Here is a 57671-nt window from a genome sequence, read left to right on the forward strand (position 1 = left end):
CAAACAATACAAGCATAATAACGTTTACCAAAATCTCTATGGTTCTTCTTACCTTTTGAGGCAACAAGTCCATTACAATTCCAACTTTCAACATGTTTCTTTTTTTAATGGTATAACTAAGTGATAAAAAAACGGTCCAAATGTAGCAATATCTTGAAAATTCCTCAGGCCAAGTCATTGAGTTGAAAAAGGTTCGAGCAAATATTTGTGCCATCATTACACTTGATATGGAAGCAAGTAAAAGCACTAAGATGGCTTCTTCAAAGTGTTCATCCAACCATTTAATTGCTGACATTTCATTTCCTCCTTTCCTCTGCAAGTATTTGTATAGATATTAAGGTTAGTTTATTATTTCCCTGAAAGGATATCCATGAGCTCCAGCCGCATCGCTTCCACAGGAGCGGTTTCTCCACTCCAAAGTTCAATCTGCTCAGCTCCCTGATATAAAGACATACCTAAGCCATTCATTATAATGCAGCCCATTTCCTCAGCCTCCATCAGAAACCGCGTTTTGGATGGATTGTAGGTTGCATCAAAACACAACTGACCAGAACGAAGATATTCCTTAGGTATTGGAGTTTCTCCAAGACTCGTAATCATACCGAGTCCAGTATTGTTCATTATAACGTCTGACTCAGCGATTTTATCCTTCACTAAAACTGAATCTTTAATATTAACCAGCTCTGCAACCGGTACAAAATTATCGTTTACCTCATCAACTAACACCTTGACTTTTGAAAGAGTTCTACTTGCTATATATATCTTTTTAGCACCATAATATGCTAATACACTACATATTGCTCTGGCTGCACCCCCTGCTCCTATACAGAAAAAAGTGGATTCATTCACTTTTATATCCTGAATTTCCTCTTTTAGTGCCCTATAAAATCCTATTCCGTCTGTATTGTACGCTTTCAATCTACCATCCGGTAACTTAACAACGGTATTACTGGCATTCATCTTTTCGCAAAGTGGATCCTTTTCATCAACGTACTTCATTATCTCGACTTTGTTAGGCTTTGTCACAGCAAAACCGGCAAAGTTCATATACCTTATTCCATTTACTACATCAAGCAGATGGTCGTTTTCCACCTCTGAGTAGAAATACAACATATCAATTCCAGCAGCCTTGTATGCTGCATTCTGCATTCTTGCAGCATAAGATTGCGCCAAAGGCTTTCCGAGCAATGCAATCATTCTTGTATTTATACTGACAGACATTCTATCTCCTCCTCATTATTGTTTCCTGAAGATGTCACCTCTAGCTGTTCTATATCTGCCATTAGCAATTTAGCTGTTAAGATACACCTTGCAACATGTCCTGCTGCTCCTCTAAGTTCCATCTCTTTTGAATTTGGAAGTTCTATTGATATAGGATTGTTTGGCATAGCTAAAAGCATACCTTTAAGGTCTATTTCACCTTCTCCTGCATATAGTCTTCCTTCCCTTGCAACGCCAATCATAGAAGGGTCCTCTAATGAAGGAATTTCTCCAGGACCATCACAAAGATGAATAAATCCAAATCTTTTTTTGTCTACCTTATCTAAGTCAGCAGGGCTGACATTAGATCTATGTGCATGAAGTGTATCTACCATCAAATAGGCATTGGGACGATCAACTCTGTCAAGGACTTCCAAAGCATCCTTAAGCCCCGTGATGCCTGAGAAAGTTACAAATTCAAGATTTACCTTCAAATTGTACTTGGCTGCCAAATCACAAATCTTCTCAAATTCTCTGAAAGAGAATTCCTTATCTTTACTCCAAATGCTGGACAGCACATCAGTTGCACCAAGCTCAGCTCCTGCAGCAAATGCAGATTCATAGTCATAAACGTTTAAATCCTCTCTGACTCGTGCAAGTTCAATATCCATAAGCTTTATGCCATTTTCAGTTAATGCTGTTCTTATCTCTCTGAACAATTTCTTATCCAAATCAAATTGATACAAAGGTTCATTTGGAAGATGCATAGGAATTGGCCTAAGACTGACAAAATCATATCCAGCCTCAGCAGCAATCTTTATCTGGTCAACCGGACTTGTTCCGGGTATAGTAAGATAAGCAAGCGAAAACTTTCTTGTCATATTTGTCCTCCTTTTAAATAATACTATTTGTGCGAAACAGAATGATTTGGCGGCTGGTACTCGCCCTTTTCATTCTTTAACAATTTTCCATTAACTATGCCAGGTTTAGGTATATAAATATCATTAATGTTCCAACATCCAGGTGTAGGCACTACTATATTTTCCATTGGAACATCCAACAAGTATGGCTTGTTGCAGCTTATAGCCTTTTTTAATTCAGGCTTGAAATCATCTGCAGATTTTATCTTTATTGCATCTACTCCATAAGCCTTGGCTACCTCAGCCCAATTTGGCGAATAAGGTTTTCCATCAGGCATAGTGAATACAGTCCCGAATTTTGTCTTATAATTTGCGTATTCCAACCCTGCAATTGTTCCGAATGCTGAGTTGTTCATAACTACCCAAACCACAGGAATATTTTGCTCTACAGCCGTAGCCAATGCACCTGGATTGACTCCAAAACCTCCGTCACCTACTAGCGTCAACACTACCTTGTCTGGTGCTGCCAGCTTTCCGCCAATCAAAGCAGATCCTCCAAATCCCATAGTAGCTAAACCAGAGCTATGGTGAATTGTACCAGGGATTGTGATATCAAATTGCTGCGCCACGCCATTTTTATTCCAGCCTACATCTGTAAAAATGATTGCATCCTCAGGGATAACCGCCTTGACATCCTTCAATATTCTCTGGGGAGTCATAGGGAACCTTCCGTCTTCTGAAATTTCAATATTCGATTCTTTGAATTGAGTACGGTTTACTTTTATTATTTTCCTTAGCTCCGGTCTATCTATACCTTCCGGCAATAGAATTTTAGCTTCCTCAAGAATCTGAGTTAGTGCCAGCTTCAAATCAGCAATCGCACCAATTGCCACCGGATAGTTTCTGCCTATTTCCGCTGGATCAATATCTATCTGAAGAAATTCCGTCTTGTTCATATCAAAGGTAACTCCTGTATACCAGCTTGAACTGTCTGCTTCTGCAAAGCGAGTGCCTAACCCCAATAATACATCAGCATTCGCTGTAAATCTGTGGGTAAACTCAATACCCCAAAATCCAGTTTGCCCAAGCATCAACGGATGTGTATCTGATATACATCCTTGCCCCATCAGTGTTCTTGATACCGGAATATCCAAAAATTCAATAAGTTTCTGAAGCTCCATTGATGCTTCTGCAAGCAATATTCCACCGCCAGCATGAATAACCGGATTCTTGGCTTCAATAAGCTTTTTTGCTATAGCTTTTGCAGCTGAAGGTGCCAATGCAGGCTTAATTGTTTCAAAGCTATCTTTAAATGTACGAGCAAACAATTCTTCTTCTATTTCTGTTGAAAATACGTCCATAGGAATGGATATAAGTACCGGTCCAGGTCTCCCACTTTCAGCCAACCTAAAAGCCTTGTCTAAGATTTCAGGAAGTGCTTCAGCATCATCAATTCTCCAAACTCTTTTTACAATAGGTTTAAGTATTTCATATTGGGAAGCATCCGAATGCAAATTAACCTCCTGATGAGGATGTTTGCCATAATAATACCTTGGAACGTCACCTGCTATAACCACCATGGGGATAGAATCAAAAGATGCATTCGCAACTCCAGTAACAGCATTTGCCAAACCAGGCCCCAAGTGACAAAGTACCACTCCTGCTTTTTTCTTAATTCTTGCATAACCGTCGGCAGCCATTGCTGCAAGCTGCTCATTCCTGAAAGATATATACTTTATCTTTCTACTTCTTGACAAAGCATCCAGAAATCCAATCAAAGTATGCCCGCACAATCCAAAAACATATTCTGTATTCCGCCTTTCCAAATATTCAACCATTTGCTCAGAAATAAATCTTTTCATTGTCTTGCCCTCCTTTAGACTTATCCTTCTCTATAAGGTTCATAGAATTCTCCGAACAATTCATCATCACTTGGTTTATCCTCGGGAATTTCCCTAGATACCCAAGTTACATTCATATAATGTTGCAGATGTACATTTTCTGAAGTTGCATTACCTCCCCAAGTTCCGCATCCTATGCTTGAAGTCATAGGCATGCCATTTGTGAAGGATCCGGCATTTGATTTTGATTGGGGCTGTCTAACCATTATTCTGCCAACTTGGGCTTCAAGGGCAAGTCTGTGAATATGATTTTCATCGTATGAGTATATTCCGACGCTATGTCCCTTACCTCCCACTTCATGAATAGCTTTAACTATATCTATTGCATTTTGAAATTCTCCTTCATATTTATGAACTGCCAAAAGTGTTGTCAACTTTTCACGGCACCATGTGTCTTCGTAATTTGATGTATACTTCCCAGTTCCTATTGCTATAAGAAACTTCCTATCCTCCGGAATTTCAATTCCTGCAAGCTTTGCCATTGTCTGCGGCGATTGTGCCACAGAATCTGCCAATCTGTGGCATTCCTCATCCCACATTATTTTTTTTACTTTCTCCTGCTCGTTCTCATTCAGCAAATATCCTCCTACCTCTACCAAAGCTTTTATTCCTTCATCGTAAATGCTATGGTGAATAATTACATTGCCGTCCGCTGAGCATCCCGATCCAAAGTCCGAAGTCTTTGAAAGCATCGTATTGTACGAAGCCTGTATCAATTCGTCTTTGGCTGTCTCATCCCAAATCATTGTTGCATTACCTGCTCCAACACCATATGCAGGTGTCCCTGAATGATATGCCCTTCTTACAACACCTTGCCCGCCTGTTGCTATTACCAAATCACATTTAGTGTTTAATGCTTCTGACATAGACTTGTTTATTTTAGCCTTTCCCTGTCCCAATATCTGAATCAAATCCTCCGGAGCTCCTACTTGTCTCAATCCTTCTCTCATCAATTCTATTGTCTTGCCACCGGTTTTAATTGCTCTAGGATGCGGAGAAAATATTATTGCATTTCTAGCCTTAAGCGCATATATAGCATTCCCCGCAGGTGTCAGGTCTGGGTTTGTCGCAGGTACTACACAAGCTATAACTCCTACCGGCTTTGCATATTTTACAATTCCCTTTGAGTGAATTTCCTCAATAATACCAACGCTTTTCTGTCGCAGAGCGTCTCGCAATACACCTCTTATCTTATATTTCTTATTTTCACGGCTTACGGGATCTCCCATTTTGCTTTCCTCAATGCTCATGGCAACCAACTCCTTAAAGGTTTGCGTATTAGCTACCTTCCATGCTATTGCCTTTATAGCTCTATCAATGTCTTCCTGTTTCCACTTTTCAAAAATTCTTTGGGCTGCGTCAGCTTTAGCAAATTTCTCCTCAATTTCGTTAATCTGATCTTGGTTAAGCTTTGCGTAAACCTCTTCCGTCGAACTCATTCTACTCATTTTTTCCTCCTTTAAATCTTATGATTACGAATTAGCTGAATGCTTCATAAGTTCAGATATTTGTGATATATTGTTATTGAAAACGATTGCCTTTACTTTATTAAATCCTTTGAACGACCTGCTTTCAAAAGGTAAGAGTCAGCCTCATGTCCAAGCAGGTCCTGCATAAACATTGCTATATCTAAAAGCTTAATCACATCAATTCCTGTCTTTATTCCCATCTCTTCCATCATATGAACAACATCTTCAGAAGAAACATTGCCAGCTGCTCCTGGGACAAATGGGCATCCGCCAAAGCCACCTATGGATGAGTCAAAATTTGTTATTCCTGCTTCCATAGCAGCTACGATATTTGCTATAGCCATCCCTCTAGTATTATGGAAATGCAGCCACCACTTTACAACCGGATATTTCATCTTCATTGAACTGCACATATCATAAACTTGGTTTGGAGTAGCCATTCCTGAAGCGTCAGACAATGAAATTTCTTTTATTCCTACATTTAAATACGATTCAACTATACTTTCCACATCTTCAATCGGAATTACTCCCTCCCACGGAGATCCAAAGGGCATAGATATTGACCCAGAAACTTCTAATCTATTTTTTAAAGCCAAGCTAACGTTTTCATCGAAACCAGCAACAGTTTGCTCTGGTGTTTTGTTTATATTAGCAATGTTATGTCCTTTACTGGCGGAAACATTGAGCTTAATTTTGCGGCAACCGCAGTCGATAGCCCTTTGTACGCCTTTTTTATTAGCCACAAGCGCTCGAAACTCCACATCCGTTACATTGTTAAGTTGCCTATAAAGCTCATCTGTGTCTGCCATCTGCGGAACTGCTTTTGGGCTCATAAAAGAACCTAATTCTATTACTTTGAAGCCTGCCTCAACTAAGCCGGTAACCAGCTTTAGTTTCTCTAATGTATCCAATATCTTGGGCTCACTTTGCAAACCATCTCTCAAGCCAACCTCACATAAACTTACTTTCAAAGGAAGTTTCAACTTTATTTCACCCCTTTCAAGAATATACAATAATTTATATTTTTACAAAATTTTATCTTAATAATCTTTGTAAGTCAAATACCAGTTTTATATAATAACCATAGAGTACTTCTATGATTGAATTATAGAATTTTTAGATACATTATATATATAATGTATCTAAAAATTCTAAAACCACTGAAACTAATCGATTTAGACTCCTGAACCTTTTTTATTTATTTCGGTTCTTTGCAATTAAAATTAGGATATCAATTGTCTGAGAGTAAGTAAAAATATAGGTTTAGACAGATATTTTGTCGAATTTTATCAAAAATAACAAACCTCCCTGATAATAATTAAATAAGGAATATACAATTAATCAAATAAAATACTACCGATTAATTCGTTACTTAAAGCTTATTGTTAAAAACAATACAATAGAGACAATTTATTATTAATGTGGTATAATTACTTAACATATCAAGGTATATTATTGCATGGTTAACCTGTTCTGCATATTAACAACTAAAAGCACTCATTACAGAGTATAATAAGGAGGTTAAAATGACACTACAGCAATTGCATTACTTCCGCGTTTTAGCAAAAATACAACATTATACTAAGGCTTCGGAAATACTACTAATTTCTCAACCAAGCTTAAGTTATGCAATATCCCAGTTAGAAAAGGAATTAAATGTACCATTGTTCGAAAAACACGGAAAAAAGATAAAATTAAGTCATCAAGGAGAACGATTTCTTAATTATGTTGAGAAATCACTAGATATATTGGATGAAGGAACAAAGATGCTTAAAACACTTACAGATCCTTCGACAGGAACGGTTACCCTTGGCTATATCTATAGCGTCAGCTCAAAATTCATTCCAGAAATGATTAATAAATTTTATAAAAATGATGCTAATAAATTAGTTAAATTTTCTTTGGTACAAAACGTAAGCGAATACCTTTTGCGAGATTTAAAAACTAATAAAATCGACTTAATATTTTGTCCAAAACTTGATAAAAGCTTAAAGTCTGTGCCTATTAGCAAACAACAACTTTATCTGATCGTATCTAAAAGTCATCCATTCGCCTTAAGAAAAGATGTTGAAATTTCAGAATTAATCGGCGAACCTTTTATACACCTAAATAGAAATAGTTCTTTAAGAGATACAATTGATGATATGTTTGAACAATTGCATATAAAACCTAATATCGTTTTAGAGGCAGAGGAATGTAATGCTGTTATTTCCTTTGTATCTCTTAACCTTGGCATTGCCATAGTCCCTGAAATACCTTCTATGAGCAACCAAATTGTTACGGTAAAAATAAGAGACTGTGTGTTAGAAAGAAAAATTTACATGCATTGGACAAATGAAAAATATATGTCACCGACTGTAATTAAAACTAGAGATTTTATTATTAACAATTACACTCTTTCCAAATGAGCCTATTAATGTAATCGAGTTCTTATTTTACTTGGCCGAAAAAAAATCTACCATACAACTAGTATAGTAGAAACTCTATTATTTAATTTATAAACTAAATTTATCAATTAAAACTTAGATACAACTTATTGCATATATCCTCAATAAAGTGTCGTTTTGCAATTTTGTCGATCCATTCTTTAGGAATATCTTCATATCCGTAATATATTCCTGCTAATCCACCAGCTACAGCAGCAACAGTATCTGTATCATCTCCTAAATTAACAGATTTGAGAATGCAATCTTTATAACTATCAGTGTTTAAAAAGCACCATAAAGCAGCCTCTAAAGTATCGACCACATATCCACTACTTCTTATTTGCTCTTCTGGAAGTTCATTGAAATTTTTGGAATAAAGTCGTTGAAAATGATGTAATTCAGCTTCAAATTTGTCATACTTTTTATAGTAATTAATAGTGTTGTAAATTCCATTTTTAACAGCTTCATATTTGCTCTTTTTTTCGATTAATCCCATAGCAATTGAACAGTATATACCACAGGATATCAAACTTCTTTTATGAGCATGAGTTAGTTTAGAAATATTATGGATAATATATATTCCTCTATCATCCTTAGTAATGTTTGTTATATTTTTTGATTTCAAGTAAAATACTATAGGAAGTATTCTCATTAGTGATCCATTACCGTAGTCATGTTCCCCTACTCCGCCACAATTTAAAGGTTCTATTTTACTTTCATATTTTAAAAGAGCGCTTCTTGTTGAACCTCCAACATCAAAAACTTCTCCATAGGGAGTATATTCACCATTTGTAATCCATTTATTGAAATTATTCATAATGTCATCATAATTTAACCCTTTTGAGAGACTATCAGCTAAACAAATTGTCATACTAGTATCATCAGACCAAGTGCCGGCTGGTTGATTATATGTTCCATATGAACGCATATTAACTACAGGATTTTTCTTAAGTGTTTCCCTATATTCAAATTCTACTGGCACTCCTAGAGCATCTGCTACGCACAATCCCATTATTCCATCTATTATATAATTAGACATATCAATCACTTCTTTCTATTTTCATTATTTTATTTCAATTGTTTCTCCATCGTTTAAAATATGTACTGGATAATTTAAATCAGTATCTAATAACTTTTTCGAATTTTCACTATGAATTGGGATAATTCCAGACTTAGGTTTAACTGCATTGCATACACGAATTATCGTTTCTTTTGTTGCATGTCCACTTGTATGTAATTTTACATAATTTATATCTTTTAGAAATTCAACTAAACCATCATTCTTAGTATCATCTCTATCTAAATACCCACCCCACATAGAATAAACAAATAAAAAATCTTCTTTTTCATATTTTTCTATTATATTTTTGAAAAAGTCATTTTGTCTTACCAACATACAAAATCCTTTTGTTCTTAATTTATCTTCTAAATTTTTCCCATAGGTAAGTGCATATTTAAAATTATAAAAATTTGATTTATTGCTACCAAATTTTGAAACTACATCTAAAATGCTCTTTTGATATTCATCACAAATAAAGTATCTGCCACGAGGATTCGAATTATAAAATAAGGCTATTCTATCAATATTCGTTGAAGAACATAATACAAATACATATTTTTTATTTTCATTGTTCATCAAAACTTTAGCTTGTTTCATAATTTCATCTTCACTAATAACAGTTCCTTCACGTGACAGCATAGTCCCTTCAATAATCAAAGTATCAACTTTCCCCACATATTTTTCAAGCATTTTTATAAGTTTTTTCCCTCTAAAACCATGTTCTCTAAAATCACCTGTATGTAAAATTCTTTTATTATCAGATTCTATGAGAAACATATAAGCATCATAAGCAGAATGGTCAATTAGTAAAGGAGTTATTTTAATATTACCAACTCTAATTTTATCCAACGCCTTAAATGTTATAAATTCTTGTACAATAGGTACGGCTTCTTTATCTATACGTTCTGATAACTTTAAAAATATTTCCTTAGCTGCCTCTCCAATATATATTGGAATATCTGGCAATATATTTTTATAGAGTCCTAAATGATCTCCATGATAATGAGTAAAAAAAACTGCATTACAATCTTTTATTCCTTTAGTTATTCCATCGATTTCTATGTTGTGTGGTGCTTTGTTTTTATTAGGCAGTTCTTCTCCCATATCTATTATTATTTTTGTAGTTTGTGTTGATATTTCTGTTATACACCCACCAATTTGATGAGTACCGCGATGAATTTTTACTTTCATTTTTGCCCCCACTAATTAAGAGAAGTTTCCATTATCGGCTTTATCTTTATAATATCATTATTGACTGTGTTTTCATCAAAATAAATATAATGCAATTCTAGTTGGTCATTTCCTCCTAAAGATAATCTCTTTTTTTCAAAACTTTTATCGTTATAATCACCTATTGGCATAACTATAACAGCATTCAAAATCAAGTCTTTAGGTATTGGAAAGGAAAAACCAAACAATTTCCACCAACATTCATTATTTGCTTCTTCATGTCTCAATAGTTCTCTAATAAATGTAGCATATGCAATAGCTTGTTTAATTGCTTTTTCAGGCCTTTCTCTAGAAATACATTCATCCTTAAGTTCCATTATACAAATTCTAGCTCTGTTTCCTTTTCTCATACGAGTTAATATATCTATCCCCCCTCCATTTTTCCCAGAGTATTCAACAATATTATCTTTTGCTTTACTTGCACTAAAAGGAGTCGGCATTTGAAAACGACTATCTAACAATGTAACTGGTTGAATATTTAAAATAGCCTTATTTTTAGATTCACTTTTAGAAAATTCAGTCAATAATAAACTCTCTAATCTATGTTCCAAATTACTTTTTCCGTTGTCAATTCTCTGCTGATTATCTTCAAATCTTTTTTTAAAGTAATTTCTAAATTTTTTAGCTTTTTCTGAATTCCAATCGTATTCTGTATCATCTGTTTTTATATATTCAAAATTTTTATAAATTGAATTATTTTCCTTTAAAGAAACATTACCATTATTCTTTATATTTAATGTTGCAACTTTTTGACCTTCAAATCTTAAAGAATACTTAACTGTACTTTTATTTGCATTTATAGTATCTGATATATTTGAGTACACATATAATGGCTCCCACTGGTGAAAATTTTTTCTAGCATCTTTTATAAAACTTTGATTTTCCATAATTAAATCAGAATATCTTTTGTAATTAGAGGTCCATTCGTTAACATTATTATTCAATAATTCTTGTACCATACTTATAATATTATTGTATTCAGAAAATAAATCCATTATATAAATTCCTCCGTTTTAATCTTAGTCAAATTTTTTTACACTACTTATAATGATAAACAATTTCACAATTGCATTATTCTAAAATTATGACTTACAAATCAACTACATAAAGTATTAATCAAGTTTTCTGCCTCGCTTTTAGAAAGTGATATATCTGTTATTAGTCGTCCATCTTCACAAAGTACACCAAATTTACTTTTGCTTTTTAAAATATAATATTTTTTAAGTTTAGGCCATATAACATTGGTGTTATATTCTACCTTAAAATAATATGGTTTTTCATCTAATTCAGTCTTAACTATCAAATCAAATTCATTATCATATAAATCCCACTTAACATCATAATCCAATTTATTACTTAAACTCTCATCAACTAATTTCTTTACAGTTTTCTTTTTTCCGCAAACAATAAAGTCATTTTCATAGCTTGTACATAAAAATTCATATTTAAAAGGAATTAATATTTTATTTTCATTATTTACCAATCCCCATTTTCCTCTTTTAGATACTTTAAAAAGTCCCCTATAAGGTATTGTTTCAGCATCATCATAAACAGCTGGAATAGTAACTTCACCTTTATTGTTTATATAACCATGTTTTCCTTTTTCTACTTTAAACCTTCCTACACCATGATATACCGTACAATTTTGCAAATTATTTTCCTCCTGAATAGCGAAATATATGAGATTCTAACTAAAACAAAATAATATAGCTACTCCTATTTTTTAAAGTATTCGCTTTTTAGCATAGAATACACTTTTTGGTCTAAAAAGCCTCGTTCAGATTTATAATTTTGTCTTAATACTCCGTCACAATGCATTCCAACCCCTTCATACAGCTTTATTCCTACTACATTGTCTGGATATACATCTAACCAAAAACGATTTATATTAAGTTCTTCAAATGCATATTTAAATAATGCAGTCAAAACTTCTTTCCCATAACCAATTCCCTTTTTAGATATTGCAATTCTTCTAAGTTCAAAAATCTCAGATTCATAATCTAATTTGTTTAAAATAAAACCAACAATTGTATTATTATCTTTTTCTTTAATTACAAAAAGTAAGAAATCTTTATCCTTAATTTCAGCCATATGTTCTTCATATGTACCACTCCAGATAAAATCTCTATTGTCCTCATGTTTTTCAAACTCCATAATTGTTTCAATGTCCGATTCATTTGCTTCAACAATATATAACCTTTTTGTTTCTATCAATCCAATTTCCTCCTTATTTGAATAATATCATATTTATAGTTCAATTTCGCAAATTCATGTTATAATCGTGTCATATTCATGTATTTATTCAATACTGACAATTACTTTTAATAGTTCATCAATACTATGTATTATATAATCATATTCACTAACATTACCAAATCCATATTCAGCATAAACAAATGGAATAGATGCAAAACGTGCTGATTTCAAATCTCCTTCGGTGTCTCCTACGTATATTGGATTATTCAAATTATTTCTCTTTATTATAAGGTTTATATTTTCACCTTTAGTTAAGCCTGTCCTTCCTACATTTTCATAGTCTACAAAGTACTTATTTAACTTATGTGCTTTTAAAAATGCTTCAATATATCCTTGTTGACAATTGCTTACAATGAAAAGTTTATATTTATCTGACAATGCTTCTAGAGTTTCTTCTAAACCATTATACAGTTTTCCCCCACTTTTTTCTAAATACTTACACTCTTCTTCACAACAAACTCTTAGTATTTCGACGCTCTTTTCTTCATCTAAAGTTGGAAAAAATCTTTTTCCAATTTCATTGATTGTTAACCCCATTACACCTTTCAAATCTTCAACTGTTATTTTTCTTTTTACATCAATATATTTAATAATAGTTTCATTCCATATATCTAAAATACTATCAATAGAATCCCACAGCGTTCCATCTAAATCAAAAATAATGCTATCAACATTCATATAAAAACCCTCCTAAATTATATATGCTCTTATATATTTTACCAAACTTCTTAAGAAATTAATATATCTTCTTTGATAAAAATTCATTGTTTACTTTAAGAACTGTTTCATATAATCAAAATAAGATAAATTTTCAGATAAACGAACTATTGTCATATTGATAAAAAATTGTTATACTAGATTTATAAATGTAAACAAATCTTGAAAAATGAGGGTAAATTATGAACAGATGTCCTTGGTGTGGCAATGATGAATTATATGTAAAATATCATGATGAGGAATGGGGTGTACCCGTACATGATGATAAAAAGCATTTTGAATTTTTAGTTCTTGAATCAGCTCAAGCTGGCTTAAATTGGCTCACTGTATTACGAAAAAGAGAAAATTACAGAAAAGCTTATGATGACTTTGACGTAAACAAGGTTTCTAATTATGATGAAAATAAGATTAATGAACTTATGCAAAATGCTGGTATTATAAGAAATCGAAGAAAAATAGAAGCCTCAGTAAATAATGCTAAATGCTTTATAGAAATTCAAGAAGAATTTGGTAGCTTTGATAAATATATTTGGAGCTTTGTTAACAACAAAGTTGTTGTTAATCATTGGAATGATATTTCACAAGTCCCTGCTAATTCAGAACTTTCTGACAAAGTCAGCAAAAATTTAAAATCTAGAGGCTTTAAATTTTTAGGCACAACAATAATCTACGCTCACTTGCAGGCAACAGGGTTAATTAACGACCATTTGACTAGTTGTTTTAAGTATAAATCAGTATAAATAAAAAGATACAATTATTTAATTGTATCTAAAGCTTGATAATAATTATCCATTAATATCCATGGCAAATTTATTAATATTATCATAATTTATATTTGATTTATCAGAAGTAACTTTAGTAATTTTTTTAATAATAAATTTTTCCATAAAATTCATCTTTTTAAAAGTAAATTCTCCACCAAAGTGTTTTACTGTTTTTGCAATTTTTAGAAGTTCTTCAGGAAAAATTTCATTTGTTTGTTTTTCTAACATATTCATATCCATACCACAGATAAATAGTCCAATTTCCTTTTTTAATAATTCATCTAGGTTACTTGAACAAAAATCTGTTACTTCTTTTTGGACCTTTCCTATATAAATAGAGCCTCCTATTATTACCCTATCATATTTAGAAAGATCAACATTGCTTTTTTCTTTCAAATTAACAAGTTCAACATTATCTTTCAACCTTTTTGACAATTCTTGAGCACATTTTTGTGTACAACCGTACTTTGTTGCATACGCTACTAATGTATTCATATACCCTCCATATTGTATATTTGTTTGATTAACACCACTATTATTTTTATCCCATAACAGTGTTTTTTCCTGCATCTTTTGCACCATAAAGCATTTCATCTGCTTCTTTAATAAAGCTATAAAAATCATCATCTTTTGATAACTGATTAACTCCAATACTACATGTTATGTTTTTTATTTGAGTGAAATTGTATGTCTCTACCACATGTCGAAGTCTATTTCCCATTTCTATAGCTTGAGATATTTCAGTATTAGGAAGGATTATAATAAATTCTTCTCCTCCCCATCTGCCTAATATATCAACTTCCCTTATATTATTTTGGATAATCGTTACAAATTCAACAATTATACGATCACCTATCAAATGTCCATAAGTATCGTTTACTTTTTTAAAATCATCTATATCAATTATCATAATAGACAGTGGTGTATTAAACCTTTTTGAAAATTGAATATTCCTTATTATTTCACAATTCAATTTGGATTTATTATATACTGCCGTTAATTGATCTGTTTCAGATAGTGTTGTTAAATACTTATTATCGATAAAATGAACTCTTTTATAATAATTATTTCTATAAGTAACGATTGATAATAATATAAGTACTATAGTTAAATTAACTATTCCCGCTAATAATTCAGAAATTTTAATGTCTTTTATAAAATAAAATGAAATTACATTAAATAATACAATTACAACCACCGACAATACAATGTTATTTATAAAATAGTTAGGAATAATAAATATTCCCATAATTAATATTATAACTCCAAAAGCCTGAATTAAATAATTAGGTGAATCATAGTTATAAAATACAAATAAAAATAAAAAGATATAAATAACTTCATTTATAGTTACCCATTTTGTTAAAAGTTTGAAGTTTTTGATGTAATCTATTCTAAAATATAATATTATAATAAACAAAGCAAAAATAATCCTACCAATACATATTAAAATAAAAGAATCAACATCAACTACAAAATAGTCGAGTATAATAAGCGAAATATTAAATATTTCTAAAATTAAAATAATTGACTTAATATAATCGATAGATTTTTTCAAATTTAATTGAATATACTCATTTTCCAATTCTTTATCAACGAACATTCCTAAAAAATTAATTTTATAATCAATACTATTTATTTTCATAAATAAATCCTCTTTTATATAAAAATAAAATTATATATTATGCTTCGTATTCTTTATTCCTCTTTTATTTAATAGAATCGATATTTGCTCCGAGAAATATAAATTCCCAAGAATAATTTAATTTTTGATAGCCTATCATATCACTTATTTTTTTAAATAATATGAGGATAACATTAATTGTAAAAAATAGGTCGCATTAAAAGCGACATTATACGCCTAATAAGGACTGGTCAAAAGCAAATAATGCTTCATTGATTTCAAAAATATTGTAATTTCCTTCTTCAATGAAATATTCAACAATTATATCAAATTTACTACTATGAGAAAGTGCATATCCAGCTTTGCAAATCAAATCCTTTGTTTCGTCTAAATTTAATTCAAGTGATATGGCTAACGCGAGAGCCGTTGTCTTTCTTGGTTTATAATGCTTGTCCACTCTAATTTTAGAAAATAATTTTCGATCAATATTAGCTTTTTTGTAAGTTTCTACATCAGTTTTTCCTTTTTCATCAATTAAACGAAGGAGCATTTGAGAAAAAGTTTCATCTAAGTTTTTAACTACATCCTCTAGTTTCCTTTTTCCTTTAATTGAATGTTTAGGAATATATTGAAAAAATCCTTTATAGTTTAATTGCTCTTCTTGAATCTCATAATTTTCAATAATTCTGTCTCTATCTTTTACATAATTTTCTTCAATATATTTATCATTTATGTATTTTTCAATTGATTCAAATAATTTTTCAGTTAATTCAAGAGCTTTTTTATCAAATACAGACAAGTATACCATCATCTCGTTTTCAAGTAAAAACCTTTCAATTGATGACAATGCCACTTTCAATGCTTTTTGCTTTGGATATCCATAAATACCTGAGGATATTAGTGGAAAAGCTATTGATTTAATGTTATTTCCCTGTGCAAGTTTAAGAGAGTTCATATAGCAATTGATAAGATGCTTTTCCTCGTTGTTATTTCCCCCATTCCAAATTGGTCCAACAGTATGTATTATATACTTTGCAGGAAGATTATAGCCTTTTGTAATGACAGCTTCTCCAACCTTACATCCACCTATTGCATCACATTCTATTTGTAGAGCTTCGTACCCAGCTGCATTAAAAATAGCACCACAAACACCACCACCCATCTTCAGAGCAGTATTTGCAGCGTTAACTATTGCATCTACATTCATTTTAGTTATATCGTTTCTTATAATCTCAAATGGCATTTAATTTCTCCTTATTAGGACAGTGTTACTATTTTTTTAATTGTCTTTATTTAATAATTGTACATTTTCTGTATGTAAAATTATAACATATTAGCACTTTATTACAAGTTTTTTTACTTTTTCTTATTTGTTCTTTTCCTTCTTTTTTGTTGATTGTTAGTATTTTCATTTTTATTTTGTTGTTGCACTTTAGGATTTTCTCTTATAGAAACCCATAAAGATGTACCTTCTTCTCCTTTAGTATGAATGTCAAGAAAATCAAATTTCTTTAGAAACTTCGAGAGTTTTGTATCTCCATAATTTCTGACATCAAAATCAGGATATCTTTTTACTAACTTACTTCCTAATTCGCCCATGTGCATACTTTGATCCTCATCATCTATTCCATTCAACATCTTGATAATTGTCATTTTTATAGTATTCAGGTCTGTCATTGCTTTTTCGTTATCATTTTTATCTAGAAAAATAGAACTTTTATCTAATTTATTATTTTTATTTTCAACTAACATTTCATTCTTGGTTTCATTACCCTTTTCTTGATTTGCATTAATAGTGCTTTTTGATTGAGTTTCATCTAACCCTATATCATTTTTCTCAGATTCAGCCAAAACATCAAGATATTTAAATTGATTACATGATGATATGAAAGGTTTAGGAGTTTTCTTTTCGCCCATACCAACAACAAACATACCTGATTCACGTAATCTAGATGACAATTTTGTAAAATCGCTATCACTAGACACAATACAAAAACCATCTACATTACCAGAATATAGTATATCCATAGCATCAATTATCATTGCTGAATCTGTAGCATTTTTCCCAACTGTATAACCATATTGCTGTATTGGTGAAACTGAATTCTCCAACAACACATCCTTCCACGATGCAGCGTTAGGTTTTGTCCAATCACCGTAAATCCTTTTGTAAGTTGCTACGCCGTAATTAGTAATTTCATCTAAAATATATTTTATGTATTTAGCCGATACATTATCAGCATCAATTAAAACTGCAAATCTTTTTTCTTCAACCATAATCTCTTCCTTTCATAATATATGTTTAACTTTAATTCTGATATGATTCACGTAATAACTTTATTTCTTCTTCATGACCTGATAAATCATTTGGAGTTTCCAAAAAGAAAGGTAGTTTATACAGTAGTGGATGATTTATAATTTTAAATATAGCTTCATTTCCTATATAGCCTTTTCCAATATTTTCATGACGGTCCTTATGACTATTAAAAGGATTTTTGCTGTCATTCAAATGAATTGCATATAGCTTATTAAGACCAATTATTTTATCGAATTCATTTAACACTCCATCCAAATCATTTACTATATCATATCCAGCATCATAAACATGGCATGTATCAAGACAAACACCCATTTTATCGCTTAAAGTAACACCATCTAAAATTTGTTTAAGTTCTTCAAATGTACGCCCTACCTCAGTTCCCTTACCAGACATTGTTTCAAGTAACACTAAAGTAGTTTGTTCTGGTTTAAGTATCTTATTTAAAGCTTCTATTATATATTGTATACCTATATCAACACCTTGTTTAACATGACTACCAGGATGAAAATTATATAGATTATTCGGCAAGTATTCCATTCTTTTTAAATCATCTTCCATAACTTCTAAAGCGAATTCCCTTGTTCTTTCATCAGCAGAGCATATGTTCAGCGTATAGGGTGCATGACCTATAACTGGTGCGAATTTATTTTCTTTTAATATTATTTTTAATTTTTCTACATCATCAACATCTATAGCTTTTGCTTTGCTACCTCTTGGATTACGAGTAAAAAACTGAAATGTATTGGCTCCTATTTTAATAGCATCTTTGCCCATTGATTCATAACCTTTTGATATTGATAAGTGACATCCTATATTTAACATGAAATTTCCTCCAATTTACAAATCTAATATTGTGTATTATTTAATAATACTTCATACAGAATAATTTTACAACTAAAACAAAAGATAAATTATACTGTCGGGGACGCATTTCCGGGTCCCGCGGTATGCATACAATGCATACCCTACATATGCAAAGAATATTTTATTCTGTCGGGGACGCATATATTTTTTAAAATTATACTTGACAATTTGTATTTTTGGTAGTATTATTATATTGTAATCATTACAAAGTAACAATACTTATAAAATAGTTAAAAAAACATTTGTAGGAAGGATGTATTATGAAAATTAATTTGGAAGATTTATTAAAAGAACTAAAAAGAAAAAAAATTCGTCTTTCACATCAAAGATTAAAAGTATTAGAATACCTTACTTTAAATCAATGTCATCCTACAGTAGATCAAATTTATAACAATCTACACATGGAAGTTCCTACATTGTCAAAAACTACAGTATACAATACATTAAACTCATTGACAGAAGCAGGATTAGTAAGAATTATAAATATAGAAGACCATGAAACTCGATATGATATAAGAATCGATGACCATGGACATTTCAAATGCGAATCTTGCAAAAAAATATATGATTTCAATATAGACATTAACGCTTTTGAAACCAATGATTTAAAGAACTTTGCAATTAATGACAAGAACGTCTATTTCAAAGGTATTTGCCCGAATTGCAAATTATAGATAGTTAATAATAAGTATTACAAAAATAAATAAATTTAAAAAAATGGAGGATTTAAAATGGAAAATCAAAAAACACTCAAAAATCTTATGGATGGATTTGCTGGAGAATCTCAAGCTAATAGAAAATATTTAGCTTATGCTAAGAAGGCAGAAAAGGAAGGAAAAACTAATGCGGCTAAGCTTTTCAAAGCTGCTTCAGATGCAGAAGCTTTACATGCACAAAAGCATTTAGAAGTTGCAGGTAAAATTAAAACAACCGAAGATAATTTGAAAGATGCAGTTGCAGGTGAAACTTATGAATTTGAAAGTATGTACCCAGAATTCATTAAAGCAGCTGAATCTGAAGGTAACAAGCCAGCTATAAACACATTTAAACTTGCTATGGAAGCTGAAAAAGTTCACGCAAAGCTTTATAAGGAAGCAATAGAAAATATTGATGAAACAGAAGAAGTATTCTATTACCTATGCCCTGTATGTGGAAATATAGAAAAATCTGTTCCTGACAAATGCAGTATTTGTGGAGTTCCAGGATCAAAATTCATCAAATATTAAAAATAAATAAATTTTTATGGTAGGGTATGCATTGCATGCATACCGCGGGACGCATACAATGCGTCCCCTACAGTGAACCATCTATCTAAATTTTATTTGAATTGGAGAAATTGATGAGTATACTTACTTTAAAAATGATAGCGCTTTTTACAATGATAACAGATCATTATGGAGCAATATTCCAAAATAATATTTATTTATTTAGAATTATTGGTAGAATAGCCTTTCCAATATATTGTTTTTTATTAGTAGAAGGTTATTTTCACACTAGCAATGTAAAGAAGTATGCAATAAGATTACTTATCTTTGCTTTAATTTCTGAGGTACCCTTTGATTTAGCCTTTTACAATAAGATTGATTTTGTTCATCAGAATGTTTTCTTCACACTTTTAATTGGTTTAATTATGGTGTATTTCTTAGACAATAAACAAGCAAAATACAAACTTAATAATACAATCATTATCATTATGGCTAGTATTTTATCCTTAATTTTATCTGTTGATTATAACATAATAGGTATTATTTATATTTTAGCTTTTTACTATACTAAAAGTTACCCAAAATCACAAAGATTTATTAGAGTAGCTATAATAATGTTTTTAACAAATTTCTTATCAGTAACAATTCAACAGTTTTCTCTATTATCTTTGTTGCTTTTATATTTATATAATGGAGACCTTGGTCCTCAAAATAGATTTTTGCAAATTTTATTTTATGTTGCATACCCTCTGCATTTAATATTATTTTATATTTTTTCTTTTTAATTTTTCTTTAATTTCACCTTGCAATATATGATTTTATTTAATAAAATTTGTATATCTCTTTTTTTCAAATTCTGGCTCTTCTATTTTGTCTTTTCCAAATTCAATTAATTTCATAAGCCAAGCCATATTTTTACCAAGAACTCTCATTATTTGAACACCTTCTTCATCTTCTATAACCTGACCTGGTTTTAAACCATAAATTACGTTCCAATAATTAGAACTTGGCATTAACATTTCTGTATACTGTATATAATTATTTAACTGATTGTATGTAGGAACTCCACCTGAACGTCTTACAGCCACAACCGATGCTCCAACTTTATGTCTGAACAACGACTTATTTGCATCAGCAACATAAAAGGCTCTATCTAAAAATGCCTTCATTGTTGCACTTATTGCAGAAAAATGAACTGGAGAGCCTAAAATAATACCATCTGATTCTTTCATTTTTTGAATCCATTCATTTACTTCATCATCTATTATGCATCTTTCATTACGATTTTTAAAACATGCATTACATGCAGTACAACCGTTGATTTTCTTATTTCCAACTTGAATTATTTCAACTTCAATTCCCTGGCTTTCTAATTCATTTGTTACTATTTTTATAGCTTCATATGTGTTTCCATCATTTCTGGGACTACCATTAAATGCAACAACTTTCATTTTTTACCTCTTTCTTTATTAATAATATATTTAATACACACTGAACAAATTAATAGATAACTTATTAATGTGCGACATTTTTCTTATCTTTATAAGTTATTATAACATATAGCAAAGTTATGGCAAGTATAAACCACTTATAATTATTTTATATACTTTCTTCAACAATGTTTAATCCTTCAATTTGCGTTCTTCTAAGATATTTAAGCACATTGGCTGAAACTTCATCCATATCGGAACTATTTAAAATTATAATCGTTAAATTCTGGTTTTGACAAATGTTGTTTAGTAATTTTATAAAGGCATTAATTATACATACACTCATAACTTCTCTTTTATACTCGTAGACAAGGTTTTCTTTTTCACTACAGTAACTTAAAATATCACTTTGTATATATCCCAAATCCAATAATTCTTTCTCACTTAATTGGTTAATGTACTCCCCATCAATTACCGCAACTAATTTTCCAATTACATCAGAAATCCAAAAATATTCTACATTTTTCATACAATCAGAAACAATTTTTAAAGCAGGATAATTCTTATTATTAAATGAAGATTTTGAGTGCATCTTATCATAATCATCAGTTTCTCTATTAGGATGACTATCTGATAGTGTTAATCTTATTTCATTATATTTGTCTCTAAGTTTATTAGAAGGAGATATACCTAAACTTCCTGCCAACAAATTACTAAAGTTATTGTAATATGTTATTGCTGAAACCCTCTTTCCGCACTTGACATATATATCTAGTATCTTCAACACCATATCCTCATCATAAGGTTCAATTTCAAGAACTTCATTTATAATTTCTAGACTATCATTATAATTATCATCCTTTTCATAAAGTTCTACTAAACGCTTTAATATTTTAACCTTACGTTGTTCAAAATTTATCCTTTCAAAAATAATAAGATCATTAAACTCATCACATTTGTTAAAATAACAGCCCTCTAATAAATCCCCTCTGAATAACTGTTTAAGTTTTATAATACTATCTATAGAGTCCTTTTGATTTGGTTTGAATTTCATTATATCATAAATATCACATTTAAATTCATAATCCCTATTTATAGAACAACAATCATTATCTACGCGAAGGAATGGATGACCTTTTTCATCCTCGCCAATATTTTTCTTTATAAGCCATAAGTTATATCTTAAATTATATCTTGCAGCTTCAATATTACTGTCAGGCCATAGATAACCAACGATTTTATCTCTACTTAAATATCGTTTTTCATTAAGCACAAGAAGGCATATTAAAGCTATCGCTTTATTTCCTAATTGGTCCTCAATTCCCTTACCTTGATATTCAATTTTTGATTTGCCCAAAAAATAAATATTCAACATATCCATGTCCTATCCTTATCCAAGTTTGTTAAAAAGAATTTCACCTGATTTTATAGTTACATTTACCTTTATATTCTCTATTTGATCTAATGGCACTGAAATAATATCCTTGTCCAAAATTACTATATCAGCTAATTTCCCAGCAGTTAAGGAGCCCTTTTCATTTTCTTCAAAAATACCGTATGCTCCATTACAAGTAAACATTTTCAACGCTTCATAAATATCAACTCTATGCTCTTCAACTGGATGGTTTACAGCTGAGTGAATCCCCAAGAGTGGCCTCGGCTCAGTAATATCGCTGTCTGAACCACCACAAATAATTACACCTTTGTCAATAATTTCTTTAAAAGGATTACTACGTACATAATTATCTCCCAACCTCTGTTCATACATTTTTCCTTGTCCACCCCAATAGGTCTCATAAGTTGGTTGCATGGAAAATATGATTCCTAGCTCTTTTGCTCTCTTGATTTGTTTTTCATTAGCTAATTCCGCATGCTCAAGCCTATGACGAAGTCCAGTTATACCTGTTTGATAAAGTGCATATTCATGGGCATTAAGTGCTAATTCGATAGCTCTATCACCAATGGTATATAAAGCTAATTGAAGATTATTTTTATAACATTTTAAAACAAAGTCATTTATTTCCTGTTGAGTTAACAGGAGGCTACCCATAGTACCTGGATAATCTGCATATTCAAAAGAAAGGGCTGCAGTTCTGGCTCCTAATGTACCATCGACATAAAGGCATCCGCCTACTCTTTTTAATCCCATTGAAATTATTTTCTCAATATCCATAGTTTGATAAAAAAGCACCATATCTATCGGGAATTCTTTACCATGTTCATATAAGAACTCAGCATCCTTATCGCTGTACATAAATCCGCCTTCCATGGCATTTACGGTAGTAATACCATTCATTAAAAGGGTAGCCATAATATCTGATATAGCCTTTTTTCTACCAATATCAGCAATATTTTTTAATATATTAGTACGTAGAATTGCATTTGCATGTTTTCTAAAAATACCTGTAGGCATCTGCTTTTCATCCATCTCTATACCTTCTGCTGTAAATGGTATTTTAAAATATAACATAGCATAGGTATTAAGCATGCTTACCTGATATTCATAGGAATTAAGCAAAACCGGTATATCGTTACAATACTTGTCCAACAATGTTCTGTCGGGGAATTTTTTTTCCTTAAATTGTCCTTCATTAAGTCGTATTCCACGAATATAGCTTCCTGCAAAGGATTTAGAAGCTTCTTTTATTTGTTGGCCTAACTCCTCATGGGTCTTTACTCCACTCAAATCAAGACTCACAGAATTAAGTGCAGTCTGAACAACATGGAAATGACTATCAATGAACCCTGGCAACACGGTATTTCCATTAACGTCAAATATAATTGTATTATTTCCTACAAGGGACTCATATTCTAAACCAACTCCCGTTGCAATAATTCTACTTTGTTCAATGGCAATCCAGTCCTTAATTTCTCTTCCTTCCATAGTCATGCATTTTCCATTTTTTATTAGAATATCCGCGTGCATCAAATTTCCTCCGAAATATTAATCTAATTTATATAAAACCAGTTCATTGATTATCATACCATACTATTTTTATCTGATTATACCATATATACTCGTTTTCCTGCAACAATTGTCATTAAAACATTAACATTTAACAATTCTTCTTCCTTAGATTCAAAGGGATTTCTATCAACAACGACCATATCTGCAAATTTACCAATTTCTAATGTACCCAATTTATTTTCTTGACCAGTTGCAACATGAACATTCTTTGTAAATAAGGAAAAGGCTTCAAATATCGATAGTTTTTCTTTAGGTGAAAAACCTCCTTCAGGATATCCATCCATGTCCTTTCTTGATACAGCAGCATAAATTCCTTTCATTGGATCAAAGTATTCCACTGGACAATCGGACCCTCCAGTTTGTATCAAACCTTCATTCATCAATGTTTTCCAACAATAAGATTTTTTAGTCCTTTCTTGTCCTATTCTATCTTCAATCCAGTGTAAATCAGTACATAAAAAAATAGGCTGTATATCTAGAATAATCGGAAGTTTCTTCATGCGTTCTAATAAATCACTATCAACCATTTGTGCATGTATAATACGGAAAGGAAGTCGTTGCTTTTGCTCTTCTTCTAACATACCTCTTTTTCTTGTTTCTAATAAAGTATATTCAATAGCTGTTAATGTCATATCCATTGCAGCATCTCCTATAGCATGTATTGCAGGCTGAAGTCCCCTTTCATATCCATCTAAAACTCTTTTATTCAATTCTTCCTGAGTACATATAATAAATCCACAATTTCCTTCATCATCGCAATATGGTTCCTTAAGAGCAGCTGATCTAGATCCTAATGACCCATCAGTAAATAGTTTATAAGAACCATATTGAACTAATCTATAGGGATCATCCTTTTGTTGTTGAGTTAGATTCTCCTTATCAAATAGTTCATCTAAGCAAACAGTTACCCTGACAGGAAGTTTACCTTCTTCTTCAAATGATTTATATAGTTTAATATCTTCATTGTATCTCCAAATCTTTGCTGCATAAGTATGAATTGTAGTAACTCCTTTTGAAGCCATGTCAGCAAATACCTGTAACATAATTTTTTGCTTTTCCTTTTCATCAGATAAAGGATCAGGAATTATTTCATCAAATATTTTAGTACATTGCTCCCTAAGTATACCATTTGGCTCTCCATCAGAATCAAATTCTACAATTCCACCTGTTCCTCCATCGTATCCTTTCCCAATTCCCGCAATTTCCAGTGCCTTGGAATTTGCAACTATCGCATGAAGACAACATCTCCTTATAACAATAGGATGTTCACTACTTATTTTATCTAAATCATATCTTGTTGGAAAACGGTTCTCTTTAAACTTACTTTGATCAAAATTGACACCCTTAATCCAATTTCCTTTAGGCGTTTCACTTGCTTTTTTACTTATTAACTCAATCATTTGTTCTATACTACGTGCCGATTCCAAATTAACAGAAGTTTGATTTTGACAATATGCATACATATGCATATGTGAATCTGCTAATCCTGGTACTACCGTTTTACCTTTTAAATCTACTACTTCACTACTTTCATAATTTTTTGCTTCTTTATTAGTTCCTACAAACTTAATAATACCATCCTTAATACCTATAGCCTCTACATTTTTACCTTCCTCTTCCATTGTATATATTTTTCCATTAACAAGTAATGTGTCAAATTTCATACTATCCTCCATATTATTCTTTTTTTCATCTATGCACCAATTTATAAAAAGGAAAGTCATTATTAGACCTCCCTTTTAGTTAAATATTTAATTTTGAGAAATTATGAGCATAACACCTTTTCAAGGAATGAATAAACAACTTCAGCAATTTTTACAACTGAATCTAATTCTGCATATTCATCACTTCCATGAAAATTTCCACCACTAGCACCAAATATAATTGCAGGTGCTCCTAATCTTGAACCTAAATAATTAAAATCTCCAATACTTTGAAAATATGAAATACTAGGCTTAGTTTCACATACTTCTTCAATTGTTTCTATAAAGTCTTTGGACATAGGCTCTTCTCCAGTTATTGTATAAGGCATAAATCCTTTTGAGCCCTCAGAAGGTGCTTCTCTAAAATTAATCTTATATTCACAATCTATATTTGCTCTTTTTATAGCTTTTTCAATTTCATCTGTAATTGTCTTTTCACTTTCGCCAACAACGATATGCCAGAATAATCGTACTTTTGCGTAATCTGGTACACTACAGGCTCCACCGTCACTTTCTAGTGCTACAACACATGCAGTACCCTTGCCAAGATGTGGGTCTTCAATATATTCTACGTTTTTCAACTCACCTACTACCTTCGCTGCAGCTTCTGCTGCATTTACTCCTATTTCTGGAGTTGCTGCATGAGAAGATACTCCAAAGAACTCAATTTCTAAGCCATATCCCCCTCGAGCACCAAGGCAAACGTCTGGAAATTGATTACCAGAAAAGCCTGCACTAGGTTCAGTTATAATTGAAAAGTCTACATCTTTTAAGTAACCTTCCTCTATGAGAGCATTAGTTCCCATTCCATAAGGACCTTCTTCTACAGATACATATGTAGAGATGATTTTACCTTTAAAGTCTTTATGGTTTTCAACAAAGGCTTTTAATGCAATCATTGTTGCTGCACATCCAGATTTCATGTCTAGAGCTCCAACTCCATAAAGTTTGTCGTCTTTTATTTCTCCCTTAGGATTTACAGTCCATCCATTACATAACTTAACTGTATCTAAATGACCATTCAAACATATTACAGGACCATCTTCTTTACCTTCTATTTTTACAATAATATTCTTTCCTTTAAAACCTGTAACTTTTGATTCATGATATTCATGAACAGCAGCTTCTATATTATTATCTTGAAACCACTTGTACACAAAATCCATAATTTTTTCTTCTTCAAAATATGGACTTTCAATGGATACTAAATCCATTAATAACTTCGTTGTTTGATCTTTTTCAATTTTATACATTTGATATACCATTTCCTTCATAAACTGATGATGATTGATGATTGTTTTTATTTTGAAGCATTATCAACAACGTCCTTTGCAACGTCTTCCTTCCAAATGAATTTTCCTGTTAATGCATAAATTATTGCGACAATTGGAGTTAAATAGCATAAAAATGCAAACGGAAGATATTCAAGAGTATTTACTCCTAAAGTTCCTGTGAAAAATACTCCACACAATCCCCATGGAACTAATGGAGATGTTACTGTTCCAGAATCTTCACAAGTTCTTGAAGCTACATCACTTCTTATTCCAAGTTTTTTATAAGCAGGTAAGAACATTCTACCAGGAATTATTATTGAAACATATTGACTAGCAGAAATTAAGTTAACAAAAATTGATGAGAAAATATGAGTGATGATAAGATTTTTTGCACTTTTTGTTAAAGCTGCCATCTTGTCTAATAATGATGTCAAGGTTCCTGTTTTTTCTAAAATACCACCATAAGATAATCCTAAGTATCCTAAAGAAACAGTCCACATCATTGCCTGAATACCACCTCTGTTTAGAAGTTTATCAACTTCTGCAACTCCAGTATCTATTACAAAACCATAGTTCATAAATGACATCATCTCTAAAATATTATAACCTTGAGTAATCATTGCAAGAATCATAGCTATAATAGACGCAATAACCATAGCTGCAAGAGCGCTTACTTTTTTAACAGCCATTATTACTATAGCTGCTAATGGAATTAAACTAATCATTGTGTATCCAAAAGAAACATTAAAGTTCTGAGAAATTCCACCTAAAATTGCATCTACTGCAGTTGTATCAATTGAAGATGCATTATATTTCATACCAAGTATTAAATATAATACTAGTGAAATTATAAATGCAGGAACAGTAGTAAAGAACATACTCTTAATATGTGCAAATAAATTTGTTTCTGTAACACCTGCGGCTAAATTTGTAGAATCTGATAAAGGTGATATTTTATCTCCTATAACAGCTCCTGATATAACAGCACCTGCTGTTAATGCTGGAGGTATTCCAAGTCCTATACTTATACCCATAAATGCAACACCAAAAGTTCCTCCAGTAGTATAACTACTACCAGTACAAACTGAAGATACACCACATATTAAAGCTGCAGTAAACAGGAACACTGAAGGATTAATTATTTTCAATCCATAGTATATAAGTGCTGGAATAGTTCCTGATGCAATAAGTGCTGGGATAAGCATACCAATAAACATAAGAATTAACATTGGAATCGTTGCAATTTTACATCCATGCATAATTCCATCTTCTACGGCTGACCAAGTAGTACCCGTTGCCATAAGTAACAATACAGCAAATGCAATTGAAAATACAAGGGTCAAATGAATGTCAGGACTACCAGCCACTACAACCTGAGCAATAATTATTACAAATAAAAATGCTACTATTAATAGTGAAATACTAAATGATGGTTTTTTTAAATTTTTTTCCATGAATCTTCCTCCTTTTTTATTTAAATCAATTATATACTCGCGATGTTGTTTTTATAGTTTAATAAAGTTTTAACAATTAAATTTATTATAAAAATAAAAAACGTCATTATAAACACTTTTTAAACACTTTTTAAACAAATCCTAGAATTCTGCTTTTTTTGATAAATAATTTAAAGGAATATAGTACTTCATATAATGATTACCTAATGAATCTACATAATTACCATTAATATCAAGAGACATTACAGTTGCTCTTTTATTTATTCTAGTTATAATACCTCTTAATACTTTTCCTTCATATTCGAAGTCTACTTTATCACCAGGCTTATAACCATATTTTTGGATATTAATTTCTGTAGCACTTACTAATTTATGAGTTGATTCAGTTTGTCCAAACAAACCATATATTAAATTTTTGAAGGGTTTTTTTCTACAACTTGACTTTTTATAAATTAAAAATTCAATAACATGACAAAGTTCATGTTCAAATATCAGCATAAGACTGTCCAATTTGTTTTTTACTACTATACCTCCAACATACTTATATCTGTCTACTTTATCAAAATCTGTTAAATGATTTAAAGAAATTTTAATTTCAAATTCAATATCTTCAGGTTTGCTTATAGCTATATTTTTTTTAGTTCTTGTATTTCCTGCAGAGCGAGTTAGTTGCCTTGATAATGTAAATTTAATTTTACCTTTAAAATTATGATGAAACCATGATTCTAAGAAAATTTCATCATAAAGTTTAAACAATATATTTAAATCATAATTTGATATGTTAGTAAAGTTATCTGACTTTATTCTAGATGTTTCAAACAACTTCACCTTTATTATATTTCTTTTATCATTTATAGTTTTTAAATCATAATTTATATTAATCATTTATTTTTAATTTAGTTTCTCCTTTTAAAGTTTTCAATAAATATAAACTTATAATACATTAATCTTGTAATACTTACAATATATTTTACTTTTTAAGTTTGCTTTTAACTGTAATTTTATTCTTTAATTTCATTGATAACATTTGCAATTTACATATAGTTAATTTTTTAACATCCTGTTGACATTATATTTTATAATATTATAATAAAGCTACAGGAAGACAAGCTATATAAGAAAGGATACGTATATATTTATGAGTAAAAAGTTTGATAATCACGCCCAGTACATTAAGTATAAAGTAATGAAAGAAATTATTCGTTCGAAAAAAAAGAATAGCCTAAATAAAGACATATTTAGCATTCCCAACAAAATAATACCAGGACCTAATGCACAAACAAGGTGTTGTATATATAAAGAAAGAGCAATTATATCAGATAGAATAAAAAATGTTATTTATGAATTAAATGATAATGTTGTTAATGTAATTGACATAGCATGCGATGAATGTCCATTATATCGATTTTCAGTAACAGAAGCCTGCAGGGGATGTTTGGCACATCATTGCATTGAAAATTGTCCTACAGGTGCTATAGAATTAATAAACCAAAGAGCCCATATAAATCAGGAAAAATGCATAGAATGTGGAAAATGTAGCAAAGCATGTCTTTTTGAAGCAATATCAGATGTTAAAAGACCATGTAGATCTTCCTGCAAAACAGGAGCCTTAGTTTATGATGCAAACACAAAAAAATCAATTATTGATTATGATAATTGTATAAATTGTGGCGCTTGTGTTTCTAGATGCCCTTTTGGAGCAATTACGGACAAGTCTCATATTTTGGAGATTATGGAATTAATTAATAAATCAAAACTTAATACTAACTATAAAGTATATGCTATAGTAGCTCCTGCTATTTCAGCTCAAATTCCTGGAGTTAACATTGAGAAGATTGTTACAGCAATAAAAAAGCTTGGATTTTATGATGTTGTAGAGGCAGCTTTAGGTGCAGATATAGTTGCAAATTATGAAGCTAAAATTTTAGAAGAAGAACTTAATCATAAAAAATTCATTACTTCATCATGTTGTCCAGCATTTGTATCATATATTAAGCTAAAATATCCTAGCTTTACAGATAATATATCAACATCAGTATCTCCAATGATAGCAACTGCTAGATTAATAAAAAATACTGACCCTAGTGCAAAAATCATATTTATTGGACCTTGTGTAGCTAAAAAGAGCGAAATTACTCAAGAAAATCTAAAAAATGATATTCAATATGCTATGAGTTTTGAAGAACTCCAAGCATTTTTAGATGCCTATGATATAAATCCTTTAGAATGTGAAGATTCTCCTTTAGACGATGCAACATATTATGCGAGAATTTTCCCTCGTTCAGGTGGAGTTACAGAAGCTATTAAAAATTCCATAAATGAACAAAATTTAAATGTAGAACTAAAACCAGTAATTTGTAATGGTTTAGATGAATGTGAAAAAGCTCTGCGTTTAGCACAAATTGGAAAGTTAGACGGAAACTTTATAGAGGGTATGGCATGTAAAGGAGGCTGTATTAATGGGCCTGTATCATTATTTAAAAAATCTACAGGTACAATTGTTATTAATAACAATGCAGTTTCAGCAGAAAAAATAGATGTTAAAAATAATATAAATGAATATGATTTAGAAAATATTAATTTAGATATATAATAATGTTTCATTTTGAACCAACACATGTTGTAGGGGACGCATTGCATGCGTCCCGCGGTATGCATGCAATGCATACCCTACATTGTAAAGTAATTTTTTGAATATTGTTATTCCAGACTAGCATGAAATGGTTTATCAACAATCCGAAACAATATATGAAAGCTGCCGTAGGGGACGCATGCAATGCATACCCTACATTTTCATATTTTTAACTTTTTCATAATCTTCTATAGTATCAATGTCTATATTTTCATATTTCGTTATAATATCAACTCTAATAACTAAATCTTGGTTATTATTTATAACAACTTTTCCACCATCATCATTTTCAAGACTCATTAACTTATCTTTTAAAGCAAATGGAAATATTACAGGATTTCCTCTTGTTCCATTATAATAAGGCATAATAATATTATTGGGGTTTTTATAAAATTCTTTACATAGTTTTTGAATGGTTGTCAATTTAATAAAAGGCTGATCAGCAACAAAAAACATAAATCCATCAGTATTCTCAGTAGCATTAATTCCTGCTTTTATAGATTCACTTTGTCCTAAATAATACTTTTTATTTCTCACTCCATAAAAACCTAAGTTTTCAGATTTTTTCAAAATATTTTCATCTTTAGAAACAATTATGATTTCATGAAAATCATATTTTTTAATAGTTTCTAATATATATTCATAAATTTTCTTACTATTAATTTCCAAATTAAGTTTGTTTGTCTTCATTCTTTTTGATAAACCAGAAGCCATTACTATTGCACTAATATTCATATATTTTATCTCCAAATCTTGTTATCTATTATTTTATCATGTTTTAATATTTTATTCAATTTTAAAAAAAGACTGTTGACAAGATAAATTTCTCATGTTACTATAGGTGAAATTTAAAAATTTCATAAAAAATCCTCATCCTATCGGGTGGGGTAGAGGCGCGGTTGTTATAAGTAGCTATATCGAGGTCGGAAACCAATGACATATAGAGAAAGGAACTATCGCCGAAGTTTCAGATACCAAAATCTGATGCTGGGTCTGTATCGAATAGGTGCAGGACTGTCATCATAGTATATGCTCAATATTATGATGTTGTGCTATCTCACACTGAGCCAGAAAGGAGAGAGGATTGTCTTAGCTTTGCTACGCAAATAGCATCTGACAAGCCTGTTAGATGTTTTTATTTTGCCTATTTTTAAATTTGAAATACCAAAAAGATATTTATGACAGTATAATATAATGATTTTTCATCTATACTTGTCGAAACAGAAAATAATAAAGGAGCATAAAATATGATTAATAGTTTAAATAATACGATAAATACGACTAATTCTGGTTTCAAAAAAGAAATAAGTTTATTTGGAGGAGTTAGTATAATTGGTGGTATAATGGTAGGGTCAGGTATATTTTATCTTGGTTCCTATGTATTAATGAGGTCTGGAATGAGTCTTGGCTTAGCTTTGCTAAGTTGGATAATTGGAGGTGTAATTTCCTTACTTGGTGGTATTTGCTTTGCTGAATTAGGTGCCTCAGATACAAAGGCAGGAGGATTGACTGTTTATTTAAGTAAGGCTTATTCACCAATGATTGGATTTCTATGTGGTTTTACTAGTTGGCTAATTGGTGGTCCAGGTTCAATAGCGGCCTTGGCTATAGCTTTACCAAGTGCATTAACTTTTATTTTTCCTATGGGAGAATTGACCATTAAAGTAATTGCAATATCTTTAATAATTGGATTAACAGCTGTAAACTATTTTGGTGTTAAATTTGGATCTAGTCTACAAAACATATCTATGATAGCAAAGATAATTCCTATTGGAATTATAATGATTTTAGGACTTATGTTTGGACAAGTCTCACCTGATTTAAGCTTATCACCAAAAACAGGAGATATTAGTTTCAGTTCTATTATTAGCATGGTGGCCTTTGCTGTAGTTGCAAGTTTATGGGCATACGAAGGATGGACTAATTTAAATACTGTTGCTGAGGAAGTTAAAAATCCTAATAGGAATTTACCTCTAGCTATTATAATTTCTATTACTTCAATAACAGTACTTTACACATTATTCAATTATTCCATTTACAGAGTTATACCTTTTGATGAAATTCAAAGTCTATTGGCTAATAATGAATTTTATTTAGGAACTTTTGCAGCAGAAAAATTATTGGGCAAATCAGGCAGTATGTTAGTTGTTATAGGTATGGTAATATCTATGTTTGGAGCTTTAAATGGATGTATTCTTGCTTTTCCGAGAATGTATTATTCAATGAGTGAGCAAGGTCACTTCTTTAAGAGTTTTAAAAATCTACATCCTACATATAAAGTACCGTCATCTGCATTAATAGCACAATGTATAATATCTATAATTTTGGTTTTACTGAGAAACTTAAATCAATTAACTTCTTTAGTTGTTTTTTCAGGCATGTTATTCAATACTTTAGGTATTTTAGCAGTTTTAATATACAGAAAAAAATTTCCTGATTTAAAAAGGCCATACAAGGTAATAGGATATCCAATAACAGTAAGTATAACTTCTCTTATATTTATTGGACTCATGCTAAACACTTTATTCGAGGATCCTTTGACTTCCATTATTGGTTTAATTGTTCCGCTTTTTGGCATTTTATTTTACTTATATTTTAGTAGAAAAAATATACATACAAAAACTATTTAGGGAGGTATATATGAAAACAATTTTAAAAAATGGAAAAATCTATGTAAAAAAAAACCATTTTCAAGAAGCGATATTTATTGAAAATGGTATCATTCAGGAAATTGGCACAAATGAAAATATTCTTAAAAACAAGGCTGACAACATAATAGACTTACAAAGAAAAACTGTTTTACCTGGTTTTAATGATAGTCACATGCATTTAGCATCTGTTGGTGATGCAATGACATCTTGTAATTTGACATCAGCAAAATCAATAAATGAAATAATTCTATTAGGTAGAATTTTCTTAGAACAAAACAAAGAAATAAGAGCCTTAAATGGTCGAGGATGGAATCAGGATTATTTCACTACTGGTGAAAAACGTATGTTAAATCGACATGACTTAGATAGAATAACTACTGAAATTCCAATTGTATTCGAAAGAGTATGTGGACATGTATCAGTAGGAAATACTAAAGCAATAGAAATCCTTGGTATCAATGAAACCACTGTTGTTGATGGTGGTGTAATTGAAATAGGAAGTGATGGAAAACCAAATGGTATATTCAATGAAAATGCTATTCACTTAATACAATCTGTTTTACCAAAAAAGAATGATAATGAAAAAGAAAATGAATTTTTAAAAGCTGCTAATTATGCACTAAGTGTTGGAATAACTTCCGTACAATCATGTGATATCGCAAATAAAGATTTTATTAATATGCTTAGGATTATTAAAAATATTTACAATAATAAAAAAGTTAAATTAAGATATGGTATTCAATATAATTTTCAAAATATTAATGATTTTAAAAAATATATTGAAACAGAATTTAAAACAGGAACATATGATGAAAAATTTTTGTCAAAAGGTACATTAAAATTATTTAAAGACGGTTCTTTAGGAGCAAGAACTGCTTTAATGTTAAAAGATTATGTAGATGATCCTGGTAACAAAGGTGTAGAAGCATTAAGTGATAAACAACTTCAGGATTTGTGTAATTTAGCAACCGAAAATGGCATTAGAGTTATAACTCATGCAATTGGAGATGGTGCTGTTGAAAGTGTAATAAATGCATATTCAAATACTATGAAGAATAATCAAAATTCTTTACGCCATGGAATTGTTCACTGTCAAATAACTAATATAGAACAATTGAAAAGAATTGCTGAATTACATATTCCTGTAATGTATCAACCTATTTTCTTAGATTATGATAATAAAATAATGGAATCCCGTATTGGTAAAGATTTAGCAAAAACATCTTATGCTTTTAATACTTTATATAAATTGGAAGCTCCTATAAGTTTTGGAACAGATTCTCCAGTGGAGGATTGTAATCCCTTCCCTAATATTTATTGTGCAGTAACCAGACAAGGAATTGACGGTAATCCTAGAGGCGGGTTTAATCCAAGTGAAAAAATGGAAGTTGCAGATGTAATCGACGCATATACTATCGGAAGTGCCTTTAATGAATTTAAAGAAAATTTTAAAGGAAGATTAACTCCTGGATATGTTGCAGATTTAATTGTATTAGATAAGGATATATTTACAATTGATACAGATAAAATTAAAGACATAAAAGTTGAAAAAACTATGGTCAATGGAGAATTTGTATACGAAAATAAATAAAATTAATTATTATATTTCAAACGCCAAAGATTCACTACTTACAATCTTTGGCGTTTTATTTTCAAATTATCTTACTATTTTATAATATTCTCTTGCAGTCAATATATATACCAAAGTGTAAAATAATATAAAGATTAAAACTGTTACAATAGTACAATTCAAAAACAACTTTACATTGTATAAATTGAATAAAGACAATAATCTTGTAATCATTTTAAATGCTGCAGCAATATGAATTACAGCAAATACTATTGGTAAAAAAAAGACTAGCAATACTTGACTTTGAATTGATTTTTTAACTTCCTTTAAACTCATACCTACTTTTTGCATAATATTATATCGCTCTTTGTCTTCATAGCCTTCTGATATTTGTTTATAATAAATTATCAAGACTGTTGCCATGAGAAAAAGTGCTCCTAGAAATATACCTAAAAAAAACATTCCTCCATATAAATAATAAAACTTTTCTTTATATTGATATCTACTTTCAACAAAAGCATCAGTTCTTTCATTAATAGAATATATTGTAGTACTTAAATCTTCATCCTTACCCTCTACATCATAGCCAAAACAATATGTTAAACCCTTCATATCAATTTCATTATTTGCTTCATTAAATAATTTTTGTGCTATATTTTCACTTGATACTACTATATAGTAAACATCATTAATTGTATTATTAAAAAAGTCTCCGATTTTTAATTTTTTTAATTTATTCTTTATTTTAAACTTTTGACTACCTAAATTAATATTCTTATAATCAAATTCATCATTAGGAGAATAAATTAACACTTCATTTTCTTCCAATGAAATTGACTTTTTTTCTAATTTATTGTATTCTTCAGCAGTTATTGTATAAACATGTTTCATATTATTAGTAAAATAAGAGTTATCATATATAATTTGAAAATCACTTCCATCTTTTATATAACTAGTTTGAATATAATAAAATCCTAAAGAATCTTCTACCTTCAAATTATTATTAACAGCTTCTTCTTTTGCAATTTTGCTAATCATTTCTCCATCTTCTTTACTTGAATTATAGCTAGTAATTAATACATCCTTCGGAATAAAATTACTTAAAACATCTTCAACACCTAAGTATAATGATATTGTTGTAGAAATCATTACTAATACAGCAGTACTTAAAATACAAATATTAGATAATCCCACAGCATTTTGTTTCATACGGTAAATCATACCTGAAACTGCTGTAAAATGATTTGTCTTGTAATAATAATTTTTATTCTTTCTCAGTATTTTAAGCAATGCTATACTGCCTGCTGTAAATAAAGAATATGTTCCTATAATAACTAAAATTACAGCTATGAAAAATAAATTTATTGCTTTTAACGGTGATTCAGTTGTTATAGCTATATAATATCCAATCCCAATAGTGATAACACCTATAACAGTTAGTATAATCTTTGTTTTAGGTTCTTTTTCTCCTAATTCACCACCTCTCATAAGTTCAACTGGGTTTGATAAATGAATTTGAAACAAATTATACAATAAAATCACTATAAAAATAACTAAAAACAATATTAATGTAATTAACAGCGAAGGAATTGAAATCGAAAATTTTAACACAACAGGGAACTTAAGAATTTTTAGTAAAACTAAAAACATTAATTTACTTGTAATTAATCCACCTACTAAACCTATTATAGTACTAATTACAAATGTTAAAAATGTTTCGAAAAAGAGCATTTTTGCTATATGCTTTTTATCCATACCAAGAATATTATATAACCCTAATTCTTTTTTCCTTCTTTTAATTAAAAAACTATTCGTATAAAACAGAAAAATAATTGAAAATATACCTATAACATAAGTCCCCACATTTAATATTTCTTTTACTGAACTTCCACCACTCATAGTATCAAGGCCCTCATTTATAGACATTGCTTTCATAATATAAAACATTACAATTGTACAAATGCAGGTCAAGATATATGGATAATATATTTTCTTATTATTCTTTATATTGGTAAATGCAAGTTTTGGATATAATAAATTACTCAAATTTCATTCCTCCTGTAGCTATAACTGTTAAAGTATCTGAAATTTTTTGAAACATTTCTTCTTTGGACAAATTTCCTCTATATAATTGATGATACACTTCTCCATCTTTTATAAATAGTACCCTACCTGCATTACTAGCAGCTCTAATACTATGAGTTACCATTAAAATCGTTTGACCTTCTTCATTAATTTTAGTAAATAATTGTAGTAATTGCTCTGAAGCTTTCGAATCTAATGATCCTGTTGGTTCGTCAGCTAAAATTAGCTGAGGATTCGTTATTAATGCTCTAGCTATTGCTGCTCTTTGTTTTTGTCCGCCAGATACTTCATAAGGAAATTTAACTAACAAATCGCCTATACCAAGTTTTCTGGCAATAGGTATTAACCTTGTGTTCATTTCTTCATACTTTTTACCAGACAAAACTAATGGCAATAATATATTATCTTTAATTGAAAATGTATCTAATAAATTAAAGTCCTGAAATACAAATCCCAAATTATTTCTTCTAAAAGCTGTTATTTCACTTTCTTTTATAGATGTCAGATTTTTTTCATTCAGATATAAATCACCACTAGTAGGTTTATCTAAATGTGCTAAAATGTTGAGCAAAGTTGTTTTGCCGGAACCTGATTCACCCATTATTGCAATAAATTCTCCTTGCTCTACTGAAAAACTTATATTTCTTAATGCTTGAACATTATTTCCTCCAAATCTTGTAGTGTAAATCTTCTTTAAATCCTTAACCTCTAATAATGACATTATGACCAACCTTCCTTATTTCTTTTTCTAATTTAGTATAAATAAAAAAGAAATGCTTTGCCATAACTTTAGCTTACATTTCCACTTTTTACCTTACATTTCTGTAAGGTTTCCATTATTCAAACATTAATTCTATACTGGACAAATCAATATAAACTTTAGTTCCCTTTGAAATCTCAGAAGTAATATTAATACTATGAGATAATTTTGTTAGAATGCTTTTACATAAATAAAGACCTATTCCTGTAGATTTTTTATCTTGTCTACCATTAAATCCTGTAAATCCCCTCTCAAATACCCGTGGTATATCTTCCTGTCGTATACCAATACCTGTATCTTCTATTACTAATGTTTTTTCTTTTTCTTTATCCATATATATAAAGATTGTTCCTTCATTTGTATATTTAAGAGCATTCGATAAAATTTGTTCAATGGCAAATACTAACCATTTCTCATCACTAAGAACTTGACAGTCTGGTTCGTTAAATTCTAATTTCATTTTTTTATAAATAAACATCGTAGAATATTTCCTTATTGCCTGTTTTATAACCTTTGATAAGCTTATATATTCTAACCTTAAATCTGAATACATATCTTCTAAACGCAAATAGCATAAAACCATTTCCACATATTGCTCTATTTTAAAAAGTTCTAAAGTTAATTTTTTGTTTATACAGTTTTCTTCTGACTGCAATAATAATCTCATTGCAGAAATAGGTGTTTTAATTTGATGAACCCACATTGTATAATAATCAATAGTTTCTTGATATTTTATTTTTGCTTTAGATTCCAACTGCACCTTATCATTTAATAATTGATTTATAATTTCTATATAATCCTTCTCCAATAAATTTATAGATAACGGTATGCTTGTAATACTTATAATACCATTATCTAATATTTTAGTTAAATTAATGTGCTGCTTATAAAATATATAGAAATCATAACTAATTAAAATTATTGCAATAGTTAAAAATAACAATGTTCCATAAAGAATAGCATCAAGATTAATTGAATATAAATAAAAAACTATAGAAAAAATTAATATGAATGAACAATATCCAACTATATTTATGATATTTTTTTTTATATATTCTTTCAATATATAATAGATATTGTTATTATCCATATTTTTTCCTTTCTAAGTTATTCTATGATATATCCCATACCTTTTTTTGTTTCAATAAAATTACTTAATCCTATTTCTTCGAGTTTCTTACGAAGTCTTGTCATATTTACAGTCAATGTATTATCATCAATATAACTATCGCTTTCCCATAATCTTGTCATTATTGCATCTCTATATACTACTTTGCCTAAATTTTCATATAAAATCTGCATTATTTTATATTCATTTTTTGATAAATCAATTTTTTGTTCTTGATATGTTAACGTAGTATCACTAAGATTTAATATAGCATTTTTATGTTCTATTATATTTACCATACCTTGAAAAGAATATGTTCTCCTTACTAACGCATGAACCTTAGCAGTAATAACATTTATATCAAAAGGTTTTGCTACAAAATCATCTCCTCCCATATTAATAGCCATAACTATATTCATATTATCTGATGCAGAAGAAATAAATATAATTGGAACTTTAGAGTGTTTACGAATTTCGCTACACCAATAAAATCCATTAAAATAAGGCAAAGTAATGTCTAGCAATATTAAATGAGGTTCATGTTGTAAAAATTGCTCAACAATATTTTTAAAATCTGTTATATAAATAACCTCATAATCCCATGATTGCAGATGATTTTTTAGTGCTTTAGCAATTGTAAAATCATCTTCTATTATCATAATTTTGTACATGATTCCCTCCAAGACAATGACACTAAACTGCACATGCAACTCTTTGTAACGGTCCATTTGGATTAGGTATTTCTTTAATATCTAAATTTTTAATATTGCAGTAATGTTCAAAAAACTTTGTAGCCAATTCTTCATCAGCAGTATTTTTCTTAATTTCACATATTTTTTTAAGTATTTGTGCTGCTTGAATATCTGAAATATATCTATATAGTCCACTACCAAATACTATTTTTTCAGGTTTTTTTTGATTGAAATAATAATCCCAAAATTTTAGTTTTTTAGCTTCTTCGAGAGATAACTCTATCCTATATCTTTCATTTGCTGCTATATACCCTTCTTCTTTATAATCACCTTCATAGTTTTCTAAAATTAAGAATGCAGCAAAAATAAACCTGTTTTTTTCTTTATCATTAGGCAATCTAGTAGTTAATAGCGCTAAGCTATTTGAGCAGACATTTCTAAGTTTTCTTGGTTTTCCTTTGTTGGCACCACTATGATTTACCCCTGCAAAAGCACGCCAATCTACTAACATTTGACTTTCATAACAAACATTTGCCTTTTTACATTTCGATTCAAGATATTCCCTAGAAATATCATTATGTAGATACTGGTAACAATCACAATCAGGATCTCTACACCATATATGTTTTATGTTATTAACATTATAATTAATTATCTCATCACTACAAACACCTTTATATCCAATGCTATCATTATTACTACCACCGTCGCAATAATTACATTTAAATGCTACATTAGAGTCAGTTTTCACTTTTTTAGTTTTCTTTACATTGTCTTTTTCTTCAATTTTCTTTTCTTCTATTTCACGCTGTTTTTTTAATTCTTCCTTTAATTTCTTTTCTTCTTCTATTTTTATTTTTGTATTTTTATCTTCTTCAACTTGTTTTAACAAATCTTTATTTTCCAGCTCTAAATATACCCCAATAGCATCTGGATATATGAAATCCTTTACATCATCATTATTAAAACTAATTTTTATAAAATCATTATTATGTTCGATTATTTTCCCTTCACCAAAAACAACATGTTTTACTAATTCTCCTACAAATCCCATTACATACCTCCTATGTTATTATATCAGCTTATATTTATATCATTCAAATGTAAAATCATTACAAAATTGACATAATTTCATTGTACTACACTATAAACTAATAGTCAAATATAGGAAAATTTATAACATTTATTTAAATGTAAACACAGATGAAAATATCATCTGTGTTTACATCATTTATCTATAATACTATCAATGTTTTTCAAAACAATTGAAATAGTTCCATTTGTATTTGTTATAAATTCAACTTTGTCTGTATCACTTATCATTTCGTAAGGTATATTTATTTCTATACCTTCATCTGTAATTATTTTCTGCTTTGTTTTGATTTTGTTTGCATAGTTAAAATTAACTTTTACTTCTGGTTCCTTTATACCTTTTGTCCTAATTTCTTCATTATATGTTTTTTTAATATTTTGGTCTTTAAAAACTTGTTCTGATATTTGATCTAAATTAATATTTAAAGATTCCTCAACATTTTCTCTGATAATATTTTTAACCTGACTTTTCATAATCATATCATCATCATAGTATTCTTTAATTATTTTATCAGTTGTATCAGTAATTATCTTAACCTTTTCTTTGTCTGATTTTTCTTCTTTACAACCAAGTAGATATTTTGATATATAATAACATGGTTCATTATATACCTGACACTTTTTCTCTTTAACAAAAACTTCAAAGTTATTAAGATCTACAAAGATAACTTCATCTATTTTCTGAGTTGCTGAAGGTAATGAACAAGGTTGCTCAATTATAATATTTTTAGCCCCTTCTTCTTCTTTAGTGTAATGAATATAACCTTTTTTATAATTTAATTTCATAATTATCATATAATCTTTATTATAAACATTAGCTTGCACAAACAAAAGGTCACATGTTTTTATATCTGGATTTTCTGATATTAATTTATAAAAAAATTCTGATATTTCTTTTGTAAATTTTTTAAACTCAAATTTATCTATATATTCTTTAATATTTTTATAAAAAAAACCGTCTTCATTTATAAATTTTGTTTTTTTCAAATCTGCATCATTGTAACATTTTAATATATGCTTTTCTATATATTCTCTCATATCTTCACCTAATGACATGAGATTCTCTGATAATACTGGTACTCCTAGACTAGTATCTAGAATATGTAATATCGCCCTTGATATTGATACGCTCATTTTTCCCTCTTTTGTCTTTTCCTTATTGTCTTAATATTTTTATATTATATCTTCATTATTATATATTTCTCCACCTGCATTTGGTAATATACCATATTGTTTAGTCCATAAAGTTTTATATTTAACTGCTTGAGCATGTATATTATCTATTTTTTCAGGAATAGTCTTTATCACTTTTCCAGGTATACCTACTACCATTGAAAATGGAGGAATTATTGCATTTTCTTTGACTACTGCTCCCGCAGCAATAATACTGCCTCTACCTATTACAGCTCCATTCAATATAACTGAACCCATACCAATTAAGCAGTGATCTTCAATTACGCAACCATGTATTATTGCTCCATGTCCTACAGTAACATAATCTCCAATTATTGTAGGATTGTCCCCTTCAACATGAACTACTGAATTATCTTGAATATTTGTATACTTTCCTATTTTAATACTGTTAACATCTCCTCTTATTACAGTATTGTACCAAATGCTACAATATTCTTCTAAGGTTACTGCTCCAATTACTTGTGCTCCATCTGCTATATATGCTCTTTTATCTATTTCAGGAAATACACCTTGAAATTCCTTAATCATCTGTTTATACCTCTCTTATGTTATATATCATATATTACTACAATAAATACTGTAGTATCTGCTAATTGTGATAGTCCAAACATAACTTCTTTGCCTAAACTCTTATTGCTAAAGACCAACACTTCATTACCACTTTCGTCATAAAAATTATTACTATAATAAAATCCATTAGATAATAAGTAAGATGAATATAGTTCTAAATCATCTGGTTCTACATCTAAAATATTGTATGTATATGAATTATCTAGTGCAATGTAAGGTTCACAATTTGTTATTTTACCAAAATCAGGTACTCCATTATGTGCATCATAATAAATAGAATATGTTTCTTCTTCTCCTTTTACAAAGCTAAACACCTGACTATCGCTAGATTCAATACCATCTTTAACACTTGTTACAATTATATTATATCTAATACCATTCTCCAAGTCATAATATTCAGCACTATACTCGTCATCATAATAGAACTTTATTTTCGAATCATTATCTTCATCATACCAGTATGAGCTCTCTCCATCAACTTGATAATAAAAATGGTAATAATCAGCATTTGGAACTGGATCCCAATTAATATATACAGTATCATCAGTTTCATCTACTATTCCAATATTATTTGGTGGATATAATTCATTTTCATAAGAAGTTGTATCATTTCCAAAAATATCAACTGGAATTAAATCTTTATCTGAAACCTCCTCAAGTAAATTTACAGGAATTGCAAAACCCATGTTTTCAGATTCAGTAAACTTAGCATAAACAATACCTATTAATTCTCCATTTTTATTAAAGAGTCCTCCACCACTACTACCAGAGCCAATAGCTGCTGATATTTGAATATCATTCTGTCTTATTGCAGATATAATACCCTCAGTTACTGTGTTAAAATACCCATATGGGCTACCTATTGCAACAACAGACTCTCCTAATTTAAGTGTTTTAGAATCACCAATATCTACTGATTCTAGGTCTGTTTTATCTACTTTAATAACTGCTAAATCTAAATTTTCATCATAATCTTGTATATAAACGTCTTCAGAATAAACACTTCCGTCATTAAAATAAACTGTTATTTCCTTTGCACCTTTTATTACATGATAGTTAGTTATTATTTCACCATCGGAACTTATTATAACACCACTACCTTGACTAGTTCCTTCAGGTACTGAGCAAGATAACATTACGATACTTTTAACATTTTCTGCTACTTCAGCAGTATCTTTTTCTTGTTTAATTGTTTCAGATATTATCTTTTCTTTAAACTTGTTACCGATATTTTCATCTACCTTACCATCAACAATTAAAATATCAATTAAAAGTGCATCTTTGCCTTTGTATGGAAACTTCAAAGTATCATATGAAGTTTTTGCAACATGAGAACGTAAAAATGTTGAACTTGCTAAAGTTCCATACATATCTGTATCTATTAAACCTAATTTCAAAGCATAGTTTAGTGCATTTATATATGTAAAGTCTCCTTCACTGTCATCATATCCTAAACTTCTTAGTAAAAATGTAATATATGCTTTTGCTTCTAGTGTATTATTTGAACCAAATTTAGTATCACTTATTCCCTTTGTAAGACCTTCTTCATAAGCATAAGCTACATAACCTTTAGCCCAATCAGGAACATCTGTAAATGGTATTTTTAAATCGGACATTGTTTTTGCATCTTCTTCAGCACCTAATAATCGAATTAACATAACAATTCCTTCAACCCTTGTAGGAGCCCTATCTAACTCAAATCCATTTTCTGTACCCAAAAAAACACCTAAGTCAAATAAGCTATCTGCGTATTCATTATAATCTGTAACAGCATAAACATTTATTGAGGAAAATAATACTATAAAAAGCACAATTAATGCTAGCAAACTATTTTTCTTCAAATTTACTCCACCTTTCCTTTGCTAACTTTACAATGTTAAAATAAATTACTATTAAAATAATTCTACATTAATATGACAATTTTTTCAATGTATTTTACTTCCAAAATTAAATTAAAAGAAAAAATAACAAAAGCATTGCAATATTGCAATGCTTTTAAAATGTAAATCGTAGGGTATGCATTTTATGCATACCGCGGGACGCATGCAATGCGTCCCCTACAGTGAGGATATCATAAATACTCTGCGGTCGTGTGCAATGCGTCCCTACAGTAAAATTGTTTTAACTACATGCTTGTAAAACCTATAATCAAATAAGCGATTAATGCTATACCACCACAAATAAGTGCATATGGTATTTGTGTTTTTACGTGGTCTATATGGTCTGCTGCCGCCCCTGTAGAGGCAAGGATTGTTGTATCTGATAATGGTGAACAGTGATCACCAAATACTCCACCACCTGCAACTGCAGAAAATGATGCAACTACTAACGTCGTTACAACTCCACCTGTAAAATTAAATGCTAAAGGTAATGCTATTGGCATACATATTGCGAATGTTCCCCAAGATGAACCAGTTGAAAAAGCCATTATTGCTGAAATAATAAAGATTATTGCTGGCAACAATTGTGGAGTTAAAAATCCTTCACTAACTGAAATAATATAATTAGCTGTTCCCATAGTTTTACTTAATGAATTTATTGAATAGGCTAATGCTAAAATAATTACTGCAGGAATAGCTCCTTTTATACCATCTGTAGCTGTATCCATTATTTCTTTAAATGGTATACCTTGTATAAACATACTAATTCCCATAAATATAATTACAAACAAAAATGCTTCCATTGTTTTAGCTGATTTTAACGTAACATAAGTACCCACAGCAATTACTACAATCATAATAACTGGCAATACAAAGTTTAAGAATACTTTTTGTTTAATTCCTGGATAAGCTTCCATATCTGTTAACTCTTTACCTATTAATGGATTAGCACCATCTCTTATAACTTTGCCCTCATTTATAGCCCTTTCTTCTGCTTTTTTCATAGGACCAAAATCTTTTATTACTCCACCTGCTACTAATCCTACAAAAGCAACTGTTATTAATGCATAAAAATTAAATGGCATAGCTTTAATAAATAACTGTGTAGCATCTTCCTGAGTAACTATAGCTCCAACTCCAATAGCTAATCCACTTAAATATGCTGCCCATCCTGTAATAGGTACTAAAACACTTACTGGTGCTGCTCCTGAGTCAGCTATATAAGATAATTTTTCTCTTGATATTTTAGCTTTATCTGAAATACTTCTCATTGTAGTACCTACAAATAATGGACTAAATGAATCACTAAAATAAACAAACATACCTAATACCCATGCTACTAATTGAATTGCTCTTCTACTTAATTGTTTATCTTGAATATATTGAGCAAAACCTTGAATAGCACCGGTTTTTTGAAAAAAAGCTACTAATATTCCTATAAAAGTATTTAATAACATAACCCATGAAAAACTCGTTGAACCTAAACTTGTTTTTAATAAAGTAGGAAATCCCATTAATCCCTGTCCTGCTAATAAAGTTCCAGATATACATGCTATCATTAAAGATATTACAGTATTTCTCGTTACAAATGATAATACAATAGCTAATACGGCAGGTATAAGTGATAAAATACCTAAATTCAATACTTCTTCCATTTCTCTTCCTCCTATTTTTCCCCTCATATTAGTAGTTATGAGGGAACTATTATTGTATTTATTTCAATTTATAAATAATAAATTTATAACTTTATAACTTTATAAAGTTTTCTGACCTGGTAACAGTTGCAGGTGGTGCTGGATCTAATTTTTCATTAGATATATTTAATATATCTTCAGGTTTAATCCACGGTCTATTTTGAATAGCACTTGTCTCCTCATGTGTCAAATATCCCTTATATGATGTCAAGCTTCTTCTCAAGAAACCGTCCTTAGCACATGCCTTTTCTATGCCTAAATTTAAAATATTCCTTATATGAGGATTTACAGAAGCTGCATAAGCAATCGTAGTAGAATTAGCTATTGCTCCTGGTATATTTCCAACACAATAATGAACAACTCCTTCTTCCACGTATCTTGGATTTTCATGTGTCGTTTCATGGAATGTTTCAATTACTCCATAATCATTACTTATGTCAACTATAACAGAACCCTCTGGCATCATTTTAACCATTTCTCTGTCAATTAAAAAATCATTTTTGCCTTTTGGCCATTTAACACTATTGATTAATAAGTCTATTTCGGGCAACATTTTTTTAATATTATATTTGTTTGATATTTGAGTATTAACCTTTTCATTGTATAATTTACCAATTTCTCTTAAAGTAGCTATATTAACATCCATTACAGTTACCCAAGCTCCTAAAGATTGTAATACCTGTAATGCACTTTTACCTACTATACCTCCTCCTAATATTAAAACTTTAATACCAGGGGCTCCAGCTAAACCACTTACAAATTTACCACTTCCTCCATTAATAGATAGAAGTGATTCTAATCCCATTAAAGCACCTTGTTTTCCTGCAGCTTCACAATTTGGTGAACCATATCTATGAGAATCTTCTGCAGTAAATGCAATTACCTTTTTATCCAACAATGCTTGAACTTCTTCCTCATGTGCCGCAGGATGAATACATGTAAATATTATTTGATTTTCTCGCAATAAATCATACTCACATGGCTCTATTTCTTTAACTTTAGCTACCAAATCACATTTAGAGTATATTTCCTCCATTGTGTCTACAATTTCAGCTCCTGTTTTTACATAATCTTCATCAGCAAAACCAGCTTTTTCACCTGCACCTTTTTGAACTAATACCTTATGTCCATCATCAATAATAGTTGATACTTCAGACGGAGTTGCAATTACTCTGTACTCTCCATTCTTAATATCTTTTAAAACACCAAATATCACAATATGCCTCCTGTAAATTTATTTAGTCATATTAAATATTGCAAGTTATATGCCATGCTTTAGTATTTGTTTTTACAATAGAAAATGTACAGAATTTCAATCAATCGTTCAGTTTTAACATTTAAATAAGTATATTTAATAGCCCACACATGGGCACTGCCATGCTCATATGTGGGCTATCGATTTCTAATTATTTAAATCAAATCATAGTTTTTAACTTTTCTTTGTAATGTCTGTCTAGGGACTTTTAAAATTTTCGAAGCTTTAGATACATTGAAGTCAACCTGCTTTAAAGTCTTTTCGATTATGCTTTTCTCATAATTCTGAATCATTGCAGTTAATGGTTCTACCATATTAAGCTTCACATCGCTATTAAGCTCAGTTAATTCATTGATTTTTTTCTCTATGTCAGAATATTCTAACTTTTCTTTATCTTTACTAACAGTACTTAATCCATATATTATTACATTTTCTAATTCTCTAATATTACCTGGCCAATCATACTTACTTAAATTATGGTATAAATTCCTTGATACATATTTAATATTCTTATTCAATACAATATTATACTTAGATATTATAGAATTAACCAAAATAGGTATATCATCTTTTCTTTCACGCAAAGGAGGTATGTTTATATTTAAAACACTTAATCTATAATATATATCACGTCTTAAGTGTCCTTCTTCAATTGATTTTAATGGTTCTTCATTTAAAGCAGCTATTATTTTTACATCTACTTTTTTTTCTTTCTTTGAGCCTATACTCCTGAAAGTTCCGTCTTGTAATACTCTCAGTAGTTTTGATTGCAAATGTATAGGCATAGAATTAATTTCATCTAATAATAAAGTTCCTCCATTAGCAAGTTCTAATAATCCTATATTATCAATCGCCCCTGTAAATGCTCCTTTTGATGTACCAAATAAAATACTTTCTAATAAATTTTCAGGTATGGCTGCACAATTTTGAGCTATAAAAGGTTTATTTTTTCTATTGCTTGAATTATGAATAGCTTGGGCAAAAAGCTCTTTACCAGTTCCTGTTTCACCATAAATTAATGTAGGCAAATCACAATCAGCTGCAATTGTAATATATTCTTTTAATTCTATCATTTTTTTGTTATTTGTAATTATACTGTCAGTTTCGTAAACTGCTTTATTATCTTTTCCTTTTAGTTTATTGACTTTATTATTTTCAAATGTTTCTATATTAATATGATCTTGAATATTTTTCTGAAAATCTTTAGAACTTATTTCTATATTATCCTTTTCAAAATCATCCTCATTAACAGATAAATCTATAGCACCAACAATTTTACTTCCTGATTTAATAGGAATGGACAGGGATGTAATATTTATCTCTTTTCTTCCTTTTGATTTGAGATTCTGTTTTTCTGTATATAAAGGAGCACCTAAAGTCATTGATTTATATGTAGAACTTGTATTTTCATCGAGGTTTTCATAAACATCTAAGAACTTCTTACCAACTACTTCATAATTCTCATTACTTCCGGAGTTTAATTTATTATTAAATTTTGCTGTAAATAGAATTTCTCCTTCTAAATCTATAATTGTTATACCATCTATATAACCTTTACCATTAAAAAGATTATTCATTAATTGCATATTGCCACCTCTTATTCCTAAGCTTTTATACATTATATAATAATAGTGGCATTAATACAATTGGATAAATTATTATTCTATAACAAGCAGACTATCTATATAAGTATCACGAAAAATCGGTATGCCTACAATGCATCCCCTACATTGTAGGCTATGAACTGAATGCATACCGCGATCGCATTATTTTACTATTTGCTAAAACTTCTCATTGTGATATAATAATAAAAAATATTTCCCAAGAAATATAATTTTTGTCACTCTAAAATATGGAGGTAATAAATATGCCTAATGTACCTGCTTTTTTATCTTATGTAATTGTTACAACCTTTACACCTGGACCTAATAATATAATGTCTATGTCTAATTCTAGTAGATATGGATTCAAAAAAAGTATTTTTTTTAATATTGGTGTTTTCTTTGGATTTTTCATTATAATTAATTTATGTAATATTTTTAGTATGACTCTTATCAATCTTATTCCTACTATTAAACCGATTATGACTTTCATTGGTGCTACTTATATATTGTGGCTGGCTTGGAAGACATTTAAAAGCAAACCTATAAACGATAATAATGGAACAATTAAAAATCACACAAATACTTTTATTTATGGATTATTGCTACAGTTTGCAAATCCAAAAGTAATTCTTTATGCAATTACAACTGTTTCAACCTTTATTGTTCCATACTATAGTTCAATTTTTATACTATTACTTTTTGCACTATTTCTATCAACTATGAGTTTTATTTCAACTTGCTGTTGGGCACTGTTTGGTTCAATATTCCAAAGTTTTCTTGCTGAAAATGTTAAGATAATAAATATCATTATGTCTTTATTATTAGTTTACTGTGCTATTTCATTATTTTTCTAAAATAAATCAATAAAGTTAAGTTATATTTATATGTAATTCTCTACGAAGTGAAGAATAATATTTTTTAATGAATTATTGAATAGTAATCAACTCGACTTCTATCCATAGTTTCAATATATCTGTAAGTACCAGTTTAATTACATTTAATTTATACTCAGCATCATCAAACTTTAAAATTCTATTATCTATTACTTGTTCAAGTATTTCGGCATCAAGATTTTTTACTTCTTTTCCTATAGAAGAATTAAACTTTTCCTTTATAACTTTTTCTATTTCAATGTTATCAATTTGGGAAATTTGGACTTCACCAAAGTCTAATATGATTTCTATATCTTTAAGGATAAAATTATAATTATTTATTGACTTTTCAAGCTTTTCAAGTTTTTCATTTTTATCAACTATAGTATTTTTCAAATACGCAATTTCTTCATAAAACAAATCCATTCTATAACTTACTAAAATACTCATTATTACAGAACCAATTAGTACCCCCCATAATAATCCTGCTATAAAGCAAAAAATAAATTTTAAACAGCTTTCTTTTAATTTCCCCATATTTCACTACACCTTTGGATAAGTCTGATAAAACCATATCCTACATTAGCCCCAATTAGAGATATAAGTATATATAAAGCTTGCTTTATCAGTGTTCTTATTTCACCTTCAAAAATCCCTTTTTCTATAACTGTAAGTGATGAAAAAGTTCCACCTAAAGAAGCAGCTATAGCCCATATCTTTATTGAACTGGCAACTTCAATCATTGCTTTATATGGTGGATGGTTTGTAATTATTGCTCCTATCCCAGAAAAAATACTTGCACCTACAACTACTCCGAAGGCAATTAAAAAGTTATGTATAACACTAGTATAAAAAGAAGACATTTCATCACCAAACCTTTTTTAATATCTTTCTTATAAGGTATGATTAATTCAATGTCTTTATGATTTATTAAATTTATTAATACATCTTATATCATAATAATATTCATAAACATATAAACCTAAATTATCAAATTGCTTGATATTATTAAATTTTCAATAGTTTCTTAGCTGATGCTTTAATACCTATGGCACCTAATGGTGCTGTAACTAATATTGATAATACTGCTATAGCTAATATAATATCTCCTGATTTTACTCCTAAAGACAGTGGAACTGCACCTATTGCAGCTTGAACAGTGGCCTTTGGCAAATATGAAATCGCACAAAATAATCTTTCTTTCCAGTTTAAATCTGTTCCTAATGTAGATAATATTACTCCAAAACTTCTTCCAATTAAACCTACAAATATTATTATAAGTCCTATTGACCCAGCATTAAATGCAACATTTATGTTTACTTGTGAACCTACCAATACAAATAATAAAATTTCTGCAAAAATCCATATCTTATTGAATTTAACCGACAATCTTTTCGCCACTTTAGGTGTTTTTTCAAGTATTATAAAGCCTATTGTCATGACCCCTAAAAGACTTGCTACTTCAATTTTATCTTTTAAAAGATCTTCAATTGCTGTAAGTAATATAGCAGAACCTAGTATTAACAAAACTTTTTTAGTATCTCTTATAAAATACTTCTTGAATGATTTAATCATTATCAATCCAATTAAAAAACCTAATATAACACCTAAAATAATAGATACAGGTATATTAAGAATTTGTATACCTATATTTACATGCTTACCACTATATAATCCTAAAAACGTTGTGAATACAGTTATAGCAAATACATCATCTATTGAAGCACCTGCCAAAATTAAAGTTGGAATACTTTTATTAACTCCTATTTTTTTGTCAATTAATTCTAACATTTGAGGAACTACAACAGCGGGAGATACTGCAGCAATAATAAATCCTAAAATTCCTCCTTGTATAAAGGTAAAACCGAGTAATTTCATTGAAAGGAACGCTATAGTAAAGCCTTCTATTAATCCTGGAATACAGCTTAGTTTTATTGCAGTTCTACCAACTTTATTTAAATCATCTTTACTTATTCCTAACCCTGCTCTCAATAAAATTATAATTAAAGCAATCTGTCTAAGATCTTCTGATACTTTCAGTAGTTCCTGGTCAATCCAGTTTAATCCATACGGACCAATAATTACTCCTAATATTAACATGCCTAATAATCCAGGTAATCTCATTTTCGTAAATATTCTATTTGCTAATAATCCTAAAATAACTATAATTCCTAAACTTGTTGTCATAAAATTCTCCAATGCTTTTTTTAAAATACAAACAAAAAAATCCCACAAAAATAAATTTAAATCTATTTTTGTAGGAGTCATTAGCATTTATGCGATTAAAGGTGAACTCCATCACCACATCTTATTTTACTATAATTCAAGATAATGTCAATGTTAATTTATAAGAAAATCTAATATATTCCAGCCGTCAGATGAAGAACCTTTATACAACTCTGTATAACCACATTGTTTACAACTTATAGTAGTAAATTTCTTATTTTGCACATCAAATATCTTTGCAAAGTTTCCTCCAGTTGCTTGAAATTGATCTACTTCATACTCCCTATTTCCACATTTCACACATACATATTGTACTTTCTCCATTATTACCTCCATATTAAAACAATTTATTATTTTTCGCTAATATACTATTATTAATCATTAACCTAATTTATCACCTTTCTTCACTGACTGTTCTGGTTGTATTAAAACAACTCCTTGTTCGGCATAAATTCCCAGTACTAAAACCTCAGACATAAAATCTGCAATTTGTCTTTGAGGAAAGTTTACAATTCCTAAAACTTGTTTGCCAACTAGTTCTTCCTTCTTATAACAATCTACAATTTGGGCGCTTGATTTCTTAATACCAATTTCATCTCCAAAGTCAACCCATAATTTATATGCTGGTTTTCTAGCTTTTTCAAAAAATTCTGTTTTTATAATTTCACCAACTCTAATATCTAATTTCATAAAATCATCAAATGTAGCCAAGTCACAACCTCCAATTACGGTAATTATTGCTGAGTCGAAAAATCTCTCGTTTTCAATATAATTTTAAAGTTTTTATTATTATATAATATGATATTTTAATAGTCAATATAAATTAGACCAAGTATTGCCAAACTTTGTTACAATTAACCATATGCAATAATAACCATTGCCAACTATTTTTATATAGTATAAGAACATAATTTTATAACAAACTAATAAGACTGATGATTTTAAAAATTATATAAGGAGTAGAAATTATGAACAATAAGCCAAAGCCAGATGACAGAAGAGATAATGTTAATAGAATTCAAAATAATATTGATAACACAATATCTAATTACAGAGAAACAAAGGATATTATTAAAAGCACTGAAGATAATAAAATGAAAAGAGAATTAGAAGAAAAAAACAAAAGAAGAGAACAATCCTTAAAAGGTATGAGAAGGGAAATTAAACAAGAAGCAATAGACAAAAAAAATGGTTATAAATAACTTTTATTAAAAAACTTCTTCCTAATAAATATAGTTATTTACCAAGAAGAAGTTTTTATATAATATTTTGGGTTATATGGGGGGTGTTAACCCAAAATAATTATAACATAGTAAAAATTACTCTATATATATTATCGACTTATTATTATGTAATTTTAGCTTTTAAATTATAATAAATCTAACAATTATGGTATATTTTAACAATTTGTTTACCTCTGAATAAAAACCCCTCCGATATCTCGAAAGGGTTACTAAATTAATATAATATTTATTTCAATTAACTCTATACTATTTTATATTAGTATCTTCTGTTCTCATGCTGATGTTCATAAAATCTATTTCTTCTACATCTACGCTCGTTACGTCTTTCATTACATTTTCCAAACCCATATCCTAAGGCAAACCATGGGATTATATAACAAAACATATTACCATTCCTTTATTATAAAGCTTGTATTATTATATTCAAATTCATTCATTATGTTACTATATAAATACTTTTTAACTTAATTTTAAATTTTAAATTTCGCAATAATAGTTTGTAAATTTTGTGCTAAAGTTGATAATCCTTCACTTGAACCAGCAATTTCTTCTGATGAAGCTGCTTGTTCTTCAATAGATGCTGTTGCTTCTTGTGTTGCAGCCGAATTTTCTTCTGCTATGGCAGATAAGTCTTCCATTGTTGCAAGTATTTGATCCTTCATCTTCTCCATTTCATCCCCTGAAGCATTTAATTGTTTTACAGTTTCTTCAGTTTCCATCATTGCTTCTTTAATTAATTTATACTTATCTTTACTATTAACTACACTATTTGTTTGTTGTTCTGTTATAGTCAATATTCTCTCCATTGTATTTACAGCATTTAAAGTATTAATTTGTAATTCATTTACAATTTCGTCAATTTCCTTTGTAGAGGAAGCTGATTGTTGTGCCAAATTTTTAATTTCTTCTGCAACCACTGCAAATCCCTTACCTGCATTACCAGCTCTTGCTGCTTCTATTGCTGCATTTAATGCTAATAAATTTGTTTGTTGTGCTATGGTAGAAATCACAGTACTTGCTTGTCCTATTTTACTAGAACTATCATTTGTCTTTAATATTACTTCTTTTATTTCGTTTGTTGCTTCGTTACTTTCTTCTGTTATTTTATATAAATTATCAATTTCTTTTAATCCTTCATCAACTACTTCTGTTACTTTATTTGATTCATCATTTAGACTCTTCACATATTCTTGATCATTTTCAATAATTCTACCTAATTCATAAGATTTAGTAGAACCTTCTTCTGTACTTTGTGCTTGATTAAATGCACCTTTTGCAATTTCTTCTACAGTTTGAGAAACCTGTTCAGCAGCAGTTGCTGATTGTTGTGATGCTGCACTTAATTCTTCTGAAGAAGCAAGTACTTGTTCTGATGTATTGCTTATTTCATTAATAATATTTCTAAGGCTATCAATAATAACCTGAAGCGCATTTGATAAGTCTCCAATTTCATCTTTTTTCTTTTTAAATTTTGCAGGTACATCTTCCGTAATATCCAAGTCAGCAATTCTTTTGGAAAGTTGGGCAGCTTTCACGATAGGACTAGCAATTGAATTTCCAATTAATCCAACTAGTATTACGCTAACTATTAAAGAGATAATTACTACATTTAAAACGTTCTTTTGCATTTCAGGGATTGCAGATAATACTTCATCTTGATTAGCAGTAATAATAAATGACCAATTAGTACCTTCAATAGATGTGAATCCAGCATTTAAATCTACACCCTCATAAGAATAATTACTAACTCCAGTTTTTTCTTCCAACACTTTTTCAAATAATGTTGCTAATGATTTTACACTATCATCAAATTCTGCTTCAATAATTGGATTAAATTGAGTCATTACCTTTTCTCTATCTGGGTGAGCCACAATGGTACCAATATTATCAATCATATAACCGTATCCACTATCTCCAAAACCAGTATCATCTGCAATCATACTTAGGCTATTTCCATCACTTCGTCCTACTAATGCCCCTATTACTTTTCCATCTTTTTCAATAGGTGCTGCATACATTAACACCACTTCATTAGTTACACGACTAATTATCAAATCTGACACATTTGATTCTCCATTTAATGCTTTTTTAACATAATCTCTATCACCTAACTGACTTACATTACCATTTGAATAATGAGCATCTCCATCAGGTGTAACTATTGCTATATCAAGAAAATTTGTATTCTTAACTGAGTCTTGTAAAATAGGTTGTTGTATTTCCCAATCCATTGAATTTATATTTGGCATAATAGATAGCATATCCAATGTTTTTTGCTGTGTTTCTACTCTACTTACAGTTAGCTTAGATGCCTCTTCAGCCAACAATTCTAGAGATTCTTCTGATTTTTCTGTAACAACTTCACTGGATCTTTGTAATAATATAAGTCCTAAAGAAATAGATGACACTAAAATTAAAATTGAAAAATAAATAATAAGTTTTGATCTAATACCCCAAATTTTAATTTTCTTCATTTTATTACCTTTGCCTTTAATCCTATTCATTACGCTTCCTCCATTATAATTTAAAACATTATATCCTCTGTTAAAAAATGATATATATGTTATTTCTACCCTATATACTCGACATAATTTTATGTAATTTTAGCTTTAAAATAGTAATAAATCTAACAAATATGGTATATATTTCCTTATATCTGTCTATGAATACTATCTTAAATAAAAAACCCCTCCAATATATTGAAAGGGCTTTTACTATATAATTACTTTTTAATTAAATATTATATTTTAAATTTTGCAATAATAGTTTGTAAATTTTGCGCTAAAGTTGATAAGCCTTCACTTGAACCTGCGATTTCTTCTGATGAAGCTGCTTGTTCTTCAATAGATGCTGTTGCTTCTTGTGTTGCAGCCGAATTTTCTTCTGCTATGGCAGATAAGTCTTCCATTGTTGCAAGTATTTGATCCTTCATCTTCTCCATTTCATCCCCTGAAGCATTTAATTGTTTTACAGTTTCTTCAGTTTCCATCATTGCTTCTTTAATTAATTTATACTTATCTTTACTATTAACTACACTATTTGTTTGTTGTTCTGTTATAGTCAATATTCTCTCCATTGTATTTACAGCATTTAAAGTATTAATTTGTAATTCATTTACAATTTCGTCAATTTCCTTTGTAGAGGAAGCTGATTGTTGTGCCAAATTTTTAATTTCTTCTGCAACCACTGCAAATCCCTTACCTGCATTACCAGCTCTTGCTGCTTCTATTGCTGCATTTAATGCTAATAAATTTGTTTGTTGTGCTATGGTAGAAATCACAGTACTTGCTTGTCCTATTTTACTAGAACTATCATTTGTCTTTAATATTACTTCTTTTATTTCGTTTGTTGCTTCGTTACTTTCTTCTGTTATTTTATATAAATTATCAATTTCTTTTAATCCTTCATCAACTACTTCTGTTACTTTATTTGATTCATCATTTAGACTCTTCACATATTCTTGATCATTTTCAATAATTCTACCTAATTCATAAGATTTAGTAGAACCTTCTTCTGTACTTTGTGCTTGATTAAATGCACCTTTTGCAATTTCTTCTACAGTTTGAGAAACCTGTTCAGCAGCAGTAGCTGATTGTTGTGATGCTGCACTTAATTCTTCTGAAGAAGCAAGTACTTGTTCTGATGTATTGCTTATTTCATTAATAATATTTCTAAGGCTATCAATAATAACCTGAAGCGCATTTGATAAGTCTCCTATTTCATCTTTTTTCTTTTTAAATTTTACTGGTACATCTTCTGTAATATCCAAGTCAGCAATTCTTTTGGAAAGTTGGGCAGCTTTCACGATAGGACTAGC

General features: G+C 29.7%; 53 protein-coding genes and 2 riboswitches (2 of these 55 only partly in view). Of the genes, 10 read left to right on the forward strand and 43 right to left on the reverse strand.

Annotation, left to right across the window (positions count from 1 at the left end; translation table 11 throughout):
* The 6 genes from U8307_RS03165 to U8307_RS03190 form a co-directional block, all read right to left on the reverse strand.
* A protein-coding gene (locus tag U8307_RS03165) for a TRAP transporter small permease (RefSeq protein WP_326910162.1) crosses the window boundary here: on the reverse strand, positions 1 to 295 show its 5' portion. The gene continues 284 nt to the left of window position 1, outside the view; only the first 295 of its 579 coding nucleotides appear in the window; it begins with the start codon at positions 293 to 295; its stop codon lies beyond the left edge, outside the window.
* A gap of 53 nt (positions 296 to 348) precedes the next feature.
* Positions 349 to 1221 carry a shikimate dehydrogenase gene (gene aroE, locus U8307_RS03170; RefSeq protein ID WP_326910163.1) on the reverse strand — a complete coding sequence of 291 codons (873 nt, stop codon included), beginning with the start codon at positions 1219 to 1221 and terminating at the stop codon, positions 349 to 351.
* Complete coding sequence (locus tag U8307_RS03175; protein ID WP_326910164.1) at positions 1206 to 2081, reverse strand: sugar phosphate isomerase/epimerase family protein; 876 nt, start codon at positions 2079 to 2081, stop codon at positions 1206 to 1208. The genes aroE and U8307_RS03175 overlap by 16 nt, the downstream gene beginning before the upstream one ends.
* 23 nt (positions 2082 to 2104) lie before the next feature.
* Positions 2105 to 3922 (reverse strand): thiamine pyrophosphate-binding protein, encoded by a 1818-nt coding sequence (locus U8307_RS03180; RefSeq protein ID WP_326910165.1) that lies wholly within the window; start codon positions 3920 to 3922, stop codon positions 2105 to 2107.
* Between the two features lie 20 nt (positions 3923 to 3942).
* Positions 3943 to 5409: an aldehyde dehydrogenase family protein gene (locus tag U8307_RS03185; RefSeq protein WP_326910166.1), complete on the reverse strand. Its 1467-nt coding sequence runs from the start codon at positions 5407 to 5409 to the stop codon at positions 3943 to 3945.
* Between the two features lie 92 nt (positions 5410 to 5501).
* On the reverse strand, positions 5502 to 6413 hold the full coding sequence (locus U8307_RS03190) for a hydroxymethylglutaryl-CoA lyase (RefSeq protein WP_326910167.1): 912 nt from the start codon (positions 6411 to 6413) through the stop codon (positions 5502 to 5504).
* 543 nt (positions 6414 to 6956) lie between these two features.
* Between U8307_RS03190 and U8307_RS03195 the strand changes: the two genes are divergently transcribed.
* Positions 6957 to 7838, forward strand: a complete 882-nt coding sequence (locus U8307_RS03195) for a LysR family transcriptional regulator (protein ID WP_326910168.1) — start codon at positions 6957 to 6959, stop codon at positions 7836 to 7838.
* Positions 7839 to 7941: 103 nt separating this feature from the next.
* Here the strand turns inward: U8307_RS03195 and U8307_RS03200 are convergent, their stop codons facing one another.
* From U8307_RS03200 to U8307_RS03225, 6 genes are all read right to left on the reverse strand, one after another.
* Positions 7942 to 8895, reverse strand: coding sequence for an ADP-ribosylglycohydrolase family protein (locus U8307_RS03200; protein WP_326910169.1), 954 nt, complete (start codon positions 8893 to 8895; stop codon positions 7942 to 7944).
* Positions 8896 to 8919: 24 nt separating this feature from the next.
* A complete protein-coding gene (locus U8307_RS03205; RefSeq protein ID WP_326910170.1) occupies positions 8920 to 10107 on the reverse strand; it encodes an MBL fold metallo-hydrolase in 1188 nt (395 codons plus the stop codon).
* Between the two features lie 11 nt (positions 10108 to 10118).
* Positions 10119 to 11141, reverse strand: a complete 1023-nt coding sequence (locus U8307_RS03210) for a hypothetical protein (protein WP_326910172.1) — start codon at positions 11139 to 11141, stop codon at positions 10119 to 10121.
* 101 nt (positions 11142 to 11242) lie between these two features.
* Entirely contained in the window at positions 11243 to 11797 is a 555-nt protein-coding gene (locus U8307_RS03215; RefSeq protein WP_326910174.1) for a WG repeat-containing protein, read from the reverse strand.
* A 65-nt stretch (positions 11798 to 11862) separates the two neighbouring features.
* Complete coding sequence (locus U8307_RS03220) at positions 11863 to 12360, reverse strand: GNAT family N-acetyltransferase (RefSeq protein WP_326910175.1); 498 nt, start codon at positions 12358 to 12360, stop codon at positions 11863 to 11865.
* Between the two features lie 84 nt (positions 12361 to 12444).
* On the reverse strand, positions 12445 to 13080 hold the full coding sequence (locus tag U8307_RS03225) for an HAD family hydrolase (RefSeq protein WP_326910177.1): 636 nt from the start codon (positions 13078 to 13080) through the stop codon (positions 12445 to 12447).
* A 221-nt stretch (positions 13081 to 13301) separates the two neighbouring features.
* Between U8307_RS03225 and U8307_RS03230 the strand changes: the two genes are divergently transcribed.
* Entirely contained in the window at positions 13302 to 13859 is a 558-nt protein-coding gene (locus U8307_RS03230) for a DNA-3-methyladenine glycosylase I (protein WP_326910178.1), read from the forward strand.
* 45 nt (positions 13860 to 13904) lie between these two features.
* Here U8307_RS03230 and U8307_RS03235 read toward each other — a convergent pair whose 3' ends face one another.
* The 5 genes from U8307_RS03235 to U8307_RS03255 all read right to left on the reverse strand — a co-directional run bounded on the left by U8307_RS03235 (position 13905) and on the right by U8307_RS03255 (position 18649).
* Complete coding sequence (locus tag U8307_RS03235; protein ID WP_326910179.1) at positions 13905 to 14378, reverse strand: flavodoxin domain-containing protein; 474 nt, start codon at positions 14376 to 14378, stop codon at positions 13905 to 13907.
* 46 nt (positions 14379 to 14424) lie between these two features.
* Complete coding sequence (locus tag U8307_RS03240) at positions 14425 to 15528, reverse strand: GGDEF domain-containing protein (protein WP_326910180.1); 1104 nt, start codon at positions 15526 to 15528, stop codon at positions 14425 to 14427.
* 208 nt (positions 15529 to 15736) lie between these two features.
* The gene (locus U8307_RS03245; RefSeq protein WP_326910181.1) at positions 15737 to 16750 is read right to left on the reverse strand and encodes a macro domain-containing protein; all 1014 of its coding nucleotides are present in this window, start codon (positions 16748 to 16750) and stop codon (positions 15737 to 15739) included.
* A gap of 113 nt (positions 16751 to 16863) precedes the next feature.
* On the reverse strand, positions 16864 to 17784 hold the full coding sequence (locus tag U8307_RS03250) for an NYN domain-containing protein (RefSeq protein WP_326910182.1): 921 nt from the start codon (positions 17782 to 17784) through the stop codon (positions 16864 to 16866).
* 31 nt (positions 17785 to 17815) lie between these two features.
* On the reverse strand, positions 17816 to 18649 hold the full coding sequence (locus U8307_RS03255) for a deoxyribonuclease IV (RefSeq protein WP_326910184.1): 834 nt from the start codon (positions 18647 to 18649) through the stop codon (positions 17816 to 17818).
* 302 nt (positions 18650 to 18951) lie between these two features.
* On the opposite strand from U8307_RS03255, the gene U8307_RS03260 reads away from it, so the two are divergent.
* From U8307_RS03260 to U8307_RS03270, 3 genes are all read left to right on the forward strand, one after another.
* A complete protein-coding gene (locus U8307_RS03260; RefSeq protein WP_326910186.1) occupies positions 18952 to 19365 on the forward strand; it encodes a Fur family transcriptional regulator in 414 nt (137 codons plus the stop codon).
* 57 nt (positions 19366 to 19422) lie between these two features.
* Positions 19423 to 19917 (forward strand): rubrerythrin family protein, encoded by a 495-nt coding sequence (locus tag U8307_RS03265; RefSeq protein ID WP_326910187.1) that lies wholly within the window; start codon positions 19423 to 19425, stop codon positions 19915 to 19917.
* A 113-nt stretch (positions 19918 to 20030) separates the two neighbouring features.
* Positions 20031 to 20681: a TraX family protein gene (locus U8307_RS03270; protein ID WP_326910189.1), complete on the forward strand. Its 651-nt coding sequence runs from the start codon at positions 20031 to 20033 to the stop codon at positions 20679 to 20681.
* Positions 20682 to 20714: 33 nt separating this feature from the next.
* Here U8307_RS03270 and U8307_RS03275 read toward each other — a convergent pair whose 3' ends face one another.
* From U8307_RS03275 to U8307_RS03305, 7 genes are all read right to left on the reverse strand, one after another.
* On the reverse strand, positions 20715 to 21347 hold the full coding sequence (locus U8307_RS03275; RefSeq protein ID WP_326910191.1) for a flavodoxin family protein: 633 nt from the start codon (positions 21345 to 21347) through the stop codon (positions 20715 to 20717).
* Positions 21348 to 21495: 148 nt separating this feature from the next.
* Positions 21496 to 22707, reverse strand: a complete 1212-nt coding sequence (locus U8307_RS03280; RefSeq protein WP_326910193.1) for an AfsR/SARP family transcriptional regulator — start codon at positions 22705 to 22707, stop codon at positions 21496 to 21498.
* A gap of 9 nt (positions 22708 to 22716) precedes the next feature.
* Positions 22717 to 24252, reverse strand: a complete 1536-nt coding sequence (locus tag U8307_RS03285; RefSeq protein ID WP_326911528.1) for an amidohydrolase — start codon at positions 24250 to 24252, stop codon at positions 22717 to 22719.
* Between the two features lie 77 nt (positions 24253 to 24329).
* Positions 24330 to 25958: an amidohydrolase gene (locus U8307_RS03290; RefSeq protein ID WP_326910195.1), complete on the reverse strand. Its 1629-nt coding sequence runs from the start codon at positions 25956 to 25958 to the stop codon at positions 24330 to 24332.
* A gap of 101 nt (positions 25959 to 26059) precedes the next feature.
* Entirely contained in the window at positions 26060 to 27250 is a 1191-nt protein-coding gene (locus U8307_RS03295; RefSeq protein ID WP_326910197.1) for a M20 family metallopeptidase, read from the reverse strand.
* A gap of 47 nt (positions 27251 to 27297) precedes the next feature.
* Entirely contained in the window at positions 27298 to 28725 is a 1428-nt protein-coding gene (gene nhaC / locus U8307_RS03300) for a Na+/H+ antiporter NhaC (protein WP_326910199.1), read from the reverse strand.
* Between the two features lie 141 nt (positions 28726 to 28866).
* Complete coding sequence (locus U8307_RS03305; protein WP_326910201.1) at positions 28867 to 29610, reverse strand: hypothetical protein; 744 nt, start codon at positions 29608 to 29610, stop codon at positions 28867 to 28869.
* 253 nt (positions 29611 to 29863) lie between these two features.
* Between U8307_RS03305 and U8307_RS03310 the strand changes: the two genes are divergently transcribed.
* Positions 29864 to 31318 (forward strand): 4Fe-4S dicluster domain-containing protein, encoded by a 1455-nt coding sequence (locus tag U8307_RS03310; protein WP_326910203.1) that lies wholly within the window; start codon positions 29864 to 29866, stop codon positions 31316 to 31318.
* A gap of 192 nt (positions 31319 to 31510) precedes the next feature.
* Here the strand turns inward: U8307_RS03310 and U8307_RS03315 are convergent, their stop codons facing one another.
* A complete protein-coding gene (locus U8307_RS03315) occupies positions 31511 to 32092 on the reverse strand; it encodes a nucleotidyltransferase family protein (RefSeq protein ID WP_326910206.1) in 582 nt (193 codons plus the stop codon).
* Between the two features lie 145 nt (positions 32093 to 32237).
* A riboswitch (Lysine riboswitch) is annotated at positions 32238 to 32420 on the forward strand.
* A 184-nt stretch (positions 32421 to 32604) separates the two neighbouring features.
* Here U8307_RS03315 and U8307_RS03320 point away from each other — a divergent pair.
* Both U8307_RS03320 and U8307_RS03325 read left to right on the forward strand, forming a co-directional pair.
* A complete protein-coding gene (locus U8307_RS03320; RefSeq protein WP_326910208.1) occupies positions 32605 to 33987 on the forward strand; it encodes an APC family permease in 1383 nt (460 codons plus the stop codon).
* A 10-nt stretch (positions 33988 to 33997) separates the two neighbouring features.
* Complete coding sequence (locus U8307_RS03325; RefSeq protein ID WP_326910210.1) at positions 33998 to 35599, forward strand: amidohydrolase; 1602 nt, start codon at positions 33998 to 34000, stop codon at positions 35597 to 35599.
* A gap of 66 nt (positions 35600 to 35665) precedes the next feature.
* Here U8307_RS03325 and U8307_RS03330 read toward each other — a convergent pair whose 3' ends face one another.
* The 11 genes from U8307_RS03330 to U8307_RS03380 form a co-directional block, all read right to left on the reverse strand.
* Positions 35666 to 37624 (reverse strand): ABC transporter permease, encoded by a 1959-nt coding sequence (locus U8307_RS03330; RefSeq protein ID WP_326910212.1) that lies wholly within the window; start codon positions 37622 to 37624, stop codon positions 35666 to 35668.
* On the reverse strand, positions 37617 to 38384 hold the full coding sequence (locus tag U8307_RS03335; RefSeq protein WP_326910214.1) for an ABC transporter ATP-binding protein: 768 nt from the start codon (positions 38382 to 38384) through the stop codon (positions 37617 to 37619). Before U8307_RS03335 ends, U8307_RS03330 begins: the two co-directional genes overlap by 8 nt.
* 115 nt (positions 38385 to 38499) lie before the next feature.
* Positions 38500 to 39513, reverse strand: coding sequence for a sensor histidine kinase (locus tag U8307_RS03340; RefSeq protein ID WP_326910216.1), 1014 nt, complete (start codon positions 39511 to 39513; stop codon positions 38500 to 38502).
* A gap of 17 nt (positions 39514 to 39530) precedes the next feature.
* Positions 39531 to 40202: a response regulator transcription factor gene (locus tag U8307_RS03345; RefSeq protein WP_326910218.1), complete on the reverse strand. Its 672-nt coding sequence runs from the start codon at positions 40200 to 40202 to the stop codon at positions 39531 to 39533.
* 22 nt (positions 40203 to 40224) lie between these two features.
* The gene (locus U8307_RS03350; protein ID WP_326910220.1) at positions 40225 to 41277 is read right to left on the reverse strand and encodes a hypothetical protein; all 1053 of its coding nucleotides are present in this window, start codon (positions 41275 to 41277) and stop codon (positions 40225 to 40227) included.
* 173 nt (positions 41278 to 41450) lie between these two features.
* The gene (locus tag U8307_RS03355) at positions 41451 to 42449 is read right to left on the reverse strand and encodes a nucleoid-associated protein (protein WP_326910222.1); all 999 of its coding nucleotides are present in this window, start codon (positions 42447 to 42449) and stop codon (positions 41451 to 41453) included.
* A 39-nt stretch (positions 42450 to 42488) separates the two neighbouring features.
* Entirely contained in the window at positions 42489 to 43037 is a 549-nt protein-coding gene (locus U8307_RS03360; protein WP_326910224.1) for a gamma carbonic anhydrase family protein, read from the reverse strand.
* Between the two features lie 20 nt (positions 43038 to 43057).
* Positions 43058 to 44920: a trypsin-like peptidase domain-containing protein gene (locus U8307_RS03365; protein ID WP_326910226.1), complete on the reverse strand. Its 1863-nt coding sequence runs from the start codon at positions 44918 to 44920 to the stop codon at positions 43058 to 43060.
* Between the two features lie 284 nt (positions 44921 to 45204).
* Complete coding sequence (locus tag U8307_RS03370; RefSeq protein WP_326910228.1) at positions 45205 to 46614, reverse strand: Na+/H+ antiporter NhaC family protein; 1410 nt, start codon at positions 46612 to 46614, stop codon at positions 45205 to 45207.
* A 91-nt stretch (positions 46615 to 46705) separates the two neighbouring features.
* Positions 46706 to 47869, reverse strand: a complete 1164-nt coding sequence (locus tag U8307_RS03375) for an alanine dehydrogenase (RefSeq protein WP_326910230.1) — start codon at positions 47867 to 47869, stop codon at positions 46706 to 46708.
* A 194-nt stretch (positions 47870 to 48063) separates the two neighbouring features.
* Positions 48064 to 49494, reverse strand: a complete 1431-nt coding sequence (locus U8307_RS03380; RefSeq protein ID WP_326910232.1) for a sigma-54 interaction domain-containing protein — start codon at positions 49492 to 49494, stop codon at positions 48064 to 48066.
* 281 nt (positions 49495 to 49775) lie between these two features.
* On the opposite strand from U8307_RS03380, the gene U8307_RS03385 reads away from it, so the two are divergent.
* Positions 49776 to 50366 carry a LysE family transporter gene (locus U8307_RS03385; RefSeq protein ID WP_326910234.1) on the forward strand — a complete coding sequence of 197 codons (591 nt, stop codon included), beginning with the start codon at positions 49776 to 49778 and terminating at the stop codon, positions 50364 to 50366.
* Positions 50367 to 50438: 72 nt separating this feature from the next.
* Here U8307_RS03385 and U8307_RS03390 read toward each other — a convergent pair whose 3' ends face one another.
* The 5 genes from U8307_RS03390 to U8307_RS03410 form a co-directional block, all read right to left on the reverse strand.
* The gene (locus U8307_RS03390) at positions 50439 to 50921 is read right to left on the reverse strand and encodes a hypothetical protein (protein WP_326910236.1); all 483 of its coding nucleotides are present in this window, start codon (positions 50919 to 50921) and stop codon (positions 50439 to 50441) included.
* On the reverse strand, positions 50909 to 51247 hold the full coding sequence (locus U8307_RS03395) for a YtrH family sporulation protein (protein WP_326910238.1): 339 nt from the start codon (positions 51245 to 51247) through the stop codon (positions 50909 to 50911). Before U8307_RS03395 ends, U8307_RS03390 begins: the two co-directional genes overlap by 13 nt.
* Positions 51248 to 51392: 145 nt before the next feature.
* On the reverse strand, positions 51393 to 52571 hold the full coding sequence (locus U8307_RS03400) for a cation:proton antiporter (RefSeq protein ID WP_326910240.1): 1179 nt from the start codon (positions 52569 to 52571) through the stop codon (positions 51393 to 51395).
* A gap of 64 nt (positions 52572 to 52635) precedes the next feature.
* Positions 52636 to 52696, reverse strand: a riboswitch (Fluoride riboswitch).
* Positions 52697 to 52724: 28 nt separating this feature from the next.
* Complete coding sequence (locus U8307_RS03405) at positions 52725 to 52934, reverse strand: zinc ribbon domain-containing protein (RefSeq protein WP_326910242.1); 210 nt, start codon at positions 52932 to 52934, stop codon at positions 52725 to 52727.
* 57 nt (positions 52935 to 52991) lie between these two features.
* Positions 52992 to 53321 carry a tRNA-binding protein gene (locus tag U8307_RS03410; protein WP_326910244.1) on the reverse strand — a complete coding sequence of 110 codons (330 nt, stop codon included), beginning with the start codon at positions 53319 to 53321 and terminating at the stop codon, positions 52992 to 52994.
* Between the two features lie 257 nt (positions 53322 to 53578).
* Here U8307_RS03410 and tlp point away from each other — a divergent pair, with 257 nt between their 5' ends.
* The gene (gene tlp, locus U8307_RS03415) at positions 53579 to 53812 is read left to right on the forward strand and encodes a small acid-soluble spore protein Tlp (RefSeq protein WP_326910246.1); all 234 of its coding nucleotides are present in this window, start codon (positions 53579 to 53581) and stop codon (positions 53810 to 53812) included.
* 512 nt (positions 53813 to 54324) lie between these two features.
* Here the strand turns inward: tlp and U8307_RS03420 are convergent.
* Positions 54325 to 56358, reverse strand: coding sequence for a methyl-accepting chemotaxis protein (locus U8307_RS03420; RefSeq protein WP_326910248.1), 2034 nt, complete (start codon positions 56356 to 56358; stop codon positions 54325 to 54327).
* 236 nt (positions 56359 to 56594) lie between these two features.
* Positions 56595 to 57671, reverse strand: the 3' portion of a protein-coding gene (locus U8307_RS03425; protein WP_326910250.1) for a methyl-accepting chemotaxis protein. Its footprint extends 1020 nt past the window's final position; only the last 1077 of its 2097 coding nucleotides appear in the window; the start codon falls outside the window, past its right edge; the stop codon is at positions 56595 to 56597.

Source organism: Sedimentibacter sp. MB31-C6 (assembly GCF_035934735.1).
Lineage (GTDB): Bacteria > Bacillota > Clostridia > Tissierellales > Sedimentibacteraceae > Sedimentibacter.

Coding starts and splice junctions, on each gene's coding strand:
- aroE (WP_326910163.1), bottom strand. CDS start 1,221: ATGTCTGTCAGTATAAATACAAGAATGATTGCATTGCTCGGAAAGCCT.
- U8307_RS03175 (WP_326910164.1), bottom strand. CDS start 2,081: ATGACAAGAAAGTTTTCGCTTGCTTATCTTACTATACCCGGAACAAGT.
- U8307_RS03180 (WP_326910165.1), bottom strand. CDS start 3,922: ATGAAAAGATTTATTTCTGAGCAAATGGTTGAATATTTGGAAAGGCGG.
- U8307_RS03185 (WP_326910166.1), bottom strand. CDS start 5,409: ATGAGTAGAATGAGTTCGACGGAAGAGGTTTACGCAAAGCTTAACCAA.
- U8307_RS03195 (WP_326910168.1), top strand. CDS start 6,957: ATGACACTACAGCAATTGCATTACTTCCGCGTTTTAGCAAAAATACAA.
- U8307_RS03200 (WP_326910169.1), bottom strand. CDS start 8,895: ATGTCTAATTATATAATAGATGGAATAATGGGATTGTGCGTAGCAGAT.
- U8307_RS03205 (WP_326910170.1), bottom strand. CDS start 10,107: ATGAAAGTAAAAATTCATCGCGGTACTCATCAAATTGGTGGGTGTATA.
- U8307_RS03210 (WP_326910172.1), bottom strand. CDS start 11,141: ATGGATTTATTTTCTGAATACAATAATATTATAAGTATGGTACAAGAA.
- U8307_RS03225 (WP_326910177.1), bottom strand. CDS start 13,080: ATGAATGTTGATAGCATTATTTTTGATTTAGATGGAACGCTGTGGGAT.
- U8307_RS03230 (WP_326910178.1), top strand. CDS start 13,302: ATGAACAGATGTCCTTGGTGTGGCAATGATGAATTATATGTAAAATAT.
- U8307_RS03235 (WP_326910179.1), bottom strand. CDS start 14,378: ATGAATACATTAGTAGCGTATGCAACAAAGTACGGTTGTACACAAAAA.
- U8307_RS03240 (WP_326910180.1), bottom strand. CDS start 15,528: ATGAAAATAAATAGTATTGATTATAAAATTAATTTTTTAGGAATGTTC.
- U8307_RS03245 (WP_326910181.1), bottom strand. CDS start 16,750: ATGCCATTTGAGATTATAAGAAACGATATAACTAAAATGAATGTAGAT.
- U8307_RS03250 (WP_326910182.1), bottom strand. CDS start 17,784: ATGGTTGAAGAAAAAAGATTTGCAGTTTTAATTGATGCTGATAATGTA.
- U8307_RS03255 (WP_326910184.1), bottom strand. CDS start 18,649: ATGTTAAATATAGGATGTCACTTATCAATATCAAAAGGTTATGAATCA.
- U8307_RS03260 (WP_326910186.1), top strand. CDS start 18,952: ATGAAAATTAATTTGGAAGATTTATTAAAAGAACTAAAAAGAAAAAAA.
- U8307_RS03265 (WP_326910187.1), top strand. CDS start 19,423: ATGGAAAATCAAAAAACACTCAAAAATCTTATGGATGGATTTGCTGGA.
- U8307_RS03270 (WP_326910189.1), top strand. CDS start 20,031: ATGAGTATACTTACTTTAAAAATGATAGCGCTTTTTACAATGATAACA.
- U8307_RS03275 (WP_326910191.1), bottom strand. CDS start 21,347: ATGAAAGTTGTTGCATTTAATGGTAGTCCCAGAAATGATGGAAACACA.
- U8307_RS03280 (WP_326910193.1), bottom strand. CDS start 22,707: ATGGATATGTTGAATATTTATTTTTTGGGCAAATCAAAAATTGAATAT.
- U8307_RS03285 (WP_326911528.1), bottom strand. CDS start 24,252: ATGCACGCGGATATTCTAATAAAAAATGGAAAATGCATGACTATGGAA.
- U8307_RS03290 (WP_326910195.1), bottom strand. CDS start 25,958: ATGAAATTTGACACATTACTTGTTAATGGAAAAATATATACAATGGAA.
- U8307_RS03295 (WP_326910197.1), bottom strand. CDS start 27,250: ATGTATAAAATTGAAAAAGATCAAACAACGAAGTTATTAATGGATTTA.
- nhaC (WP_326910199.1), bottom strand. CDS start 28,725: ATGGAAAAAAATTTAAAAAAACCATCATTTAGTATTTCACTATTAATA.
- U8307_RS03305 (WP_326910201.1), bottom strand. CDS start 29,610: ATGATTAATATAAATTATGATTTAAAAACTATAAATGATAAAAGAAAT.
- U8307_RS03310 (WP_326910203.1), top strand. CDS start 29,864: ATGAGTAAAAAGTTTGATAATCACGCCCAGTACATTAAGTATAAAGTA.
- U8307_RS03315 (WP_326910206.1), bottom strand. CDS start 32,092: ATGAATATTAGTGCAATAGTAATGGCTTCTGGTTTATCAAAAAGAATG.
- U8307_RS03320 (WP_326910208.1), top strand. CDS start 32,605: ATGATTAATAGTTTAAATAATACGATAAATACGACTAATTCTGGTTTC.
- U8307_RS03325 (WP_326910210.1), top strand. CDS start 33,998: ATGAAAACAATTTTAAAAAATGGAAAAATCTATGTAAAAAAAAACCAT.
- U8307_RS03335 (WP_326910214.1), bottom strand. CDS start 38,384: ATGTCATTATTAGAGGTTAAGGATTTAAAGAAGATTTACACTACAAGA.
- U8307_RS03340 (WP_326910216.1), bottom strand. CDS start 39,513: ATGGATAATAACAATATCTATTATATATTGAAAGAATATATAAAAAAA.
- U8307_RS03345 (WP_326910218.1), bottom strand. CDS start 40,202: ATGTACAAAATTATGATAATAGAAGATGATTTTACAATTGCTAAAGCA.
- U8307_RS03350 (WP_326910220.1), bottom strand. CDS start 41,277: ATGGGATTTGTAGGAGAATTAGTAAAACATGTTGTTTTTGGTGAAGGG.
- U8307_RS03355 (WP_326910222.1), bottom strand. CDS start 42,449: ATGAGCGTATCAATATCAAGGGCGATATTACATATTCTAGATACTAGT.
- U8307_RS03360 (WP_326910224.1), bottom strand. CDS start 43,037: ATGATTAAGGAATTTCAAGGTGTATTTCCTGAAATAGATAAAAGAGCA.
- U8307_RS03370 (WP_326910228.1), bottom strand. CDS start 46,614: ATGGAAGAAGTATTGAATTTAGGTATTTTATCACTTATACCTGCCGTA.
- U8307_RS03380 (WP_326910232.1), bottom strand. CDS start 49,494: ATGCAATTAATGAATAATCTTTTTAATGGTAAAGGTTATATAGATGGT.
- U8307_RS03385 (WP_326910234.1), top strand. CDS start 49,776: ATGCCTAATGTACCTGCTTTTTTATCTTATGTAATTGTTACAACCTTT.
- U8307_RS03390 (WP_326910236.1), bottom strand. CDS start 50,921: ATGGGGAAATTAAAAGAAAGCTGTTTAAAATTTATTTTTTGCTTTATA.
- U8307_RS03395 (WP_326910238.1), bottom strand. CDS start 51,247: ATGTCTTCTTTTTATACTAGTGTTATACATAACTTTTTAATTGCCTTC.
- U8307_RS03400 (WP_326910240.1), bottom strand. CDS start 52,571: ATGACAACAAGTTTAGGAATTATAGTTATTTTAGGATTATTAGCAAAT.
- U8307_RS03405 (WP_326910242.1), bottom strand. CDS start 52,934: ATGGAGAAAGTACAATATGTATGTGTGAAATGTGGAAATAGGGAGTAT.
- tlp (WP_326910246.1), top strand. CDS start 53,579: ATGAACAATAAGCCAAAGCCAGATGACAGAAGAGATAATGTTAATAGA.
- U8307_RS03420 (WP_326910248.1), bottom strand. CDS start 56,358: ATGAATAGGATTAAAGGCAAAGGTAATAAAATGAAGAAAATTAAAATT.